General features: G+C 50.7%; 56 protein-coding genes, 1 other RNA gene and 1 pseudogene (1 of these 58 cut by a window edge). 28 read left to right on the top strand and 30 right to left on the bottom strand.

Features of this window, described 5'->3' with window-relative positions:
- On the bottom strand, positions 1 to 1,166 hold the 5' portion of the coding sequence (purD, locus tag ACTHSW_RS09835; RefSeq protein WP_070461523.1) for a phosphoribosylamine--glycine ligase. 106 nt of this gene lie to the left of the window's left edge; 1,166 of the gene's 1,272 nt are visible here — the first part of the coding sequence; its start codon is at positions 1,164 to 1,166; its stop codon lies beyond the left edge, outside the window.
- A gap of 139 nt (positions 1,167 to 1,305) precedes the next feature.
- On the opposite strand from purD, the gene ACTHSW_RS09830 reads away from it, so the two are divergent.
- On the top strand, positions 1,306 to 1,617 hold the full coding sequence (locus ACTHSW_RS09830) for a DUF4298 domain-containing protein (RefSeq protein WP_003747758.1): 312 nt from the start codon (positions 1,306 to 1,308) through the stop codon (positions 1,615 to 1,617).
- A 54-nt stretch (positions 1,618 to 1,671) separates the two neighbouring features.
- Here ACTHSW_RS09830 and ACTHSW_RS09825 read toward each other — a convergent pair whose 3' ends face one another.
- From ACTHSW_RS09825 to ACTHSW_RS09805, 5 genes are all read right to left on the bottom strand, one after another.
- Complete coding sequence (locus ACTHSW_RS09825) at positions 1,672 to 2,283, bottom strand: IMPACT family protein (RefSeq protein WP_070461524.1); 612 nt, start codon at positions 2,281 to 2,283, stop codon at positions 1,672 to 1,674.
- Positions 2,284 to 2,344: 61 nt separating this feature from the next.
- Positions 2,345 to 3,277, bottom strand: a complete 933-nt coding sequence (locus tag ACTHSW_RS09820) for an electron transfer flavoprotein subunit alpha/FixB family protein (RefSeq protein WP_070461525.1) — start codon at positions 3,275 to 3,277, stop codon at positions 2,345 to 2,347.
- 10 nt (positions 3,278 to 3,287) lie between these two features.
- Positions 3,288 to 4,037: an electron transfer flavoprotein subunit beta/FixA family protein gene (locus tag ACTHSW_RS09815; RefSeq protein ID WP_003686610.1), complete on the bottom strand. Its 750-nt coding sequence runs from the start codon at positions 4,035 to 4,037 to the stop codon at positions 3,288 to 3,290.
- A gap of 184 nt (positions 4,038 to 4,221) precedes the next feature.
- On the bottom strand, positions 4,222 to 5,190 hold the full coding sequence (gene waaC / locus ACTHSW_RS09810; RefSeq protein ID WP_070461526.1) for a lipopolysaccharide heptosyltransferase I: 969 nt from the start codon (positions 5,188 to 5,190) through the stop codon (positions 4,222 to 4,224).
- 46 nt (positions 5,191 to 5,236) lie between these two features.
- On the bottom strand, positions 5,237 to 5,872 hold the full coding sequence (locus ACTHSW_RS09805) for a nicotinamidase (RefSeq protein ID WP_004519191.1): 636 nt from the start codon (positions 5,870 to 5,872) through the stop codon (positions 5,237 to 5,239).
- Between the two features lie 169 nt (positions 5,873 to 6,041).
- On the opposite strand from ACTHSW_RS09805, the gene tsaA reads away from it, so the two are divergent.
- Positions 6,042 to 6,716 (top strand): tRNA (N6-threonylcarbamoyladenosine(37)-N6)-methyltransferase TrmO, encoded by a 675-nt coding sequence (gene tsaA / locus ACTHSW_RS09800; RefSeq protein ID WP_004519192.1) that lies wholly within the window; start codon positions 6,042 to 6,044, stop codon positions 6,714 to 6,716.
- Between the two features lie 95 nt (positions 6,717 to 6,811).
- Here the strand turns inward: tsaA and gap are convergent, their stop codons facing one another.
- Positions 6,812 to 7,816, bottom strand: coding sequence for a type I glyceraldehyde-3-phosphate dehydrogenase (gene gap, locus ACTHSW_RS09795; RefSeq protein WP_049335677.1), 1,005 nt, complete (start codon positions 7,814 to 7,816; stop codon positions 6,812 to 6,814).
- A 652-nt stretch (positions 7,817 to 8,468) separates the two neighbouring features.
- Between gap and lpxC the strand changes: the two genes are divergently transcribed.
- Entirely contained in the window at positions 8,469 to 9,383 is a 915-nt protein-coding gene (gene lpxC / locus ACTHSW_RS09790; RefSeq protein WP_070461527.1) for a UDP-3-O-acyl-N-acetylglucosamine deacetylase, read from the top strand.
- Between the two features lie 236 nt (positions 9,384 to 9,619).
- On the opposite strand, the gene ggt is transcribed toward lpxC, so the two are convergent.
- A complete protein-coding gene (gene ggt / locus ACTHSW_RS09785) occupies positions 9,620 to 11,389 on the bottom strand; it encodes a gamma-glutamyltransferase (RefSeq protein ID WP_070461528.1) in 1,770 nt (589 codons plus the stop codon).
- Between the two features lie 476 nt (positions 11,390 to 11,865).
- On the opposite strand from ggt, the gene gnd reads away from it, so the two are divergent.
- Positions 11,866 to 13,314 (top strand): decarboxylating NADP(+)-dependent phosphogluconate dehydrogenase, encoded by a 1,449-nt coding sequence (gene gnd / locus ACTHSW_RS09780; RefSeq protein WP_070461529.1) that lies wholly within the window; start codon positions 11,866 to 11,868, stop codon positions 13,312 to 13,314.
- Between the two features lie 195 nt (positions 13,315 to 13,509).
- On the opposite strand, the gene ACTHSW_RS09775 is transcribed toward gnd, so the two are convergent.
- Entirely contained in the window at positions 13,510 to 14,460 is a 951-nt protein-coding gene (locus tag ACTHSW_RS09775) for a D-2-hydroxyacid dehydrogenase (protein ID WP_440373892.1), read from the bottom strand.
- A 128-nt stretch (positions 14,461 to 14,588) separates the two neighbouring features.
- Here ACTHSW_RS09775 and ACTHSW_RS09770 point away from each other — a divergent pair, with 128 nt between their 5' ends.
- The 5 genes and pseudogenes from ACTHSW_RS09770 to ACTHSW_RS09750 all read left to right on the top strand — a co-directional run.
- Positions 14,589 to 14,807 (top strand): DUF2061 domain-containing protein, encoded by a 219-nt coding sequence (locus tag ACTHSW_RS09770; RefSeq protein WP_107768592.1) that lies wholly within the window; start codon positions 14,589 to 14,591, stop codon positions 14,805 to 14,807.
- A gap of 164 nt (positions 14,808 to 14,971) precedes the next feature.
- Positions 14,972 to 17,122 (top strand): ATP-dependent DNA helicase DinG, encoded by a 2,151-nt coding sequence (gene dinG, locus ACTHSW_RS09765; protein WP_070461532.1) that lies wholly within the window; start codon positions 14,972 to 14,974, stop codon positions 17,120 to 17,122.
- A 107-nt stretch (positions 17,123 to 17,229) separates the two neighbouring features.
- Positions 17,230 to 17,481: an HNH endonuclease gene (locus tag ACTHSW_RS09760; RefSeq protein WP_283120669.1), complete on the top strand. Its 252-nt coding sequence runs from the start codon at positions 17,230 to 17,232 to the stop codon at positions 17,479 to 17,481.
- A 15-nt stretch (positions 17,482 to 17,496) separates the two neighbouring features.
- Positions 17,497 to 17,976, top strand: coding sequence for an SMI1/KNR4 family protein (locus ACTHSW_RS09755; protein WP_070461533.1), 480 nt, complete (start codon positions 17,497 to 17,499; stop codon positions 17,974 to 17,976).
- A gap of 403 nt (positions 17,977 to 18,379) precedes the next feature.
- Positions 18,380 to 18,652, top strand: a pseudogene (locus ACTHSW_RS09750) (hemagglutinin repeat-containing protein); the annotation flags it as partial.
- Here the strand turns inward: ACTHSW_RS09750 and ACTHSW_RS09745 are convergent.
- Entirely contained in the window at positions 18,551 to 19,006 is a 456-nt protein-coding gene (locus ACTHSW_RS09745; RefSeq protein ID WP_234396013.1) for a GNAT family N-acetyltransferase, read from the bottom strand. The pseudogene ACTHSW_RS09750 and the gene ACTHSW_RS09745 overlap by 102 nt on opposite strands.
- A 167-nt stretch (positions 19,007 to 19,173) precedes the next feature.
- Between ACTHSW_RS09745 and ACTHSW_RS09740 the strand changes: the two genes are divergently transcribed.
- A complete protein-coding gene (locus ACTHSW_RS09740) occupies positions 19,174 to 19,440 on the top strand; it encodes a DUF3079 domain-containing protein (RefSeq protein ID WP_003686685.1) in 267 nt (88 codons plus the stop codon).
- Between the two features lie 82 nt (positions 19,441 to 19,522).
- On the opposite strand, the gene ACTHSW_RS09735 is transcribed toward ACTHSW_RS09740, so the two are convergent.
- A complete protein-coding gene (locus ACTHSW_RS09735) occupies positions 19,523 to 20,005 on the bottom strand; it encodes a dihydrofolate reductase (RefSeq protein WP_070461535.1) in 483 nt (160 codons plus the stop codon).
- Positions 20,006 to 20,201: 196 nt separating this feature from the next.
- Here ACTHSW_RS09735 and ACTHSW_RS09730 point away from each other — a divergent pair, with 196 nt between their 5' ends.
- On the top strand, positions 20,202 to 20,999 hold the full coding sequence (locus ACTHSW_RS09730; RefSeq protein ID WP_070461536.1) for a factor H-binding protein: 798 nt from the start codon (positions 20,202 to 20,204) through the stop codon (positions 20,997 to 20,999).
- 89 nt (positions 21,000 to 21,088) lie between these two features.
- Here the strand turns inward: ACTHSW_RS09730 and asd are convergent, their stop codons facing one another.
- Positions 21,089 to 22,204, bottom strand: coding sequence for an aspartate-semialdehyde dehydrogenase (gene asd, locus ACTHSW_RS09725; RefSeq protein WP_063076326.1), 1,116 nt, complete (start codon positions 22,202 to 22,204; stop codon positions 21,089 to 21,091).
- 240 nt (positions 22,205 to 22,444) lie between these two features.
- Between asd and ACTHSW_RS09720 the strand changes: the two genes are divergently transcribed.
- Positions 22,445 to 23,017 carry an RDD family protein gene (locus tag ACTHSW_RS09720; protein ID WP_070461537.1) on the top strand — a complete coding sequence of 191 codons (573 nt, stop codon included), beginning with the start codon at positions 22,445 to 22,447 and terminating at the stop codon, positions 23,015 to 23,017.
- A gap of 89 nt (positions 23,018 to 23,106) precedes the next feature.
- Entirely contained in the window at positions 23,107 to 24,429 is a 1,323-nt protein-coding gene (gene mltA, locus ACTHSW_RS09715) for a murein transglycosylase A (RefSeq protein ID WP_070461538.1), read from the top strand.
- Positions 24,430 to 24,534: 105 nt separating this feature from the next.
- Here the strand turns inward: mltA and rnpB are convergent.
- From rnpB to ACTHSW_RS09680, 7 genes are all read right to left on the bottom strand, one after another.
- Positions 24,535 to 24,896: RNase P RNA component class A (gene rnpB, locus ACTHSW_RS09710), an RNA gene on the bottom strand.
- Between the two features lie 53 nt (positions 24,897 to 24,949).
- Positions 24,950 to 25,657: a hypothetical protein gene (locus ACTHSW_RS09705; protein ID WP_049335661.1), complete on the bottom strand. Its 708-nt coding sequence runs from the start codon at positions 25,655 to 25,657 to the stop codon at positions 24,950 to 24,952.
- Between the two features lie 54 nt (positions 25,658 to 25,711).
- Positions 25,712 to 25,945 carry a methionine-binding protein gene (locus ACTHSW_RS09700; RefSeq protein WP_070461539.1) on the bottom strand — a complete coding sequence of 78 codons (234 nt, stop codon included), beginning with the start codon at positions 25,943 to 25,945 and terminating at the stop codon, positions 25,712 to 25,714.
- A 13-nt stretch (positions 25,946 to 25,958) separates the two neighbouring features.
- Complete coding sequence (gene ruvA / locus ACTHSW_RS09695; protein ID WP_063068624.1) at positions 25,959 to 26,543, bottom strand: Holliday junction branch migration protein RuvA; 585 nt, start codon at positions 26,541 to 26,543, stop codon at positions 25,959 to 25,961.
- Positions 26,544 to 26,641: 98 nt separating this feature from the next.
- On the bottom strand, positions 26,642 to 27,361 hold the full coding sequence (locus ACTHSW_RS09690) for a septal ring lytic transglycosylase RlpA family protein (RefSeq protein WP_070461541.1): 720 nt from the start codon (positions 27,359 to 27,361) through the stop codon (positions 26,642 to 26,644).
- A 48-nt stretch (positions 27,362 to 27,409) separates the two neighbouring features.
- The gene (gene trmL, locus ACTHSW_RS09685; RefSeq protein WP_070461542.1) at positions 27,410 to 27,874 is read right to left on the bottom strand and encodes a tRNA (uridine(34)/cytosine(34)/5-carboxymethylaminomethyluridine(34)-2'-O)-methyltransferase TrmL; all 465 of its coding nucleotides are present in this window, start codon (positions 27,872 to 27,874) and stop codon (positions 27,410 to 27,412) included.
- A gap of 64 nt (positions 27,875 to 27,938) precedes the next feature.
- Positions 27,939 to 28,655 (bottom strand): ComF family protein, encoded by a 717-nt coding sequence (locus ACTHSW_RS09680; protein WP_070461543.1) that lies wholly within the window; start codon positions 28,653 to 28,655, stop codon positions 27,939 to 27,941.
- Between ACTHSW_RS09680 and bioH the strand changes: the two genes are divergently transcribed.
- Positions 28,654 to 29,400, top strand: a complete 747-nt coding sequence (gene bioH / locus ACTHSW_RS09675) for a pimeloyl-ACP methyl ester esterase BioH (RefSeq protein ID WP_070461544.1) — start codon at positions 28,654 to 28,656, stop codon at positions 29,398 to 29,400. The two genes, ACTHSW_RS09680 and bioH, sit on opposite strands and share 2 nt — an antisense overlap.
- Before the next feature lie 55 nt (positions 29,401 to 29,455).
- Entirely contained in the window at positions 29,456 to 30,250 is a 795-nt protein-coding gene (locus ACTHSW_RS09670; protein WP_070461545.1) for a methyltransferase, read from the top strand.
- Positions 30,251 to 30,400: 150 nt separating this feature from the next.
- Here the strand turns inward: ACTHSW_RS09670 and ACTHSW_RS09665 are convergent, their stop codons facing one another.
- From ACTHSW_RS09665 to ACTHSW_RS09655, 3 genes are all read right to left on the bottom strand, one after another.
- Complete coding sequence (locus tag ACTHSW_RS09665) at positions 30,401 to 30,649, bottom strand: BolA family protein (protein WP_070461546.1); 249 nt, start codon at positions 30,647 to 30,649, stop codon at positions 30,401 to 30,403.
- Between the two features lie 126 nt (positions 30,650 to 30,775).
- Complete coding sequence (locus ACTHSW_RS09660) at positions 30,776 to 31,105, bottom strand: FKBP-type peptidyl-prolyl cis-trans isomerase (RefSeq protein ID WP_094192864.1); 330 nt, start codon at positions 31,103 to 31,105, stop codon at positions 30,776 to 30,778.
- Between the two features lie 139 nt (positions 31,106 to 31,244).
- Positions 31,245 to 32,420, bottom strand: a complete 1,176-nt coding sequence (locus tag ACTHSW_RS09655; protein ID WP_440373891.1) for a cytochrome-c peroxidase — start codon at positions 32,418 to 32,420, stop codon at positions 31,245 to 31,247.
- Between the two features lie 395 nt (positions 32,421 to 32,815).
- On the opposite strand from ACTHSW_RS09655, the gene efeU reads away from it, so the two are divergent.
- From efeU to efeB, 3 genes are all read left to right on the top strand, one after another.
- Positions 32,816 to 33,649 carry an iron uptake transporter permease EfeU gene (gene efeU / locus ACTHSW_RS09650; RefSeq protein ID WP_107768582.1) on the top strand — a complete coding sequence of 278 codons (834 nt, stop codon included), beginning with the start codon at positions 32,816 to 32,818 and terminating at the stop codon, positions 33,647 to 33,649.
- A 12-nt stretch (positions 33,650 to 33,661) separates the two neighbouring features.
- Positions 33,662 to 34,828 (top strand): iron uptake system protein EfeO, encoded by a 1,167-nt coding sequence (gene efeO, locus ACTHSW_RS09645; RefSeq protein ID WP_004519217.1) that lies wholly within the window; start codon positions 33,662 to 33,664, stop codon positions 34,826 to 34,828.
- A gap of 135 nt (positions 34,829 to 34,963) precedes the next feature.
- A complete protein-coding gene (efeB, locus tag ACTHSW_RS09640) occupies positions 34,964 to 36,229 on the top strand; it encodes an iron uptake transporter deferrochelatase/peroxidase subunit (protein ID WP_440373890.1) in 1,266 nt (421 codons plus the stop codon).
- 78 nt (positions 36,230 to 36,307) lie between these two features.
- Here efeB and ACTHSW_RS09635 read toward each other — a convergent pair whose 3' ends face one another.
- From ACTHSW_RS09635 to ACTHSW_RS09625, 3 genes are all read right to left on the bottom strand, one after another.
- The gene (locus ACTHSW_RS09635) at positions 36,308 to 36,775 is read right to left on the bottom strand and encodes a CinA family protein (protein ID WP_070461549.1); all 468 of its coding nucleotides are present in this window, start codon (positions 36,773 to 36,775) and stop codon (positions 36,308 to 36,310) included.
- Between the two features lie 75 nt (positions 36,776 to 36,850).
- On the bottom strand, positions 36,851 to 37,696 hold the full coding sequence (locus ACTHSW_RS09630) for a mechanosensitive ion channel family protein (RefSeq protein ID WP_070461550.1): 846 nt from the start codon (positions 37,694 to 37,696) through the stop codon (positions 36,851 to 36,853).
- Between the two features lie 113 nt (positions 37,697 to 37,809).
- On the bottom strand, positions 37,810 to 38,811 hold the full coding sequence (locus ACTHSW_RS09625; protein ID WP_440373889.1) for a thiamine ABC transporter substrate-binding protein: 1,002 nt from the start codon (positions 38,809 to 38,811) through the stop codon (positions 37,810 to 37,812).
- A 64-nt stretch (positions 38,812 to 38,875) separates the two neighbouring features.
- Between ACTHSW_RS09625 and ACTHSW_RS09620 the strand changes: the two genes are divergently transcribed.
- The 4 genes from ACTHSW_RS09620 (at position 38,876) to glmS (ending at position 43,341) form a co-directional block, all read left to right on the top strand.
- Positions 38,876 to 39,523 carry a pyrimidine 5'-nucleotidase gene (locus ACTHSW_RS09620; RefSeq protein ID WP_070461552.1) on the top strand — a complete coding sequence of 216 codons (648 nt, stop codon included), beginning with the start codon at positions 38,876 to 38,878 and terminating at the stop codon, positions 39,521 to 39,523.
- A gap of 60 nt (positions 39,524 to 39,583) precedes the next feature.
- Positions 39,584 to 39,868 (top strand): membrane lipoprotein lipid attachment site-containing protein, encoded by a 285-nt coding sequence (locus tag ACTHSW_RS09615; RefSeq protein ID WP_049335838.1) that lies wholly within the window; start codon positions 39,584 to 39,586, stop codon positions 39,866 to 39,868.
- Between the two features lie 98 nt (positions 39,869 to 39,966).
- Positions 39,967 to 41,340, top strand: a complete 1,374-nt coding sequence (gene glmU / locus ACTHSW_RS09610; RefSeq protein WP_049335633.1) for a bifunctional UDP-N-acetylglucosamine diphosphorylase/glucosamine-1-phosphate N-acetyltransferase GlmU — start codon at positions 39,967 to 39,969, stop codon at positions 41,338 to 41,340.
- 162 nt (positions 41,341 to 41,502) lie between these two features.
- A complete protein-coding gene (gene glmS / locus ACTHSW_RS09605; RefSeq protein WP_107792309.1) occupies positions 41,503 to 43,341 on the top strand; it encodes a glutamine--fructose-6-phosphate transaminase (isomerizing) in 1,839 nt (612 codons plus the stop codon).
- A gap of 250 nt (positions 43,342 to 43,591) precedes the next feature.
- Here the strand turns inward: glmS and ACTHSW_RS09600 are convergent, their stop codons facing one another.
- A complete protein-coding gene (locus ACTHSW_RS09600) occupies positions 43,592 to 44,890 on the bottom strand; it encodes a M16 family metallopeptidase (RefSeq protein WP_107768576.1) in 1,299 nt (432 codons plus the stop codon).
- Between the two features lie 58 nt (positions 44,891 to 44,948).
- Positions 44,949 to 46,298, bottom strand: a complete 1,350-nt coding sequence (locus ACTHSW_RS09595; protein WP_070504072.1) for a M16 family metallopeptidase — start codon at positions 46,296 to 46,298, stop codon at positions 44,949 to 44,951.
- A 194-nt stretch (positions 46,299 to 46,492) separates the two neighbouring features.
- Between ACTHSW_RS09595 and ACTHSW_RS09590 the strand changes: the two genes are divergently transcribed.
- Positions 46,493 to 47,671 (top strand): phosphoglycerate kinase, encoded by a 1,179-nt coding sequence (locus ACTHSW_RS09590; RefSeq protein WP_004519232.1) that lies wholly within the window; start codon positions 46,493 to 46,495, stop codon positions 47,669 to 47,671.
- A gap of 167 nt (positions 47,672 to 47,838) precedes the next feature.
- Here the strand turns inward: ACTHSW_RS09590 and yccS are convergent, their stop codons facing one another.
- The 3 genes from yccS to ACTHSW_RS09575 all read right to left on the bottom strand — a co-directional run bounded on the left by yccS (position 47,839) and on the right by ACTHSW_RS09575 (position 52,500).
- Positions 47,839 to 49,974 (bottom strand): YccS family putative transporter, encoded by a 2,136-nt coding sequence (gene yccS / locus ACTHSW_RS09585; protein WP_070504069.1) that lies wholly within the window; start codon positions 49,972 to 49,974, stop codon positions 47,839 to 47,841.
- 163 nt (positions 49,975 to 50,137) lie between these two features.
- Positions 50,138 to 51,367: a PilT/PilU family type 4a pilus ATPase gene (locus ACTHSW_RS09580; RefSeq protein ID WP_070461557.1), complete on the bottom strand. Its 1,230-nt coding sequence runs from the start codon at positions 51,365 to 51,367 to the stop codon at positions 50,138 to 50,140.
- A gap of 86 nt (positions 51,368 to 51,453) precedes the next feature.
- On the bottom strand, positions 51,454 to 52,500 hold the full coding sequence (locus ACTHSW_RS09575; RefSeq protein WP_004519239.1) for a type IV pilus twitching motility protein PilT: 1,047 nt from the start codon (positions 52,498 to 52,500) through the stop codon (positions 51,454 to 51,456).
- Between the two features lie 117 nt (positions 52,501 to 52,617).
- Between ACTHSW_RS09575 and ACTHSW_RS09570 the strand changes: the two genes are divergently transcribed.
- The 5 genes from ACTHSW_RS09570 (at position 52,618) to dksA (ending at position 55,821) form a co-directional block, all read left to right on the top strand.
- Positions 52,618 to 53,331 (top strand): YggS family pyridoxal phosphate-dependent enzyme, encoded by a 714-nt coding sequence (locus tag ACTHSW_RS09570; protein WP_070461558.1) that lies wholly within the window; start codon positions 52,618 to 52,620, stop codon positions 53,329 to 53,331.
- Positions 53,328 to 53,723, top strand: coding sequence for an RNA-binding protein (locus ACTHSW_RS09565; RefSeq protein ID WP_070461559.1), 396 nt, complete (start codon positions 53,328 to 53,330; stop codon positions 53,721 to 53,723). Before ACTHSW_RS09570 ends, ACTHSW_RS09565 begins: the two co-directional genes overlap by 4 nt.
- Positions 53,724 to 53,813: 90 nt before the next feature.
- Positions 53,814 to 54,611, top strand: a complete 798-nt coding sequence (gene proC, locus ACTHSW_RS09560) for a pyrroline-5-carboxylate reductase (RefSeq protein ID WP_070461560.1) — start codon at positions 53,814 to 53,816, stop codon at positions 54,609 to 54,611.
- A 2-nt stretch (positions 54,612 to 54,613) separates the two neighbouring features.
- On the top strand, positions 54,614 to 55,171 hold the full coding sequence (locus ACTHSW_RS09555) for a YggT family protein (RefSeq protein ID WP_070461561.1): 558 nt from the start codon (positions 54,614 to 54,616) through the stop codon (positions 55,169 to 55,171).
- Between the two features lie 233 nt (positions 55,172 to 55,404).
- Positions 55,405 to 55,821: an RNA polymerase-binding protein DksA gene (dksA, locus tag ACTHSW_RS09550; RefSeq protein ID WP_049344904.1), complete on the top strand. Its 417-nt coding sequence runs from the start codon at positions 55,405 to 55,407 to the stop codon at positions 55,819 to 55,821.
- Positions 55,822 to 56,107: the final 286 nt, after the last annotated feature.

Below are 56,107 nucleotides of genomic sequence, written 5' to 3'. Positions count from 1 at the left end.
TCGCCCAAACCGACTACACACAATACACGGCCGCCGTTGGTTACAACTTCTCCTTTTTCATTCGTTGCAGTACCGGCATGGAAAACTTTACCGATTTGATTGGCCTTATCCAAGCCGAAGATCACATCGCCTTTTTTCGGGGAGTCAGGATAATTTTGTGCGGCCAACACCACGCCTACTGCAGTTTGCGGATTCCATTTGGCAGCAACACTATCCAGTTTGCCGTCGATTGCCGCTTCAACCAAGTCCACCAAATCGCTATCCAAACGGCTCATAATCGGCTGGGTTTCAGGGTCGCCGAAACGGCAGTTGAATTCAATGGTATAAGGCGCACCGGTTTTATCAATCATCAAGCCCGCGTATAAAAAGCCGGTAAACTCATGACCTTCTGCTTTCATACCTGCCACGGTCGGCAAAATAATTTCATTCATCGCGCGCTCGTACACATCAGGCGTTACCACCGGAGCAGGGCTGTATGCGCCCATACCGCCGGTATTAGGGCCTTTGTCGTCATCCAACAGGCGTTTATGGTCTTGACTGGTTGCCATCGGCAAAACATGATTGCCGTCCACCATAACGATAAAGCTTGCTTCCTCGCCTTGCAGGAAATCTTCAATCACGACACGCGCGCCTGCATTGCCCATTTTGTTGCCCAACAACATATCGTCAATAGCGGCATGGGCTTCATCCAAAGTCATGGCGACAATCACGCCTTTACCGGCAGCCAAACCATCCGCCTTAATAACAATTGGCGCACCTTTTTGATTGACGTAATCATGTGCCGCATCGGCATTTTCAAAGGTTTGGTATTGCGCGGTTGGAATGTTATATTTTGCCATAAACGCTTTAGCAAAATCCTTTGAGCTCTCCAGCTGGGCCGCGTATTGAGTCGGGCCAAAAATCTTCAATCCGGCAGCACGGAAGTCATTCACCACACCCGCAGCCAAAGGCGCTTCAGGGCCGACTACGGTAAAGGCAATATTTTCATTACGGCAAAAATCAATCAAATCTTGATGTGCCGTCAACGCCACATTCTGCAGTTTAGGCTCAATTGCCGTTCCGGCATTACCAGGTGCAACAAAGACAATTTCTACTTTAGCCGACTGCGCCAATTTCCAAGCCAGTGCGTGTTCACGTCCACCATTACCAATAACGAGCAATTTCATACCATCTCCTTGAAGAATAGATGTTGTAAATAAAATTCAATCGATGGAATATTGTTCCATCTTGCATAGCTGTTTCAAATTAAGAATAATATTGCACCAAGACAACCATACTCTAATTTCAAACAACGAAAGGAAAATCATGCAAAAACGTATTGACGAAATTCAAAGCAAATACCGCGAATGGTGCGAATTACTGCCGCAACTGGAAGCAGATATCGCCCGTTGGAAACATGCTGCAAGCCTCATGCAAGACATGGATGACTTCTATACCAACGAATACCAAGCATGCCATCAAGCCATTGAAGAAGGGGCAGATGTTGATTTGCGAACACAGGGCGAATACAGCATTATGAGCGAAGATGCCCTATGGAACGCACTAGGGGAATTTCATCAACTGGCTTGGGAACACCTGCGCTCAAGTGTAAATGCTTTAGACAGATACCAAGGCTAAAACTTCAAAGGCCGTCTGAAACTTTTGATTTCTCAAATATGTTCAGACGACCTTTTATTCAAACGGCTTTTCAGTATCTATTTCAATTTGGCGCGTATTTTTCCAAGCAGCAATACAAGCTTCATAATCGGCCAACGCTATTTTCACTGTCAACTTACAATCCAGCTGCAAATCCTGTTCCACAATATCGACCTGATATTGTTTGGCAATCCGTATAGCCTCATTCAAAACAGGATATTCACATTTCAACCAAACTGTCTTTTCGACATTCTTTTCAACAACTTCAGCTATCGCCAATGCCTGAGTCGTTGATTCCTTATAAGCATGAATCAAACCGGGAACGCCCAATAGCGTACCGCCAAAATAACGCACAACCACAACCAACACATCCGTTACGCCGACAGAATCAATCTGTCCCAGAATAGGGCGGCCTGCGCTTCCGGACGGTTCTCCATCATCGTTTGCGCGAAACTGCATTCCATCCACACCCAATCGATAGGCATAGCACCAATGTCGTGCCTTGTGATGTTCTTCCTTTAATGGGTCTAAATACTTCTTCACATCGGCCAAAGTGCGAATCGGATAGGCGTATGCAATGAAGCGGCTGCCTTTATCTTTAAATTCAGCCTGTGTCGGTGTGGTAATGGTTTTATAGGTCGTAATCATGCCAAAATATTTTCAGACGGCCTTTGTTGTAAAAGGCCGTCTGAACGTTTCACGTGAAACATTAGTTTTTCAGTGCTTCAGTTAGTTGAGGCACAACTTCAAACAAATCACCAACCAAGCCGTAATCTGCCACATTGAAAATCGGAGCGTCAGCATCTTTGTTGATGGCAACAATTACTTTACTGTCCTGCATACCGGCAACGTGTTGGATAGCACCGGAAATACCGATAGCAAAGTACAGTTGCGGCGCAACCACTTTACCGGTTTGTCCGACTTGGGCATCGTTTGGCGCATACTCGGCATCCACTGCTGCACGGGATGCACCAATCGCCGCACCCAAAACATCAGCCAAAGGAGTCAATACTTCATTGAATTTTTCAGCGCTGCCCAACGCACGGCCACCGGAAACAATCACTTTTGCCTGAGTCAATTCAGGGCGGTCAGACTGGGAAAGTTGACGGTTTACGAAACGGCTCAGGTTTTGAGCAGGCGTTGCCTCAACATTGACCACTTCTGCATTACCGCCTTGTCCGGCAGCATCAAATGCGGTTGCACGGAAAGTCAGCACCAGTTTTTCAGAATTGGATTGAACGGTTTCAAATGCATTACCGGCATAAATCGGACGGACAAATGTCGAGTTATCCACAACTTCAGTTAAGTCCGAAACTTGTGGCACATCCAACAGGGCAGCGACCCGGGGCAGAAGATTTTTACCAAACGCAGTTGCAGTCGCAGCCACATAGCGGTAATCCGCAGCCAATTTAACAACCAAAGGCGATAATTCTTCTGCCAAGCCTTCAGCGTAATAGGGCGCATCGGCTACCAAAACTTTCGCCACGCCTGCAACCTGTTTTGCCTCTTCAACCACCGCAGCAGCATTGCTGCCGGCAACCAATAAATCTACATTACCCAATTTGGCGGCAGCCGTTACCGCATGCAAAGTGGCAGGATTCAAATGTTGGTTATTATGTTCTGCAATAATCAATACGCTCATTTCATACTCCTTAGATCACTTTGGCTTCGTTTTTCAGCTTTTCAACCAACTCGGCAACATCAGCCACTTTCACACCAGCTTGACGTGCTTTAGGTTCGGCAAATTTCACGGTATTCAAACGCGGAGAAATATCCACAGCCAAATCGGCAGGACTTAATTTTTCCAAAGGTTTTTTCTTTGCCGCCATGATATTAGGAAGTTTGACAAAGCGTGGTTCGTTCAAACGCAAATCTGCACTAATGACCGCAGGCAGCTTCAATGCAACAGTCTCTTCGCCGCCGTCAATTTCACGGGTTACCAATGCTTCTTCGCCTTCAATTTGCACTTTTGATGCAAAAGTACCTTGAGCCGCATTCAACAACGCAGCCAGCATTTGGGCAACTTGGTTGGCGTCATCGTCAATTGCCTGTTTGCCCAGCAATAAAATTTGCGGATTTTCTTTATCCGCAACAGCTTTCAGCAATTTTGCAACGGCCAAAGGCTCCAACTTCGCATCAGTCTCAACATGAACCGCACGGTCGGCACCCATCGCCAAAGCAGTACGCAACGTCTCTTCGCATTTTTTCTCGCCAAGAGAAACAGCAACAATCTCGCTTACTTTTCCGGCTTCTTTCAAACGGACAGCTTCTTCTACCGCGATTTCATCAAACGGGTTCATCGACATTTTGACATTACCGATATCCACATCGGAACCATCGGCTTTCACACGAACTTTGACGTTATAGTCCACTACGCGCTTTACTGCGACCAGTGCTTTCATTCAATTCTCCTAAAAAGAATGTCCATCAAATCTAGCATACTGCTTTTGATACATTCTTTATATAAAATCCAATTCGGTTTTCACCAACATGATAAAACCAAATTTGTATAAATCTTGGTAAATAGAGCGGAATTATATCATTTCTAAAGCATTTACTCAGAAAATAAATCCAACTCCCCTGCAATTATTTACCATATGCTGCAACACAATCCATCAAGGTTTGATAAACCTCGTCAACATTGGGAATTTGAGCAATACCGCCTAAATTTTTTGCATAAGCCGAAACTTGAACGCCGGTCTTGGCCGGATCTGTATCTGTATAAATTCCTACAACAGGCTTTTCCAGTGCATTGGCAAGATGCAGTAGTCCGGTATCTACGCCAATAATACCCTCTGCGTTTTTCAATAAAAATGCAGCCTGTAATAAATTCATTTTGTCGCAAACCGAAGCAGACGGTAAATCGCTTGCAATCTGTTCGGCACGCATTTTTTCGGTTTCATTTCCCCACGGCAAATATACATTGCATTGTTGTTCTTCATTCAACTTTTTCAATAATGCACGCCAGTGTTCTACCGGCCATAATTTACTGTCTCGACTGGTTGCATGCAAAGCAACGTAATAAGGGGATTGCAAATTTTTCAGACGGCCTGATTCAGGAACCGACAAACCAAATACCTGCGTTTCAGGCATTGTATAACCAAATACTTGGGCGAATAATTCACGGTTTCGCCAGACCGCATTTTTGCCTTTCGGCACGGCAAATGTTTTACTGTATGCAAAGGCAGCCAAACTTTCACGCGTGCTGTGTTTATCTAAACCGTAAATAGGGGATTTCGCCATTTTGGCAAAGCATGCGCTTTTAATCAGTCCTTGACTATCTAAAACAAAATCAAAAGATTCAACCTGTAAATCTGTTTTCAGACGGCCTATTTCACGCCAAGTTTCAGCCTGAAAAAGCTGTTTGCGCCATTGCCGCCATTTCATTACATGAACCTTTTTGACAAAAGGATGCAAGCGGACAATATCTGCAAACCCTGCCTCACACAGCCAATGGAGCTCTACCTCAGGACATTGTCGCGCCAAATCTTCAACTGCGGGTAACGTGTGAATTAAATCGCCCATACTGGACAAGCGGACAAGTAAAATCTTCATATTTTGAAAAATGTTTCACGTGAAACAACAGAATTTTAAATATACTTTATTGATTATTAATGTATTTTTTTATTTCTTCGGCGTTTTCTAAAATAATAGCTCCGGCAGAACGCATTTCCCGCCATGCAGATTCAACCGTTTCCGGAGCAATGCCACGGCAAGCCGCCTGATTGACGATGACTTTCCAAGCCCCGCCTTTAAGCAACTGTAAAACTGTCGTTTTCACACAATAATCCGTTGCCAAACCGCCGACAATGACTGTATCTGCATTTTGACAGCGCAACCATTCGATCAAACCTGTACTGAGCTTTTCTTCAATATCGTGAAAACATGCGCCGTAAGGATGTAACTCAGGATCGACGCCTTTCCAAACGCAATAATTGTATTCTTTGGCTGAAGGCAGGCCATCCAACAAATCATAGCCATATGTTCCAACCATCGCATGCGATACCCAAGTCAAATCCGCATCGGGTAAACCCGTCGGTTTCAACATATCAACAGGATTATCCACAAGCCATTTTGCCGCGGCATGATGCGCATCTTTCGTCATTACGCGTAAATCCGCCAATGCAGCTTGAGCATTGAGTTCATCCGCAATCAGATGACCTTCGGCAACGGGCAATTCTTTCGGGCACAAAGGCGTAAACGTTTTTTGTGCATCTACATCGATGGAAACAATCATGGATTAATATAACCTATTGATTTTATTTATATAATTTGAATTGAGCATTTATTACCAATGTACGGACATTTGGAATAAATGCTTTGTATTATAACAAATTACTACCGCAAAATGTGGGAAAACATCTGTGATATGATGACAGTTTGCACAGAATTTTTATCCATAAATTATGTCCTATTCGATTACGCCTATTGCAACCGTTCATTCCCCCTACAAACAAAAATTCGGCATTGCCCGCCAACCCGGTTTGGTTCCTGCGGCAGAAATTTGCATTGAATTCAATCCTGAATTTACCACAGACAGCGTTCGGGGCTTGGAAGATTTCGACTACGTGTGGATAAGTTTTATTTTCCACGGCGTATTGGATGAAGGTTGGGCGCAAATGGTGCGTCCGCCACGGCTTGGAGGCAAACAAAAAATGGGCGTATTTGCCACGCGCAGCCCGCACCGCCCCAATCATCTCGGTTTATCCCTGCTGAAACTCGAACGCATCGAAACAGGCAAACCTGTCCGCATCTATTGCAGCGGCGCAGACCTATTAGACGGTACTCCGGTAGTGGATATCAAACCCTACATCCCGTTTGTCGAATCCAAACCTGACGCATCATCAGGCTTTGTCAGCGGCAAACCTGAAGAATTGAACGTTGTCTGGGCAGAAAGTACGCTTGCAGAACATTTATCCACAGAAGAAAAACATCTCATTGAGCAAAGCATCGCCCAAGATCCTCGCCCTGCCTATCAAGATATTCCCGAACGGGTTTATGTAATGAATATTGCGGATTATGAAGTGCAGTTTAGGATAGAAAACAAATGTGCCACAGTGATTAAACTATCCACAATCTGATTGCAAATTGAATCTATCTACACACAAAAGGCCGTCTGAAATGTTCAGACGGCCTTTTAATTATCCACAGACTGATTGATTCAGCCCGTTATTTTTTAGATTTTGCTGGCAAAAAATTCCAAGGTACGAACCAATTGGCAAGTGTAAGACATTTCATTGTCGTACCAAGCAACGGTTTTTACCAATTGTTTGTCGCCAACTGTCATCACGCGGGTTTGAGTCGCATCGAAAAGTGAGCCGTATTCGATACCGATGACGTCGGAAGAAACAATTTGATCTTCAGTGTAGCCTAAAGCATCGTTGGCGGCAGCTTTCATGGCTGCATTGATTTCTTCTTTGGTAACAGGGCGTTCGAGAACAGAAACCAGTTCAGTCAAAGAGCCGGTGGCTACAGGAACGCGTTGGGCAGAACCATCAAGTTTGCCGTTCAATTCAGGGATAACCAAGCCGATGGCTTTAGCGGCACCGGTGCTGTTCGGTACGATATTCAAGGCAGCGGCACGGGCGCGGCGGAAGTCGCCTTTGCGGTGTGGCGCGTCAAGGGTGTTTTGGTCGCCGGTATAAGCGTGGATAGTGGTCATCAGGCCTTCAACAATACCGAATTCTTTTTGCAATACCGCAGCCATAGGGGCCAGACAGTTAGTCGTACAAGAAGCGGCGGAGATAACGGTTTCGCTGCCGTCCAAAATATCTTGGTTTACGCCGTATACGACAGTTTTCACATCATTGCCGCCAGGAGCCGAAATTACAACTTTGCGCGCACCGGCACGGATATGGGCTTCCGCTTTGGTTTTATTGGTAAAGAAACCAGTACATTCGAGGACAACGTCCACACCCAGCTCGCCCCAAGGCAATTCTTCAGGATTAGGATTGGCAAATACTTTGATTTCTTTGCCGTTCACAACAATCGCATCATCTTTCAATTCGGCAGAGCCTTCAAAGCGGCCTTGAGTACTGTCGTATTTAAAGAGGTGCAGCAGCATATCGGCAGGAGTCAAGTCGTTAACAGCAACGACTTCGATACCTTGGGCTTTTTCAATTTGACGTAATGCCAGACGACCGATACGGCCAAAACCATTAATCGCTACTTTAATACTCATTTTGCTACTCCTAATTAGATGGAATGGGAAAAATTTTTCAGTAAGGCCATTGTATCCTGAAATAAAATTACTTTCTAGGATTAAAGATAATTACTTTTAAGTTGTTTGATTTAAATAAAGAAAACATGAAATTCTTGTTTGTAGGAAAATATCAGGTAAATCGAATCAGTCCTTAATTTTGATATTTTATTTCATAAAAACCTTTTTCCAATCTTAAAAGTTTCATAAGTTTATGGAAATCATAAACTTAGTTCTATTTCCTCCGTATTTTGCCATTTTTGTGTTGATAATTCAGTGTTTTCTTCAAATTATAATATTTTAATTTTTAAAATGATGATTTTGATGAAGAACCAAACCATCTGTGGATAACGGAATAACTTTCTTTAAAACCAATTTGATAGTCGCTTTTTATCTTTGAGGCCAACCCCAACTGAATGCCGGAATAAAAAAGGATAGAATCTTAGTTCTTCTATTTTTCTGTGGATAAAACCCAAATTACCCACTTCAATTTCACATGCTATTGTGGATAATTAAAATTTTGAAATTCACACCCGCAAAACATCCATATTGGCAAATACTATTAAAAATGATGGCTTGTTTTTTCCTTTTTAACGTATCATTTGCCCATCAGACTTTTTAAAAGGAAGCAATTATGCTGCAACGGACTTTAGCCAAATCAGTAAGCGTTACCGGCGTTGGCCTGCATTCGGGCGAAAGGGTCGCTCTGACTTTGCATCCTGCCGAAGAAAACAGCGGTATTTCGTTCCGCCGTACCGATTTAAGTGGGGAAATGGGCGAAATAATCAAATTGAATCCTTATTTGATCAACGATACCCGCCTCTCTTCAACCATCGTTACCGATAAAGGCGTACGCATCGGCACGATTGAACACATTATGTCGGCTCTGTCTGCCTATGGCATCGACAATGCCTTGATTGAATTGAACGCGCCTGAAATTCCGATTATGGACGGCTCCAGCCTGCCGTTTATTTACCTATTACAAGATGCAGGCGTTGTCGATCAAAAAGCCCAAAAACGTTTTCTAAAAATCCTCAAACCCGTTGAAATCAAAGAAACCGGAAAATGGGTGCGCTTTACGCCTTATGACGGCTTTAAAGTTACTTTAACCATCGAATTTGATCATCCCGTATTCAACCGAAGCGCACCTACTTTCGAGATTGATTTTGCAGGAAAATCCTATATCGATGAGATTGCCCGTGCCCGTACCTTCGGCTTTATGCACGAAGTGGAAATGATGCGCGCCCACAATCTCGGACTGGGCGGCAATTTGAACAACGCCATCGTGATTGACGACATGGATGTTTTGAATCCGGAAGGTTTGCGCTATCCCGATGAATTTGTCCGCCACAAAATCCTTGATGCGATTGGCGATTTATACATTGTCGGCCATCCGATTATCGGCGCATTTGAAGGTTACAAATCAGGCCATGCCATCAATAATGCGCTGTTGCGTGCCGTTTTGGCAGATGAAACCGCTTACGAATGGGTTGAGTTTGCCGATGACGAAGATTTGCCCACCGCTTTTCACGAGTTGCCGGCAGCCTGATAGAAAATAGATAAAGCAGTCCAATGAAAAGGCCGTCTGAACCTTTCAGACGGCCTAAATCATGTCATTTTCCACAAGTAATTATCCACATATTCATCCTTTTTATCTTATTGAAAAATAAAAACATTAAAATTTAGCGTTATTCTTATACACATCTTATCCATATTTTTTCCTAAACTAAAAGGCCGTCTGAACAACTAGGTTTCAGACGGCCTTTGCATGTCAAACCGACAATATCAATCGCCCATGACCTTGCCTTCACGGCGCGGGTCGGCGCCGCCGAGCAAACTGTCTTTGCCGATCACAATGCCTTGCACGCCGGAATTCAAATCGCGGATTTGGACTTTGTAGCCCAATTTTTCCAACGCAGCCGCTTTATCCGCAGCCGCTGTTTTATCCTCGATTTCATACTGGCTGCCGCGATTGAGCATATTCGGCAGTGAAATTGCCGTCTGAATGTCCATACCCCAATCGATATGCGCCACCAGCGTTTTAGCGACAAAACCGATAATGCGGCTGCCACCCGGCGAACCGACCGCCATATAAGGTTTTCCGTCTTTCATCACAATGGTCGGCGCCATCGAAGAACGCGGACGTTTTCCACCGGCAACGCTGTTTGCCACCGTTTTACCGTCCTCTCCGACAGGATTGAAGGCAAAATCGGTTAATTCGTTGTTGAGCAGATAACCGTTTGCCATCAGCCCCGAACCGAACGCGTTTTCAATCGAAGTCGTCATCGACACGACATTGCCGTCTTTATCCACAACCACCAAATGGCTAGTAGACGGTAGCTCGACCGCCATGCCCTGCGCGTATACCTTGCCGAACTGACCTGCCTGAATAGTTTCCAATGCCTTGTCAGCTTTGCGGATTTCTTCGGCACGCGGTTTCAAATAAGCCTGAGAAATCATGGCGCGGGTCGGAACGTTCACAAACGCAGGATCGCCGACATAATAATCACGGTCGGCAAAAGCAATCCGCGACGCATCGCCTATCCAGCGCCAACTGTGAATATTTTCCGATCCCAACGCCCTCATATCCTGATTTTGTAAGACGCCCAAAATCTCACCCAAAGCAATCGCGCCCGAACTTGGCGCGCCCATGCCGCAAACTTCATATTCACGATACGGCGCGCAAACCGGCTTACGCTCGATAACTTGATAGTTTTTCAAATCCGCCATGCTGATTTTGCCAGGATTATCCACAGCACCGGTAACGGCACGAACAATATTCTGCGCCTGCATTCCCTGATAAAACGGCGCACTGCCTTTTTCCGCCAACAGGCGTACGGAACGCGCAAATTCAGGGTTTTTCAAAACCGTTCCCGAAGCCAAAGGTTTGCCGTCAGGCAGGAAGTAAGCGGCGGTTTGCGGATAACGTTGCAAGGGTTCCAAATTTTGTTCGATGGATTTCGCCATACGCGGAGAAACGGCAAAACCTTGTTCCGCCAAAGTAATCGGTTTCTCAAACAAACTTGCCCAGGGCAATTTGCCGTAACGCTTGTGGACATCTTCCAGCAGCTTCGGAATTCCCGGCACACCGACCGAACGGCCGCCGACCACTGCTTTCATAAAGCCCATCGGTTTGCCGTTTTCATCCAAGAAAAGTTCCGGCGTTGCCGCTTTCGGCGCCGTTTCTCGGGCATCAAACGTCGTCAGCTTTTTCGCCTTATTGTCCCAATACACCAAAAACGCACCGCCGCCCAATCCGGAAGACTGCGGCTCAACCAGTCCCAAAGTTGTCTGCATGGCAATCATCGCATCTATCGCACTGCCGCCGCGCTTCAAAATTTCATAACCGGCTTCAGTTGCCAGCGGATTGGCAGACGCCGCCATATAATGCTTGGCGCGGATTAATTTCTGCTCCGTCAGCCCTGTTCCTTGCTCCGGCGCATGGTTATCCACAGATACAGAGGGCAGGGAAACTTGAGGCTTTTGAACCGGCTGTTGCGCACAAGCGGCCAAAATCAAAACGGATAACAGGTTAATACTAAAGGAAAACTTCATATGCACACCCTTATTGAAATATTTTCAGACGGCCTTTTCCCAGCTTAAATAAAAGGAAATATGAAAATAACTTGAAATAAAAAACCATTTGACTATTTCTCTAGTCAATCAGTTCCAATTGGAGAAGTATAAAACAGGCTAAGATTGTGCACAGGCAAAAAGTTACCCACAGAATAAAGCAGTAGGAAATTTTTATCCACATCTGCAAACAAGGCCGACAATACTTTATCCTCATCAAAAAATATCAGCTAAGTATTTGAAAAATTTTTGTAATCAAAGTTATCAACAAGCTGTGTCTGCACTCAATATCATCTTCTATTTATTATTTAAAATCTTATTTATAGTTTGTTTTCCCAAAGGCCGTCTGAAACGTAAAGGCATCTTTTCAAAAAATTAAAAAGTTAAGGATTGTTAAAAAGTTGTAAATCAGCTAGAGTTACGGTTGATAAATTAAATTAATAATGGAGCTTCCATCAATGAAAGGCGATATCGGCGTCATCGGCTTGGCCGTTATGGGTCAAAATTTGATTTTGAATATGAACGATCGCGGTTTCAAAGTCGTGGCGTACAACCGGACCACCGCTAAAGTAGACGATTTTCTCAACGGCGCAGCTAAAGGTACCAACATTATCGGTGCCTATTCATTGCAAGATTTAGTGGATAAACTGGAAAAACCGCGCAAAATCATGATGATGGTTCGCGCTGGCTCTGTTGTTGACGATTTTATCGAACAACTCGTTCCGCTTTTGGACGAAGGCGACATCATTATTGACGGCGGTAATGCCAACTATCCTGATTCCACCCGCCGTACACACGAGCTGGCCGCGAAAGGCATCCGCTTTATCGGCGCGGGCGTATCCGGTGGCGAAGAAGGCGCGCGTCACGGCCCGTCCATCATGCCCGGCGGCGACGAAGCCGCATGGCCCGCCGTCAAACCTATCTTCCAAGCCATTGCCGCCAAAACCCCGCAAGGCGAACCCTGCTGCGACTGGGTCGGCCGCGACGGCGCAGGCCATTTCGTCAAAATGGTGCACAACGGCATCGAATACGGTGATATGCAGTTGATTTGCGAAGCGTACCAATTCATGAAAGACGGTTTGGGCCTGTCTTATGATGAAATGCACCAAATCTTCAACAAGTGGAACAAAACCGAACTGGATTCTTATCTGATTGAAATTACTGCCGCGATTTTGGGTTACCGAGATGAAAACGGCGAACCTTTGGTCGAAAAAATCCTTGATACCGCAGGTCAAAAAGGCACAGGCAAATGGACCGGTATCAATGCCCTCGATTTGGGTATCCCGTTGACCCTGATTTCCGAAGCCGTGTTTGCACGTTGCGTGTCCGCGTTTAAAGACCAACGCGCCCAAGCAAACAGCCTGTTTGGCAAAACCATCAGCCCCGTCGAAGGCGACAAAGCCACATGGGTGGATGCTTTGCGCCAAGCCCTGTTGGCATCCAAAATCATTTCTTATGCACAAGGCTTTATGCTGATCCGCGAAGCCAGCGAAAACAACGATTGGGCATTGAATTACGGCAATACTGCCCTCTTGTGGCGCGAAGGCTGCATCATCCGCAGCGCGTTCTTGGGCAACATCCGTGACGCATACGAAGCCAATCCTGATTTGGTATTCTTGGGTTCCGATCCTTATTTCAAAGGCGTGTTGGAAACCTGTCTGCCTGCATGGCGTAAAGTGGTGGCCAAAGCGATTGAGTACGGTATTCCGATGCCTTGCATGGCTTCCGCCATTACCTTCCTTGACGGCTACACTTCCGAGCGTCTGCCGGCCAACCTGCTGCAAGCGCAACGCGACTACTTCGGCGCGCACACTTACGAGCGTACCGACAAACCGCGCGGCGAGTTCTTCCATACCAACTGGACAGGCAAGGGCGGCGATACCGCTTCAACCACATACGATATTTAATTTGCCTGAGCAAACAAAAGGCCGTCTGAGTATTTCAGACGGCCTTTTTATAGGGTTATCCACAATGAAGAATGAAACGATTTAACCTATTTTATAGATAACTTTATGAAATAAATAAGAATTAATAAAGGCCGTCTGAATATTTCAGACGGCCTTTAAAATTGTTCACAACCTTATCAACAGGTTTTCCATAGATTAAACCAGATTTTGCGGATTACCGGCCACAAAGTGGTTGATATTGTCTAAAAGGATGTCAAACAGGCGGTTGGCGGCCTCTTGGCTTGCCCATGCAATGTGTGGCGTGACGATGAGGTTGGGCAGTCGGGCTTTCAGCAGAGGGTTGCCGTCGCGCGGCGGCTCTTGTGTCAATACGTCAAAACCTGCTCCGCCGATTTGGCCGTATTTCAACGCCGCAACCAAAGCGGCTTCATCAACCAAGCCGCCGCGTCCGCAGTTGATGAGGATGGCGCCGGGTTTCATTTGCTGCAATTCAGCTTCGCCTATCATATTGGCCGTTTGCGGCGTGAGCGGACAATTAAGCGATACGACATCGGCGGAGCGGATGGCTTCGTCAAAGGAAACATAACCGTCGCGGACGCTTTGGGCATTTTTATGTTCGGCGAACACGACATTCATTTTGAAAGCCTGAGCATAAGTTGCCAGCGTTTTCCCGATATTGCCGCGACCGAAAATCGCCAGCGTTTTACCGTTCAAATCGCGCATCGGTGCGCCGAGGTGGCAGAAAAACGGTGAGTTTTCCCACAAGCCTGCCGCAACGTCACGCTGATAGGCAGGCAGGTTGCGCATCAGGGTAATCATCATCATAAACGCGTGTTCCGCCACGGATTCATTGCCGTAAGCGCGGATATTGCCCACTGCCGTACCGTTTTGTTTGGCAGCCTCAACGTCCACATTGTTGACGCCTGTCGCGGTAACGGCAACCAGCTTGAATTGTGGATTTTCGGCAAATGCTTGGGCGGAAATCACGACTTTGTTGGTAATCACAATGTCCGCGCCGCGGATACGCTCTAAGGTTTCGTGCGCTTCGGTTGTGCCGTAGCTGCTCAATGTATGTGGAAAATCAAAATCAAACGGGCGGTTGACGAGAGTATCGCGGTCGAGGACGACAATATGGAGCGGGTTCATAAAATTCCTATCAAAAATAAAATATCGATTTATAAAATCTAAATTAGGATAAAGGATTTAAAATATACGCGTTAGTTGATAATAATTATTATGTAGCGATTAAAACACCAATGTATCAGGAAAACAGAATGATTAAAACCATTACATTTGCTATTTTGCATTTCAGCGTCGCATTTAGTGTCGCCTATATTCTGACCGGCAGTATCGGCGTTTCCAGCGCGGTGGCCTTGGTCGAACCCATCGCCAATACCGTCGTCTTTTATTTTCACGAAAAAGCGTGGAACCGCTACGAGAAAAACAAATCCGAAAAACAAAAATTGTGGGTGCCTCTGCATCAGTGCGGCTAAAGTTTCAGACGGCCCTTTGCTTGATTAAAAACGATTATGCCTTTGCAGTTCGTCCATCGCCATCAAAATGCCAAACCCTAAAATAGGGTAAGACTTTACGAAGGCTTCATGAAGGTAAAAATGCTAAAATACGCTATTCTTGCAAACCCATTCAGACGGCCTCAATGCTCACCGATTTAGAAAAAAACGCCATCCGCGACCATTACCAAAACATCGGCAAAAACCTGCCCGGTTTCCGTCCGCGCGCTTCGCAGCGGGAAATGATTGCGGCGATTGCCAACGCTTTTTCGCGGACGTTGACGCGTGAAGAAGGCGAAGAAGCGCCCAAACGCGAGGGCGAGAGCATTGCCGTGATCGAAGGGCCGACCGGCGTGGGTAAATCGTTGGCCTATCTTTTGGCCGGCGGCATCATGGCGCAAACGCGCGGCAAACGGCTGATTGTCAGCAGCGCGACGGTGGCCTTGCAGGAGCAGTTGGTTGACCGCGATTTACCGTTTCTGGTCGAAAAAAGCGGTTTGGAGCTGACCTTTACGCTTGCCAAGGGGCGCGGCCGTTATCTTTGCCCTTACAAACTCTATCAACTGACGCAAAACAACGCCCAGCAAAACCTGCTTGGTTTTGAAGCGCCGGAAGTGTTGTGGGACAGCAAACCCAAGCCGGAAGAATTGAACCTGCTGCGCGACATTGCCGATGAATTTTCCGCCCGCCGCTTTAATGGCGACCGCGACACTTGGCCGGAAAAAATCGATGACGCGATTTGGCTCAAAGTTACCAACGACCGCCACGGTTGCCTGAAATCCGCCTGTCCTAACCGTCCGGAATGCCCGTTTTACCTGGCGCGCGATGTTTTGGAAACCGTCGATGTCGTCGTTGCCAACCATGACCTTCTGCTTGCCGACATCAGCATGGGCGGCGGCGTGATTCTGCCTGCACCCGAAAACAGTTTCTATTGCATAGACGAAGCGCACCATCTGCCCAAAAAAGCCCTCAGCCGTTTTGCCGCCGAACATTCATGGAATATTGCCGTTTGGACGCTGGAAAAACTGCCGCAGCTTACCGGCAAAATTGCCACGCTGACCGATAAAGCCGAACTTGCCAACCTTGCTGACGAAGCTGCCACATCCTTGCTCGACAGCCTGCACGAATGGCAGTTTCACTTGGCGGAAGAGCCGTCTTTAAGTCTGGGGTCGTCTGAAAACGACAGGCGGAAACACAACGAACCGACTTGGCTGTGGGAAGACGGCAAAATCCCCGAAGGCCTGGAAACCACAGTTTCCAATACGGCCATTGCTGCACGCAGCCTGCTCAAACACGTCGTCGGGCTGAACGATGCGCTTTCCGCCGCCCGCCGCGAAAAAGAACAGGACGGCGCGCTCATCGACCGCCTGACCAGCGAGTTCGGCCTTTTTATCGCCCGTATCGAACAAATCAGCGCAGTTTGGGATTTGCTCTCTACCGTTCCCATTGAAGGCGAAGAGCCGTTGGCGAAATGGATAACCCGCCGTGCCGACGACAAAAACGACTATATTTTCAACGCCAGCCCCATCAGCAGCGCATCCCACCTTGCCAACAGCCTGTGGCGGCGCGCGGCAGGTGCGGTGTTGACTTCGGCCACCCTGCAATCGCTCGGCAGCTTCAACCTGATTTTGCGCCAAACCGGCCTGCTGTGGCTGCCCGAAACCACCACGCTTGCATTGGAAAGCCCGTTTAATTTCGATACGCAAGGCGAGCTGTATATTCCGCCCGTACACGCCAGCCCCAAAGACCCTGATGCGCACACGGCCGCCATTGTCGAATGGTTGCCGAAGCTGGTTTCGCCGGTTGAAGCCATCGGCACGCTGGTGTTGTTTTCCTCGCGCAAGCAAATGCAGGATGTCGCCTTACGACTGCCTGACGAATACTTGCCGCTTCTGCTTGTACAAGGAGAGTTGCCCAAGGCTGTCCTGTTGCAAAGGCACCATCAAGCCATTGCCGAAGGTAAAGCCAGCATTATTTTCGGCCTCGACAGTTTTGCCGAAGGCCTCGACCTGCCCGGCACGGCCTGCGTTCAAGTCATTATTGCCAAGCTGCCGTTTGCCATGCCGGACAACCCCATCGAGAAAACCCAAAACCGTTGGATTGAACAACGCGGCGGCAATCCTTTTATCGAAATTACGGTGCCTGAAGCCAGCATCAAACTGATCCAAGCCGTCGGCCGCCTTATCCGTACCGAACAGGATTACGGCCGTGTGACCATCCTCGACAACCGCGTCAAAACGCAACGCTACGGCCAGCAATTATTGGCCTGTTTGCCGCCGTTTAAACGGATAGGGTAGTTGTGGATAATTCAAAGGCAGAGGCCGTCTGAAATCAAATGTTCAGACGGCCTTTTATTCATTTCAAGCTATAAATCCAATTTCATGACGGATACGGTTTCCCCGTTGTGCCAAGTCTGCGTGATTTCTTTCTAGCCGAACTTTTCATACACGGCCTGCACATCCGGCGTGGGGTAATTCCTAAATCAAATTTTACTAGCACACAGTTAGAAGATATTATGGCTGGAAAACGGACTATTAATGGATATATTTGGCATCATAATGCACAAAGTGCACCAAATAACATGCAGCTAGTACCATTGGAAATACATGATGCAGTTAGACATACTGGTCAAAATGCATTAAAAAAAGGACGTTAATCAAGGAAATGAATAATGAAAAAATTAAATATCTGGAGAGATGAAGGAAAAGTTTCTGCTTCAATCATTGAAAAATTTGCAGAAAATTTAGGTGTAACATTCCCTAGATCGTATATATATTTGATAAGTGAACATGATTATTTATATCCCGAAGAAGATTGTTTTATTTTTATTGATAATAATAAGAATACAGATGACAGAAATATTTTATTTTTAGGATATAAAAAAGATGCCTCCTGTCATGAAAATATCTATACCTATTCATGCATTGATAATGAATATGGCTATGGAAACCAAGTTGTTGCATTTGGAATAAGTGCAAATGGCGATTATATTTGTTTTGATTACCGTAAGAATTCAAGTAATCCATCCATCGTACTTATGTATCATGATGAATTTTACGAAGATGAACTAGGTAATACCAAGATGATTACAGTTCCCATCACACCTGATTTTGATAGTTTTATAGATAAACTTTATCAAGATGTAGATTAACTGGCACTACTAACCAGCATAGCCTGTGTAACCAACCAAAAAAGTGAAATGGTAGGATGTGCATTCATGCACACGCGGTTTTGGTTTCGCTGAACTCCGTTTCAGGCTGCCTTAAAACCACTTACCTTTCCTTTTTACTTTAACTAATCGTAACTCTAAACTATGCCCACTCCCCCCTAAACATTCTCTCACCCAAGCTCTATCCCAGTGAGCCATATAACGAAAGCGAAGCACCCGGTGCTATCACTTGGTTGTGGTATTAATCCCATGCACCGCCAAGTGCCTATTGCCTGTGTAAAAAAAGAAAATCAACTCACCGAAAAAAACAAGCAAGAAGAATTAAGCACATGACAAAAAACCGTGTATATCCTTGCCCAAGCGGTATTTAGAAGCAGCGGTTGCAGCAGCAGAAGTCAGCATTTCCATAACCTACGGCGAACAGCAAAACCGACAAACCACCCAAGTTCAAGTAAATCAAGCCCAAGCCAGCCAAATTCAAGCAGGCGGTAAAACTACCCTTATTGCCGGAGGTGCAGGCGAACAATCCAATATCAACATCACAGGATCGGATGTTTCAGGTAAAGCAGGAACCGGCCTGATTGCCGATAACGACATCACACTCCAATCCGCCGAACAAAGCAGCAGCGAACGCAGCAACAACAAAAGCAGCGGCTGGATAGAGATACAGATGCGGCAAACCCAGTTCGCGTGCTTTATCCAGACAAAACGAAACCAGCTGCCTGCCTACGCCCAAACCGCGAAATTGCGGCAAAACGAACACATCACCCAGCCAATATTCGTATTCGGGAAAACACGCCATATCAAACCGCTTTAATGCCGCCGAACCCATCAGCCGCCCTTCGTTATCGACAGCCGCAAACGCCAGCGGCAAGTCATCCCCATTAAGGCACTGTGCGTAATACACACGGATTTTGTCCAGAGACGACCACGGCGCAAAATCGTGCCATTCCTCAAATAGCGTGAGTGATAAAGGCTCGACAAATTCAGGCTTCAGACGGCATATGTTCATATCGGGTCCTCTTGTTGTACCGCGTAGGGATTATTTTCACAGTATAGGCCGTCTGAAAGGTTAACACATCTTAAAAAATCAGCGTAAAACACGATAAACCCGCCGCCAGCCCCATTCAAATCACTTATAATTCTGCCCATACCGCACACAAACAAAAGAAGAACACCATGGCCAAGAAATTTCCCATTTTCCCGAAAAATCCCGAGCGTATCTGCTGGGGTTGCGACAAATACTGCAAAGAAGACGATCTGCAATGCGGCAACGGTTGCGAGCGCATCCAACATCCCATCGAATTGGACGGCCGCGACTGGTATAAAAAAGGCGACTGGAGCAATTTGTTGAGCGAAGAGCAGCAAATCGAACTTGGACTGAAAGAAGCACCCAAGCCGGCCAAACCGCATATCAAGCTGCCTTTAAAAAACAAAACGGCTTAAACGGTATGCCGTAAACAAACGAAATAAAAAGGCCGTCTGAAACCTGAAAAACAGGGTTTCAGACGGCCTTTGCGTTGTCGGATTATGCCTTCACATAATGCACAAACGCGTATTCGATGCCTTTGGCGGAAACATGGTTTTCCCGAGAGGCTTCTTGCCATGTTTCTGTGGAAAACTCAGGAAAAAACGCATCGCCGTCCACATCCAAACCGACTTCGGTCAAACGCAAATCCGTGGCAATCGGCAGGGCTTGTGCATAAATTTGAGCGCCGCCCATGATGATGACTTCTTCAGCCCCCTGACACAAAGCCAGCGCATCTTCCAAAGAAGCCGCCGTTTGCGCACCTTCGGCCTGATAATCTTGGCGGGTGATGACGATATTTTGACGGCCGGGCAGCGGTTTGCGCGGCAGAGATTCCCATGTTTTGCGGCCCATAATGACGGGTTTGCCGGTGGTGTAGGATTTGAAAAAGGCAAAATCCTCGGGCAAATGCCAAGGCATAGTGTTGTTGATGCCGATACAGCGGCGGGCGGCGTAGGCGGCGATAAGGGTGATTTTCGGCATGATGAAGTCCGTTTGCAAAATAAAATGATTATAGCGGAAGGGAGGCTGGATGGACTGAATGCCCGATATTTTTAAAATGTTTCAATATTTATAAAATTAATATTCAAAATACTTAATTTTGACAAAAATCATTTATTGTTCATTTTTTTAGGTATATGATGAATATCATACCAAATAAAAAGGAAAGGAAAAAATGATGCGAACCCTCCGTATTTCTGCTTTGACTGCTTCCCTGTCTTTGATGTTGGCTGCCTGCGGTGGCGCAACAAGCGGCTTGTCGAATGCCGTGACCGAGCCGCTCAATCCGCATCCGAAAGGCGTGTTGTCCGTTGAATTGAACGAATCCGTCCCTGAAAACGGTACGTTGGAGCTGATGGCCAACGGTAAACCGCAAAACCTGAAAAAAGGCGACAAACTCGATACCGGCTTTTTGAAAACCGATAAAGTATCTTCTTACGACTACGCCCAAAAAATTAAGGTAAACGGCCAAGTCATCACTTTGGAAACGGGCGACTTCCAAGTGTATAAACAAAATTATTCCACTGTTGCCGCGCGTTACGCCAAACAAAAAGCCGATGACGCAGGCAAGCTGCAAAACCTCGATACATACACATTCATCGTCGGCGAAGTCCAAGGCGATGAAACAGCGTATCGCAATTTGCCCAAACAAGGCAGCTATCAGTATTCAGGTATCGCGTTTAATGGCGACGACCGCAGCGGCCGTCTGAAATACACCGTCGATTTCGATAAAAAACAAGGTTACGGCAAAATCAGCAGCATGGCTTCCCACAATAATGTCGACCTGCTTGCCGCAGGCATTGCCAATAACAATGGCAAAGCCGCCATCAGCGGTAAAACCAGTTTGAATGGCGTAGAAAACGGCCGTTACGATTTGAAACTCTTCGGCCCGCAGGCTGAAGAAATTGCCGGTAAAGCGCAAATCAAAGTTGGCGACTCCACCAAAGAAATCGGTTTAGCCGGTAAAAAAGAATAGGAAACAAGGCCGTCTGAAATGTTCAGACGGCCTTTTTGTGACAAAAAAAGCAACGGCTCAAACCGTTGCTTTTTTCATGCCAACCTAAATTACAGGCTGCCCAAGATAATGCGCAATACGCGGCGCAACGGCTCGGCAGCACCCCACAAGAGTTGGTCGCCGACAGTGAATGCGCTGATGTATTCGCCACCCATCTCCAGTTTGCGGATACGGCCGACAGGAACAGACAGCGTGCCGGTAACTTTGGCGGGCGTCAGCTCGTGGATGCTGGCTTCTTTTTCGTTGGGGATAACTTTCACCCAGTCGTTCGCGCCTGCCAAAATCGCTTCGATTTCGGAAACAGGCAGGTCTTTTTTCAGCTTCAGGGTGAGGGCTTGGCTGTGGCAGCGCATAGAGCCGATGCGTACGCACAAGCCGTCGATTACGGTCGGATTGTCGCTGCGACCGAGGATTTTGTTGGTTTCTACGCCGCCCTTCCATTCTTCTTTTGACTGGCCGTTGCCCAAGTCCACGTCAATCCACGGAATCAGGCTGCCGGCGAGCGGTACGCCGAAGTTGGCTTTCGGATAGTCTTCGCTGCGCAGGAAATCGGACACTTTGCGGTCGATGTCGAGAATCGCGCTGGAAGGATCGGCAAGCTCGTCCGCCACTTTAGCGTGAATCGCGCCCATGCCGCTGATGAGTTCGCGCATGTTTTTCGCACCCGCGCCGGAAGCGGCTTGGTAGGTCATGCTGGTTGCCCATTCGACCAAATCGTTTTGGAACAGGCCGCCCAAAGCCATCAACATCAGGGAAACGGTACAGTTGCCGCCGATGTAGTTTTTCACGCCGTTTTTGAGACCGTTGTCGATGACGTTGCGATTGACAGGGTCGAGGACGATAATCGCATCGTCTTTCATGCGCAGGGAAGAAGCCGCGTCAACCCAGTAGCCGTTCCAGCCGCTGTCGCGCAGGGGTTGGAAGACGGATTTGGTGTAATCGCCACCCTGACAGGTAACGATGATGTCCATTTTTGCCAATTCGGCAACATCATTGGCATCCAACAATGTTTTGGCTGCCTGACCGAAATCAGGGGCAGCGCCGCCGACGTTGGAAGTGGTAAAGAAAAACGCTTCGGGAATGTGGGCGAAGTCGTTTTCTTCTTTCATACGCTGCATCAAAACAGAGCCAACCATACCGCGCCAGCCGACGAAACCTACTTTCATGTGTTACTCCTTACAAAGAAAATCCGGATAAGTTTATAGTGCATTAACAAAAATCGGAACGGCATCGCCTGCCGCTTTGTTCAGACTTTTGTTAACCCACTATAAAAAAGGGGAAAACGAGTGTTTTAACGCCGTCTGCGGAAAATGTAAAGGTTTTTATCAAAAATTTTTAGAATGATGGGAAAATAGGTTAAGATAACAATGAAACTACATTTCATTAATTGCACAGAGGAAGATTAAATGAGCGAAATCAATTTGTCGGATTTGCCTAAAACAGAAATAGTAGATGTCCATATTGCTTCGCCGGGGGCGAGGGTTGTGGCATATTTGTTGAATAATCTGTTTACTTTTTTGATATGGGTACCATTCATTGTGATGGTAGTTTTCACTTTTGATGAAAGCAAAGAATTAGTTTCGGAGTCTTCTCTTTCTAATACTCCTGACTATGCAGTCATAACATTTTTTATTTCTTTGGCTGTCTATTTGGTTTTTGGTATCTTCCAACTGTATTACATGAGCCGAGACGGTCAGTCTTTAGGTAAAAAAATTATGGGCATCCGGGTGTTAAAAAGTGACGGTAGCAATCCGGGTTTTGGTGGTACGGTTTTGATACGCGAAGTGGCTTGGTCATTCATTGTCGGTATTATAGTCATTGCGGTAATGTTGGCAGTAAATGAAACAGGTGGAGATTTGGTTTCTCTGCTTATGACTTTCATCAACTTCATCATGCTCTTCTCCGTCAAACGCAACCGTCGCACGCTCTACGATATGCTGGCCGATACGGTTGTCGTCAAATTGCCGCCGCGCCGATAAATCGCTTTTTTGTGTTAAAATCAGCACTTTCCAACATAGGCCGTCTGAAAAATAGCTTTCAGACGGCCTTTCGACACGCTATTGATTCCATGAAAAAACATCTGTACCGCATTACGCTCGTCAGTATTGCCGCAGCCATTCTTGCCGCCTGCCCGAGCAAAAGCATTAAAAATCTTCCCGAAACCGACACCAGCGTTATCAAAGGTCCTGACCGCCCCACCGGTACGCCTGATCCCGTCGGTACGACAGTGAGCGGGGGAGGAGCAAACTACACCGTAGTTTCCTACAACGAATTGCCGCACTGGGACCTCCAACACTTTACCAAAAGCCTGCAGTCTTTCCGTTTAGGCTGTGAAAAACTTAAAAACCGCCAAGGCTGGCAGGACGTTTGTATCCAAGCCATGCAAACGCCGGTGCACCATTTCCAAGCCAAGCACTTTTTCGAGCGCTATTTCACCGCATGGCGCGTCGATAACGGCGGCAATCCTGCCGGCACCATTACCGGCTATTACGAACCGGTCCTGCACGGCGACGACAAATCCACAAGCCAATCCCGTTTCCCTATTTACGGCATTCCGAACGATTTCGTTTCCGTTCCGCTGGCTGCAAACTTGAGGGGCAGCAAAGCCACTGTCCGCATCCGCCAAACCGGCCCAAACAGCGGTGTCATCGACAACAGCGGTACATACACGGCCGACTTGTCCAGATTCCCGATTACAGCACGCAGCACTGCGCTGAAAGGCCGTTTTGAAGGCAGCCGTTTTGTTCCTTACTACACCCGCAGCCAAATCAACGGCGGCGCGCTTAACGGCAAAGCGCCGATTTTGGGTTATGCAGATGATCCGGTCGAACTTTTCTTTATGCACATTCAAGGTTCAGGCCGTCTGAAAACACCGTCCGGAAAATACATCCGTGTCGGATTTTCCGATAAAAACGAACATCCGTATGTTTCCATCGGCCGCTATATGGCGGATAAAGGCTATCTGCCGCTGGGTCAGACCAGCATGCAGGGCATCAAGGCCTATATGAAGCAAAACCCCGGCCGCCTTGCCGAAGTTTTGGGACAAAACCCAAGCTACGTCTTTTTCCGCGAGCTGACCGGCAGCAGTGATTCAGGCCCGGTGGGCGCATTAGGTACGCCGTTGATGGGCGAATACGCCGGTGCCATCGACCGCCACTACATCACGCTTGGCGCACCGCTGTTTGTCGCCACTGCCCATCCGATCACCAAAAAAGCCCTCAACCGCTTAATTATGGCGCAAGACACCGGCAGCGCGATTAAAGGCGCGGTCCGTGTGGATTATTTCTGGGGCTATGGTGACGAAGCAGGCGAAGTGGCCGGCAAAATGAAAACCACCGGCTATGTATGGCAGCTCCTGCCCAACGGCATGAAACCGGAATACCGCCCATAAACAGCGGTTTAAAAAGGCCGTCTGAAACCAAGATTGAGGTTTCAGACGGCCTTTTTATTTCTATAAAAATGCGGCAGGTTTTTAAAACCTGCCGCGGTATGGGGACATACAGCTCGGACGGTAAGCCGGGTTCTGTCGCGGACAGTCATTCCTCTAGGCACATCATTGCTGGTGTGCTCAAGCAACCTACCCGAACGCTCGGCGAGCAGCGTCATCGAGTTCTGTTTGGTCTTGCTCCGAATGGGGTTTAGCCTGCTGCGCTTTGTTACCAAATGCACGGTGCGCTCTTACCGCACCTTTTCACCCTTACCTGTTTTGCCCGAAGGCAATCATCGGCGGTATTGCTTTCTGTTCCACTTTCCGTCGCGTTACCGCGCCCGGCCGTTAGCCGGCATTCTGCTCTGTGGAGCCCGGACTTTCCTCCCCGTATGCCTTACGCGATACGCGGCGACTGTCTGTCCGACCTGTATGAGGTGCGGATTATAACACAGCCGCCATAAGGTTCAGACGGCCTAAATATTTATTTTTTCTTTTTAAATGCTATTTCGGTCAAACCCAATTCCTGTGCTTTTTTGCGGACTGCGGATTCAGGCATTTCGCGTGCTAGGCGGCTGGTGCAGTATTCGGTCATGGTGGTGGCGCAGGCTTTGAAGTTGCCGGTAAAGTCGCTGGCGGCACTTAAAAACGGGATAAGGCGGCCGGCCATGATTTCTTCGGCCGGTGCGTCTGTTTGGGCGGATACGCGTCCGGACTCGACCGCCGAGAAAATTTGTTCGGTAAAGCGTCGGGCGAAGTTTTCTTCTGTTTGGCAGTCTTGGAATGCGGTGTTTTCGTGTTGGCAGACAAGGGTAACTTCGCCTTGAGCTTCTTGCAGCGGTTCGGCCAAATCGAGTTTGAGGGTTTGCTTGTCGGTTTGCAGCCAGGCGGTGCGGCCTTGGGTTTTGATGATTTTGCCGTAAACGCCGATGGCATCGTTTTTGGGGATGTTTTTCTGTTCGGCAAGTTGCTGGGCCGAGAATAAGGGGGCTTGTTCGGCAAATGCGCCGCCGGTTTCGTGTTTGAAGTAGGCGGCGAGGTCTTGTTTGATGAGGGCTTGGGTCAGTAGTTTTTCGCCTTCGGTCAGGCGGTGTGCAAAGCCGTGTGTTTTGGGGTCGGATGCGGCATCCGTGGTCTTGGTGTCCGGTGTGCAGGCGCTCAGGAGTAAAAGCAGGGGAAGGATGTATTTCATGGTTAGTCTCTCAACAGGCCGTCTGAACCTATGGTTTCAAACGGTCAGCGTTGTTTATCGATAACGATAAACCCGGCGGGGATAAACGGGATAGGCTGGGTAATTGCGGACGGGTTCGCTGTCTTGATAGATGACGGTCGTCCCGGGCGGGGCGTTGATGGTCACGGTTTTGTTGACAGTGGTTTGCGAGTGGACGGGCAGGTCCAAGACGGCGGTGCGTCCATACGGGGTCTCGGTATAGACGCATGCGCTTAGAAAGAGGGTGATGCTCAGGGCCAATGTCTTCATGTTTCAGACGGCCTTATTTGAGCAGGTTTTTCAAGGCCAGGCGCACGCCTTCGCCGACTTCCGTGCCCTTGGGAATGCCTTTGGTGGCGGCTTTGGCTTCGCGTTCGTTGTAGCCGAGGGCAAGCAGGGTGTTGATAATGTCTTGGCTTTCGTCGGCAACGGCATCAGGGGCAAACAGGCCGTCTGAAACGGTATGGGACACGAGTTTGCCACGCAGTTCCAATACCATGCGTTCGGCGGTTTTCTTGCCGATGCCGGGCGCGGAGGAGAGACGTTTGACGTCTTCTTCGGCGATGGCTTGCGCTAGCTCGTCGGCATTCATGGCCGACAAAATGCCCAATGCGGTTTTGGCACCGATGCCGCTGACTTTGACCAGTTGGCGGAAGGTGGCGCGTTCCTCGGCTGAGGCGAAACCAAACAGCAAATGTGCGTCTTCGCGGACAACAAGCTGAGTGTAAAGATGGACGGTTTCGCCAACGGAAGGCAGGTTGTAGAAAGTCTGCATGGAAACGTCGGCTTCATAACCGACGCCGTTGACGTCGATAACGACCTGCGGCGGATTTTTCTCAATCAATTTTCCTGTGAGCCTGCTGATCATGGTGTTCCCCTGTGATTAAAAAAGGCCGTCTGAAACCTTGCAATCGGGTTTCAGACGGCCTTGTATTGTATCAAACTTCAGCGGTAACGCGGACGAAATCAGATGGCGGATGCCAGGTTCAGATGACGGGCGCGTTCGCCTGCTTCGGCGGCACGTTCTTGGCTGCTGAACGGACCCATTTTGACAACGTATTCGTAGTTGCGTTTTTCAAGCGTGATTTTGCTGTCGGATGGCAGGCTTTGTGCGGTTTGGTTCAAATAGGCTTGCGCTTCGCGTTCGGTACCGAAGGATTTCAAATCAACAAAAAATTCTTTGTTGTTTGGGGTAATAATGGTTTGAGCGGCGGTTTGGCCGGGGATGATTTGTTCAACTTTGACGTTGGCTGTGCCTTGGTTGATGAAACCCAATTGTTGGGCGGCGGCTTTGGAAACATCGATGACGCGGTTGCCGTGGAAAGGGCCGCGGTCGTTGACACGGACGATGACGCTTTTGCCGGTTTGCATATTGGTCACACGTGCGTAGCTGGGAATAGGGAGGGTTTTGTGGGCGGCGGAGAGGGCGTTCATATTGTAACGCTCGCCGCTGGAAGTTTTACGGCCGTGGAATTGGCTGCCGTACCATGAGGCTTTGCCGGTTTGGCTGAAAGAGGAAACTTTGGTCAGCGGCGTGTAGCGTTTGCCGGCAACTTTGTAACTGCGGTTGGCAGAAGGATGCAGTTTTTCGACTCGGACCACGCTGTCGGCGACGGCGGCATTGATGGAAAGGACGCCGATGGTGGCGGCGGCTAAGGAAAGGAGGGTTTTTTTGGTAAAAGTCAAAACGGGTTCCGTTCTTGAGTTGATAACGCAGCGGTTTCAGACGGCCTGTTATACGCCGCCTGCGAAACCGTTTTGTCGCCATGCTTCAAACAGAATAACGGCGACGGTATTGGAAAGATTCATGCTCCTGCTGTCGGGCATCATCGGCAGGCGGATTTTTTGTCCGGCAGGCAGGCTGTCGAGAACTTCGGCAGGCAGGCCGCGCGTTTCGGGACCAAACAGCAACACGTCGCCTTCGCGGAAGGAAACTTCGTCGGGTCGGGTAGAACCTTTGGTGGTCAGCGCGAAAATGCGACGGCCTTCAAGGGCCTTGAGGCAATCATCGAAATTTTCATGTACCGTCAGTTTGGCAAACTCGTGATAATCCAAGCCCGCGCGTTTCATTTTGGACGAATCCAGCGGAAACCCAAGCGGCTTGACCAAGTGCAAATCGGCACCGGTATTGGCGCACAGGCGGATGATATTGCCCGTATTGGGCGGGATTTCGGGTTGGTACAAAACTATGGTAAACATATAAATCAATCACTTATAGAGTGGCATAATGCCGAAATGTTCCATGGGTGTCAAAAACTTTAAGCTATTTTTTCATTGGCGGCCGCGCCAAGCTCCAGCAAAAAATCTTACCTGCGCCTGATTTTTTCAGTGTTTTCGCCAATTCGTTTAAAGTCGAACCGGTGGTAAAGACATCATCAATTAACAGAATATTACACGCCTTCGGCAATTCAGTTTTGATTTTAAATGCATTCTTGATATTTCGCCGACGTTCGTCGCTTTTCAGCGTACTTTGCGGCTCGCCGTGCCGTCTGAAAACCGCGTGGCGCGGCAGCAGCGTCCAGCCGTAGCGTTTTGCCAAAATATCCGTCAACACCTCGCTTTGGTTGAATCCGCGCTTGAGCCGCCGCTCTTTGCTCAAAGGCATGGGCAGGACGAAATCGAAGTGTTCCGCCGCCAGCCAGTCCGGTGCGTTTTGGCACATCAAATCCGCCAACGGACGGCTCATGCCCAAATCCGCCAAGTGTTTCAGCTCGCGTATCATGCTGCTGACGGGCGGTTCGTAATACAGCGAGGCCCACATTCTATCAAATGCGGGCGGCTTTTTCTGACAACTGCCGCACACCGCCCCGCCCGCGACATAGCGGAAACACAAAGGACAGCTTTGTGCCGCGTCGATAAAATATTCCGTCAAATCGTTTGCGCAGCCTCGGCAAAGGCCGTCTGAAACGGAATCGTGGCATAATACGCAACGTCGCGCATTGAGCCGTTTCAAATTGCGCCACCAAGAAAGAACATTCATGCCACACTCCGCCAAAAAAGTTTATCTGATACACGGTTGGGCGGCGAACCGCCATGTATTCGACGATTTGATACCGCGCCTGCCTGCCAATTGGGACGTCCACGCGCTTGATTTGCCCGGACACGGCGATGCGCCTTTTGCCGAACCGTTTGATATTGCCGCCGTTGCCGAAGCCTTCGCCGGACAAATCGACACGCCGGCACACATTCTCGGCTGGTCGCTGGGCGGACTGGTTGCCCTGTATTTGACCGCGCTTTATCCCGACAAAATCCAATCGCTCTGCCTGACGGCAAGTTTTGCCCGATTGACTGCCGACACGGATTATCCCGAAGGCTTGGCGCAACCTGCCTTGGGCAAGATGGTCGGCGCATTCCAGCAGGATTATGCCAAACATATTAAACAGTTTCTACAACTGCAACTGTTGCACACGCCGCATTCGGGCGAAATCTTAAACCGCATATTGCCCGATTTGGCGCGCTGCGGCACGCCTTCCGCCTTACAGGCCGCGCTTGAAGCCGTCAATCATGCCGACGCGCGTCCGCTGTTGCCGCTTATTCAAACGCCGTCATTGCTGGTGTTTGGACAGAAAGACGCCATCACACCGCCGCGCATGGGCGAATATTTACACCGCCATTTGAGCAACAGCGAGCTGGTCCTTATCGACAAAGCCGCACACGCGCCCTTTTTAAGCCATGCCGACGAATTTGCCGAAACCTACCGCAATTTTGTCGAAAAGGCCGTCTGAAACAGCCTTAAACCATAAAAACATTGTCGGGCAAAGCCCGCTGACACGACCCACCATGACCGAACAAGACAAACGCTGGCAGATTCACCGCCATCTCGCCCAAGACACCGACGAGCGCCTGCAGCTGGTCCGCAATGCACCCAAACGCATCATGCTGATTGGTGCCGATGCCGACATCAGCCGCAGCCTGCTGGCCGCGCGTTATCCCGACGCCGTGTTTGAAGAATACGATCCGAATGCCGACTTTTTGAAAACCGCCGCTGCCGCGCGCAAAGGCGGTTTCTGGCAGAAGCTGACCGGCAAAACCATTCCGCAGCATTACCAAGCCCTGACCGCGCCGTTGCCCGAAGCATCCGCCGATATGTTGTGGGCCAATCTCAGCCTCAGCCGCGCCGACGATATTTTGCCGGTATTGAAAAACTGGGCCGTCGCTTTGAAAACCGACGGATTATTGTTTTTCACACACTTTGGCCGCGACAGCCTGAGCGAGCTGACAGGCCGTCTGAACCATGAAGGCATCGAATGCGAAGCGCCCACGCTGATTGATATGCACGACTTGGGCGATATGCTCGCCGACAACGGCTTTTACGATCCGGTAACCGACACGGCCAAGCTTGAGTTGAGCTATAAAAAAGCCGGAACGTTTTGGCAGGACATGGAAACCTTGGGATTGTGGAATGCGTTAAAGTTCAGCAATCCGCAAGCGGCCAAGGAATGTGTGGATAAGATTTTTGAAAACGAAGGCCGTCTGAACATCACGCTTGAAACCGTGTACGGCCATGCCGTGAAGAAATTGGTGTTGCCGCAAGGGGAGAATGTGGTGCAGTTTTTCCCGAAACGGCAGGGCTAGTTTGGCGGTTGTGCCGGTAGGGTTGACACCGCGATTGCGTGTTGTCGAATGCGGTTTGGCGTTTGTATTGATTGCCTGCGCTGTTTAATATGTATGAAAAGAAAAAGGCCGTCTGAAAAGTTTTCAGACGGCCTTTTGTTTGATTCCGAATTAAGCCTGTTTGGCAGCCCATTCGGCCGGAGTGGCGGCAACGGAAATCGACAGTGCGTGCAATTCGTTGCTTTCGAGTTGCGGCTTGAGGCCGTCTTTAATCAGGCGGTGGCGGGCGAGGCGGGCTTTGCCTTCAAATGAGGAGGAAACGATTACGGCGAAGAAGTGATGGCCGTCGCCTTCGACTTCGACGTGTTCGCAAGGGGTAACGCCTTCAATCAGGGTTTTGACTTGTTCGGATAAAAGCATGGTGGTTCCTTGGGAAATGGTTTGCTTGTAAAAGAGGGCATTATACCGAATCTTGATAAAAACAGGCCGTCTGAAAAACCAAACTTCGGATTTCAGACGGCCTCGGTCTTTTGAAGCGTCAAATGCTTATTCGTACACTTTCAGCAGCTCGACTTCAAAAATCAAAGTTGCGTGTGGAGGAATCACGCCGCCAGCACCGTGTGCGCCGTAGCCCATTTCGGAAGGAATGGTCAGCTTGCGTTTGCCGCCTTCTTTCATGCCGCCGAAGCCTTCGTCCCAACCTTTAATCACTTGGCCGACGCCCAGAGTGATGGTCAGCGGTTGACGGCGGTCGAGGCTGGAGTCGAATTTGGTACCGTCTTCCAACCAGCCGGTGTAATGTACGGTGATTTCTTTGCCTTTGACGGCTTCTTTGCCGTGGCCTTCTTGCAAGTCTTCAATAATCAGGCTCATGATGTTCCTTTCGGATGTATGGTGAAAATCGGCTCAAGATTACCATATTGTGTGGAATCGTGAAACAAATGCGCCCATATGGCCGGCAACAAAGAGGCCGTCTGAAACGGATTTTCAGACGGCCTTTGTTTTGTGCTAAACCTTATTTGTTGTCAGGTTGGGATTTGACATCGGTGGATACAGGCAGCTCAGGCATGGTTCGGGCAGACTCTGGAACATTGCCGGAGAGGGCTTTCAAGAAGGCAACGATGTTTTCAGTGTCTTCCGGAGCCAGGGTTTTACCCAATTGAGCTTTCGCCATGATGTTGACGGCTTTATCCAGTTCCCAAACGCTGCCGTTGTGGAAGTATGGGTAGGTGCGTTCGACGTTTCTCAAGCCGGGAACGCGGAAGAAGAATTCGTCTTCGGCTTTTTTGGTTACGTCCGCACGGCCTTTGTCGTGTTTAGGATCGTCGATGTGTTTCCAGTAAGGACCGTCCACCAAGCCGAATTTTTGGAACATGGTACCGCCCAAGTTGACGCCGTTGTGACAAGCGATACAGCCGTTGTCCATAAATGCGCGTACGCCTTTGCGTTCTTGTTCGCTCAGGGCAGATACGTTGCCTTTCAGGTAGTCGTCCCAACGGGTCGGGGTCAGCAGGGTACGTTCAAACGCGCCCAATGCGGTGGTGATGTTTTTTAAGGAAACCGCGCCGTCTTCAGGGAATGCGGCTTTGAATTTTTCTTGGTATTCAGGGATACCGGCGATTTTTGCGGCGGCATCGGCTTCGGTCGCGTTGGCCATTTCAACAGGGTTGAGCAATGGGCCGCCGGCTTGTTCTTCCACATCGGCTGCACGGCCGTCCCAGAATTGGCTGCCCAACAAGGCGGCATTCAGAGCAGTTGGGGAGTTACGGCCGCCGAATTGGCTTTTGTGGCCCGCGCTGGTCGGCATGTTGTCTACGCCGGCAGTTGCCAAGTTGTGGCAAGAGTTACAGCTGACGGTGTTGCCTTTGGACAGGCGGTTTTCGTACCAAAGTTGTTGGCCGAGTTTGACCTGTTCTTCGGTAAACGGACGGACTTTTTGCATTTCGGCTGCGTCAGGCAAAGGTTTGAACGTGGCTTGCGCGCGTTCCAACAGGGCTTTGTCTTCGTCAGAAACATCGGCAGAATTTTGAGGGGCTGAAACGGCGGCGGTGCTTGCGGCAGCATCGGCAGCGCTCGCGGCAGAAGCAGCTTGAGGAGTTTCAGTAGTTTGTGCTGTTTTCTCACCGCAGGCGGTCAACGCGGCAGAAACGGCCAAAGCCAAAGCGATTTGGTGGAGTTTTAAACGTGGCATAGGAGGGTTCCTTTGTTATGCGTTTGTTATGTCATGGATTGCTGATTGCACCAGCAATATGCCAACTATAAAAGATAAGGCGGTTTTAATTTTTGTTGTAAATCAACCTTTTAAATTTGATAAATTCTGAAAATATCACTGATAGGGAAATTTATACTATGGAACTTTTTTATTATTTATTTACAATTGCTTAGATAAATTAAGGCCGTCTGAAAAAATAAAATTCAGACGGCCTTATTCAGACGGCCTTTTAGTTTTTATTGATTACGTTCGTTATTTTATTTTAAAAAATCTTAATAATTATAGGATTATTAAAAAATGAAAATAATTTGCGTTATTAAGCGTAAAGCGTTATAAATGCGTTAACAAATGAACGTTTCACTTTAGAGTTTTTTATGCTGATTGCTTTTTTGATTATGCTGCGCGAGGGCATCGAAGCCGCCCTGATCGTCGGCATTGTTGCCAGTTTTTTAAAACAGTCGGGACACAGCGAGCTGATGCCGAAGGTTTGGCTGGGCGTGTTTTTGGCTGCGGCCATGTGTTTGGGTATCGGTTACGGCATTCATTCCGTTACGGGCGAGATTCCGCAAAAAGAACAGGAATTGGTGGTCGGCGTCATCGGCCTGGTGGCCGTGGCGATGCTGACGTACATGATTTTGTGGATGAAGAAGGCCGCGCGTTCGATGAAACAGCATCTGCAGGATTCGGTTCAGACGGCCCTGAACCGCGGCAGCGGCCAGGGTTGGGCCTTGGTCGGCATGGCGTTTTTGGCCGTGGCGCGCGAAGGTTTGGAGAGCGTGTTTTTCCTGCTGGCCGTGTTCCAGCAAAGCCCGACGTGGTCTATGCCGATAGGCGCGGTGTTGGGGCTGTTGGCGGCGGTTGTCATCGGTACGCTGATTTATCAGGGCGGTATGCGCCTGAACTTGGCGAAGTTTTTCCGTTGGACGGGCGCGTTTTTGATTGTGGTGGCGGCCGGTCTGTTGGCCGGTTCGTTTCGTGCGCTGCATGAGGCTGGCGTATGGAATGCGATGCAGGACATCGCTTTCGACACCTCGAAATATTTGCATGAAGACAGCCCTTTAGGCGTGCTGCTCGGCGGTTTCTTCGGCTATACCGACCATCCGACCGAAGGCGAAGTCCTGATTTGGCTGCTGTATCTGGTTCCCGTCATGATTTGGTTTTTGCGCGGCAGCGCTCCGGCAAAAACGTTAACTAAATTAACTAAATAAGAAGGAAGTAAAATGAAAAAATTCAATCTGACTGCTTTGTCTGTAATGCTGGCTCTGGGTTTGACTGCGTGTCAGCCGCCTGAAGCCGAAAAAGCCGCGCCTGCCGCTTCAGGTGCATCCGCTGCCGCCAATGCCGACGGTTCGGTCAATATCGGTGTGAACGATACTGCCTGCGAACCGATGGAATTGACCGTCCCCAGCGGCCAAGTCGTGTTCAACATCAAAAACGACAGCGGCCGCAAGCTGGAATGGGAAATCCTGAAAGGCGTGATGGTGGTGGACGAGCGTGAAAACATCGCCCCGGGTTTATCCGACAAAATGACCGTTACCCTGCTGCCGGGCGAATACGAAATGACTTGCGGCCTGTTGACCAATCCGCGCGGTAAGCTGATTGTTACCGACAGCGGCTTCAAAGACACTGCCAACGAAGCCGATTTGGAAAAACTGGCGCAACCTTTGGCCGACTATAAAGCTTACGTTCAAGGCGAGGTTAAAGAGCTGGTGGCGAAAACCAAAACCTTTACCGAAGCCGTTAAAGCCGGCGACATTGAAAAGGCCAAATCCCTGTTTGCCGCCACCCGCGTCCATTACGAACGCATCGAACCGATTGCCGAGCTTTTCAGCGAACTCGACCCCGTCATCGATGCGCGTGAAGACGACTTCAAAGACGGTGCGAAAGATGCCGGGTTTACTGGGTTCCACCGTATCGAACACGCCCTTTGGGTAGAAAAAGACGTATCCGGCGTGAAGGAAATTGCAGCGAAACTGATGACCGATGTCGAAGCACTGCAAAAAGAAATCGACGCATTGGCGTTTCCTCCGGGTAAGGTGGTCGGCGGCGCGTCCGAACTGATTGAAGAAGTGGCCGGCAGCAAAATCAGCGGCGAAGAAGACCGTTACAGCCATACCGACTTGAGCGACTTCCAAGCTAATGTGGAAGGCTCCAAAAAAATCGTTGATTTGTTCCGTCCGCTGATCGAAGCCAAAGACAAAGCGTTGTTGGAAAAAACCGATGCCAACTTCAAACAGGTTGAAGACATTTTGGCGAAATACAAAACCCCGAACGGTTTCGAGCTGTACGACAAATTGAGCGAAGAAGACCGCAAAGCCCTGCAGGCGCCGATTAATGCCTTGGCAGAAGATTTGGCCAAACTGCGCGGCATTTTGGGTTTGAAATAAGATAACGCGTTTTCAGGCGGCCTTTGGATATTGAAAGGCCGTCTGAATCTTATTGTCTCCCACACAAAATATGCTTGAAAACCAACCTTACTTCACACGATTGCAATCTTTCCGTTCCCTGCCAAGGAGCAGACCATGAGCCAAAACAAACAACCGGCACAACCCGAAAAACGAACCCTTTTCAAAACTGCCCTTGCCGCCGGCGCCATCGGCGTTGCCGGTTATTTTGCCGGTAAAAAACAAGGCGAAGCCGCCGCCGAAACCCAAAACAACCAACATTCCGAGCTGGCCTATCCGTGTTACGGCGAGTATCAGGCAGGTATTGTCACGCCACACCAGCTCTTCGGCATCATGTGTGCCTTTGACGTTACCGCCAAAGACGCCAAACAACTTGAAAACCTGTTCCGCGCCCTGACCGCCCGCATCGAATTCCTCACCCAAGGCGGCGAATATCAAGACGGCGACGACAAACTCCCGCCTGCAGGCAGCGGCATCCTCGGCAAACAATTCCGCCCCGACGGGCTGACGGTTACCGTCGGCGTCGGCAGCAGCCTCTTTGACGACCGCTTCGGCCTCAAAGACAAAAAGCCGAAACACTTGCAGGAAATGCGCGATTTCCCCAACGACAAACTCCAAAAATCTTGGTGCGACGGCGACCTCAGCCTGCAAATTTGCGCATTCTCCCCCGAAACCTGCCAAGCCGCCCTGCGCGACATCATCAAAAACACCGCCCAGTTTGCCGTGATCCGTTGGAGCATAGACGGTTGGCTCCCTAAAGCCGAACCCGGCGCCATTGCCGCGCGCAACCTTTTAGGTTTCCGCGACGGTTCCGGCAATCCAAAAGTCGAAGATCCCAAAGTTGCCGATCAAGTCCTGTGGACAGGCGTTGCCGCCAACAGCTTGGACGAACCGGCATGGGCGAAAAACGGCAGCTATCAGGCCGTCCGCCTCATCCGCCACTTTGTAGAGTTTTGGGACCGCACCCCGATGCAGGAACAAACCGATATTTTCGGCCGGCGCAAATACAGCGGCGCGCCCATGGATGGTAAAAAAGAGGGCGACACCGCCGATTTTGCCAAAGACCCCGACGGCAAAATCACGCCCAAAGACAGCCATATGCGCCTTGCCAATCCGCGCGATCCTGAGTTCATGAAAAAACACCTGCTCTACCGCCGCGCCTTCAACTACTCGCGCGGTCTCGCCGCCAACGGCCAACTCGATGTCGGCTTGATATTCATCTGCTATCAGGCCAACCTTGCCGACGGCTTCATCTTCGTGCAAAACCTGCTCAACGGCGAGCCGCTGGAGGAATACATCAGCCCGTTTGGCGGCGGCTATTTCTTCGTCCTGCCGGGTGTCGAAAAAGGCAGCTTCCTCGGCAAAGAGCTTTTGGGCGTATAAATCCGCCGATGGTTTGAATAGATAAAAAGGCCGTCTGAAACCTGATTTCCAGATTTCAGACGGCCTGAGTTTTTTCTATCAAACCAAATGTTCTGCCAAGAAAGCCAATGCGTATTCGACGGCTTGCGCCCTTACTGCTTCGCGGTCACCTGTGAATAGCGCGGTTTGCTCAAACGAACCTTCGGGCGTGGCCAGGCCGAACCAGACTGTGCCGACCGGTTTGGCCGCGCTGCCTCCGCTAGGGCCGGCGATGCCGGAAATACTCAAAGCATAATCTGCCTGCGCTACGGCTTTTACGCCGCGTGCCATTTCATAGACGGTCTCGCGGCTGACCGCGCCGTGTTTCAGCAAGGTGTCGGGCATGACACCAAGACGCTCTTGTTTGGCTTGGTTGCTGTATGTGACGAAGCTTTGATGAAACCATTGCGAGCTGCCGGAGAGGGAAGTCAGCGCACCTGCAAGCAGGCCACCGGTGCAGGACTCGGCGCAGGTAACGGTTTGACGGCGGCTGGTCAGGTGTTCGGCGATGGTTTGCAGATGGGACATGGCGGCTCCTTATGGAAATGGTGGAATAGGGCGGGCGTTTGGCCCGCCGGGTTTCAGACGGCCTGAAAGCTGAAATCAGTCTTTCGGCTGAATGAGGTGGACATCGCGTTGCGGGAATGGGATGTTGATGTTGGCTTCGCGCAGATTTTCGACGATCTGCTCGTTCAGGGCGAATCGGAATGGGCCGAGATTTTCTTCTTGCGTCCACGCCCAAAGGGTGATTTCGATGGCGCTGTCGCCAAGGTTGGTAATGTATACGACGGCAGGTCGTTCTTCGGTTTGAACACACAATGGATGCTCGGTTGCCGCTCTCAATACGGCGGCTTTGGCGGCTTTCAAGTCGCAGGCGTAATCGACGCCGACAACGACTTGGGCGCGGCACAGGGGCAGGGAGGAGCGGTTGGTGATGCTGTTGGTCATGACCACGCTGTTGGGTAGGACGACTTCTTCGTTGTCCGGCGTGCTCAAAGAGGTCTGCACCATTTTGATTTCTCGGACGATACCTTCAAAACCGTTGACGCGGATAAAGTCACCGACTTTAAACGGGCGGAACAGGATAATCAGCACGCCGGCGGCGAAGTTGGACAGTTGGTCTTTCAAAGACAAAGCCACGGCCAAGCCTGCGCCACCGATCAAGGCGGTCACGGAAGTGGTCGGAATGCCGAGTTTACCCAGTGCGGCGATGATGATGAGGATCAGCAGGCCGATGTTGGCGACGTTGCCGAGGAAGCTGACCAGCGTTTTATCGACTTTGGCACGTGTCAGCGCGGCTTTCATCAGTGTCACCACGCGCGTGGTGACCCAGCGGCCGATAAAGAAGATGGCTAAGGCGGCCAGCAGGTTCATGCCGAAAGACATGCCGGTTTGGGCGAGTTGTTCCCAACCGGAGAAGGGGGAGAGGGATTGAAGATCGAAATTCATAATTGTGTATGCGTGTGAAGTTGTTTAAAAGGTCATTGTAAAACAAGGCCGTCTGAAAAACTAATGATTTGTTTTTTCAGACGGCCTTTAATCTTTCTTAAATCTTTTTCAGCTTAACGTAAAACGGTTTTGCTCCAACGGCTCACCCATTGTTTTTGTTTGGTGTTGATGTCGGCGCGGTTGGGGGAATCGCTGTGTTTCGGGGTTTGGGCAAACTCGAATACTTTGGGCAGCGGCGTGTTTTTGACTGCCGGATAGACCCACATTTCGGCAGGCAGGGCTTTTTGCACTTTGCCGCTTTGCAGCCAGCTCACCAGTTTGGCCGCCAGCTCGGGTTGTTTTGCGCCTTTTAAAACGGCCGCGCCTTCAACTTGGCGGAATGTGCCGCCTTTGAGGAAGAGGTTACCGGTGGGCGGGGTGCTGTATTTGCCTTTGGAGTAGTGGACTTCGGCCGCCGGGCTGGTGGCATAGCTGACCACGAGGGGATAGGCGCCGCCGTTTTGGGTAAAGTCGGTGTAGTAGGCTTCGCTCCAGCCTTTGGCGACTTTCACGCCGTTTTGGCGCATTTGCGCCCACCATTTGAACGCGCCTTCTTCACCCATACCGCCGATGTTGGCCAAGAGGAAGGAGAAGCCGGGCGAGGATGTGGCGGGAGACGGAGTCACCAGAAGGTTTTTATATTCCGGTTTGGTCAGGTCTTGCAAGGTTTGCGGCAGGGGCAGTTTTTTCTGTTCAAACCATTTTTTGTCGTAGTTGATGGTGACATAGGCGTAATCGACAGCCAGCGCATCGGGCAGGGACGCGGTTACGGGCGCGGATTTGGGTTGGCTGGCAGCGAGGATGCCGGCGGCTTTGGCTTTGCCGATGTTGGCGTTGTCCAAACCGTAAACTGCATCGGCAATCGGGTTGGCCTTGCTCAAAATCAGCTTGTTGAGCATTTCGTTGCCGCTGCCTGCCTTGATGACGGACACTTTGGCATCGTTGGCTTTTTCAAATTGAGCGATGACGGTTTGGGGCAGGCTGAAGGATTTGTGCACGGCCAAACGCACTTCGGTTTGGGCGTACAGGTTTGCCGAAGCCAGTAATAGAGCCACTGCGGACAATTTCAGTTTCATTCTCTTTCCTTTGTGCGGGTAAAATACGAAATATCATAACAAAATCTGCATATCAAGGCACGATATGAATCATTCCCCAGTTTGGCTGTTTGACCTCGACAATACTTTGCACAATGCCGAAGCCGGCATTTTCTACATCATCAACCGCGCCATGACCGAATACATGGCAGGCCGTCTGAAGCTTTCCGAAGAAGCCGCCTCTCATCTGCGCCAAGATTATTGGCACCGATACGGCGCGACGCTTGCCGGTTTGCAAATCCACCATCCCGAAGTCGATATCGATGAATTTTTGCTTGAAAGTCATCCACTTAAGCAAATTTTGGTAAAGGTGGAGGGTATGGATGGAACTGATGATGTTTTAGGCCGTCTGAAAGGGCGAAAAGCCGTATTTTCCAACGGGCCTTCGTTTTATGTCCGCGCATTGGTTGAGGCGTTGGGCTTGGAAGCGCATTTTGACGGCTTGTTCGGCACGGACGACTTCGGCCTGCTCTACAAACCTAATCCGCAGGCCTATCTCAACGTCTGCCGCCTGTTGGGCGTCAAACCCGAACAGTGCATTATGGTGGACGACAGCGCCGACAATCTGCACCAAGCCAAAGCCTTGGGCATGAAGACCGTTTGGTATGGCGAAAAGGCCCATCCGCTGCCATTTGCCGACGGCATAGCGAAAGATATGCAGGGTTTGCTTGAAGTTTGCACAAAACTGCCGTGAAGTTTTGCAAAAACAAGTACAATACGCGGTATTGCCGACATTTAAAACAAGGACAACATCATGCGTAAACTCGCTTTAATTCTGACCGCCGCCGCCGTTTTGGCCGGTTGCTCTTGGGAAACCTACACCAACGAATCCGGCCGTACCGCCGTACGCCAAAAATATGCTACCGGCACACCTATCGTTTATCAGGACGGTACTTATTCTAAAAACATGAATTACAACCAGTTCCGCCCAGAGCGCCGCGCCGTCCAATCCCATCAAGCGGATCATGCTGAACACGGCGAACGCGGCCAGCACTGGCAAAAACCGCAATTTGCCAACCAACAGCCAGCAACCGAATAACAATATCCCCAAGGCCGTCTGAAACGGAGTGAAAAACAATCAACACTTGTTGCCCCACTTTTCAGACGGCCTCAAACAACGACAACGGAAACCGTATCATGGCTCAGACAGCTTTAAATATCGTCATCCTCGCCGCCGGCAAAGGCACACGCATGTACTCCAAAATGCCCAAAGTGCTGCACCGCATCGGCGGCCTTCCCATGGTTGAGCGCGTTATCGACACCGCCGCCTCCCTGAATCCCCAAAACATCTGCGTCGTCATCGGCCACGGCAAAGAGCAAGTCTTGGACACCGTCAAACGCGATGTCGTTTGGGTTGAACAAACCGAACAGCTCGGTACCGGCCACGCCGTCAAAACCGCCCTGCCGCACCTGTCTGCCGAAGGCCGCACGCTGGTGTTGTACGGCGACGTCCCCCTGATTGACGCAGCCACCCTTGAAACCCTGCTCGAAGCCGCAGGCGACGAAGTCGGCCTGTTGACCGACGTGCCCAACGACCCGACAGGTTTGGGCCGCATCATCCGCGACAGCAACGGCAGCGTAACCGCCATTGTCGAAGAGAAAGACGCCGATGCTGCCCAAAAGGCCGTGAAAGAAATCAATACCGGCATTTTGGTTCTGCCCAACGCCAAACTCGAAGCTTGGTTGAACAGCCTTTCCAGCAACAATGCCCAAGGCGAATACTATCTGACCGACCTCATCGCCAAAGCCGTTGCCGACGGCATCAAAGTTCATCCCGTCCAAGTCCGTGCCTCCCATCTAGCCGCAGGCGTGAACAACAAACTCCAACTGGCCGAACTCGAGCGTATTTTCCAAACCGAACAGGCGCAAGAATTGCTCAAAGCAGGCGTAACCCTGCGCGATCCGGCACGTTTCGATTTACGAGGCCGTCTGAAACATGGACAAGATGTCGTGATTGACGTCAACGTCGTGATCGAAGGAGAAGTCGAGCTCGGCGACAACGTCGAAATCGGTGCCAACTGCGTGATTAAAAACGCCAAAATCGGTGCCAACACCAAAATCGCCCCATTCTCCCATTTTGAAGGTTGCGAAGTCGGCGAAAACAACCAAATCGGCCCATACGCCCGCCTGCGTCCGCAAGCCAAACTGGCCGACGACGTACACATCGGCAACTTCGTCGAAGTTAAAAACGCCACCATCGGCAACGGCACCAAAGCCAACCACCTCACCTACATCGGTGATGCCGAAATCGGCAGCAAAACCAACTTCGGCGCCGGCACGATTATTGCCAACTACGACGGCGTGAACAAACACAAAACCGTCATCGGCGACGAAGTGCGCATCGGTTCAAACTGCGTACTGGTTGCTCCCGTTACCCTAGGCAACAAAGTGACGACAGGCGCGGGCAGCGCAATTACTCGCAACTGCGAAGACGGCAAACTTGTTCTCGCCCGTTCGCGCCAAACCGTCATCGAAGGCTGGGTGCGTCCGGAAAAAGGCGATAAGAAGTAAGGTTGATCTTTTATTTGTTTTCAGACGGCATTGAGAAACAAAAAGGCCGTCTGAAACCTAGATTTGCCGTTTCAATGAATATAAAACGGCGTTTTCCGACTGCCGCTTTCGGGAGCCGGAGCAGCAGTCATTTTTTCAAACTTTTGATACTAAGGAACTTATATGTGCGGTATCGTAGGTGCTATTCGCGCCAATCACAATGTAGTCGATTTTCTGACCGACGGTCTCAAACGCCTTGAATACCGAGGCTACGATTCGTCGGGTATCGCCGTGAATACAGACGGCAAAATCAAACGCGTCCGCCGTGTCGGCCGTGTTCAGCTGATGGAAGATGCGGCACGCGAAAATGGCGTGTTCGGCCATATCGGCATCGGCCATACCCGTTGGGCAACCCACGGCGGTGTAACCGAGCCTAACGCCCACCCTCATATTTCCGGCGGCATGATCGCGGTTGTCCACAACGGCATCATCGAAAACTTTGAAGCCGAACGCGAACGCCTGAAAGCGTTGGGTTACACCTTCGAATCGCAAACCGATACCGAAGTCATCGCCCACAGCGTCAACCACGAATACACACAAAATGGCGGCAAACTGTTTGAAGCCGTCCAAGCCGCGACTGCCCGTTTCCACGGCGCATACGCCATTGCCGTTATCGCACAAGACAACCCTGAACAAATGGTTGTTGCGCGCATGGGCTGCCCGCTGTTGGTGGCCTTGGGCGACCAAGAAACCTTTATCGCTTCCGACGTATCCGCCGTGATCGCCTTTACCCGCCACATCGCTTATTTGGAAGACGGCGACATCGCCCTGCTGAACGCAAACGGCATCGAAAAACTGCTCGACAAAACCGGTGCGCAAACCGAACGCGCGATTAAAATGTCCGAATTGTCTTTGGCTTCTTTGGAATTGGGCCCATACAGCCACTTCATGCAAAAAGAAATCCACGAACAACCCCGCGCCATCGCCGATACTGCCGAAGTCTTCTTGGACGGCGGTTTTGAACCTGAAAACTTCGGCGCGAATGCACGCGAAGTATTCGACGACATCCACAGCATCAAAATCCTTGCCTGCGGTACGTCCTACTATGCCGCGCTGACCGCCAAATACTGGCTCGAATCCATCGCCAAAGTGCCGACCGACGTGGAAATCGCCAGCGAATACCGCTACCGCGACGTGATTGCCGATCCGAAACAACTGGTCATCACCATTTCCCAATCCGGCGAAACCTTGGATACCATGGAAGCCCTGAAATACGCGCAATCCTTGGGACACAAACACAGCCTGTCTATTTGTAACGTGATGGAATCCGCCCTGCCGCGTGAAAGCGAGTTGGTACTGTACACACGCGCCGGCGCAGAAATCGGCGTCGCCTCTACCAAAGCGTTCACGACCCAACTGGTTGTCCTGTTCGGTTTGGCCGTTACCTTGGGCAAACAGCGCGGCCTGGTTTCTGACGAACAAGCGCGTGAATACGTTGAAGAATTGCGCCAACTGCCGGGCAGCATTCAGCACGCTCTCAATCTGGAGCCGCAAATCGCCGCTTGGGCGCAAAAATTTGCCAAGAAAACCAGCGCACTCTTCCTCGGCCGCGGCATCCACTTCCCAATCGCCCTTGAAGGCGCATTGAAGCTGAAAGAGATTACCTATATCCACGCCGAAGCGTATCCTGCGGGTGAGTTGAAACACGGCCCGTTGGCCTTGGTGGATGAGAACATGCCTGTTGTCGTGATTGCCCCGAACGACAGCCTGTTGGACAAAGTAAAAGCTAATATGCAGGAAGTCGGCGCTCGCGGCGGCGAACTCTTCGTTTTCGCCGACCTCGATAGCAACTTCAGCGCCACCGAAGGCGTGCACGTCATCCGCGCCCCACGCCACGTCGGCGTACTCTCGCCGATTGTGCACACCATCCCTGTGCAACTCCTGTCTTACCACGCCGCCCTCGCACGTGGCACAGACGTGGACAAACCGCGCAACTTGGCTAAATCGGTAACGGTTGAATAAGCAATAAACCGGTTAAAAAAGGCCGTCTGAAACCTGTTTCAAGGTTTCAGACGGCCTTTTTATTTGTTGGTTTCAGTAATAGAAATGCTATTTATGATGTCTTTGCTTTTATTATAAATGTACAACAACAGCTGATTGTGACCGATATTTTATTGATTAGAGTGGTCTCTGATGACAAGATCAGCAAATCGACAGAATGAAAACAGGCCGTCTGAAAAATCTTTCAGACGGTCTGTTGTTTTAAAGCGTTTTATTCTGCACCGACAACGACGGTGTTGAGGTCTTTGAATTTAACGCGGCGTTGCCATGCGTCGCGGACTTGTTCGACGGTCAGGCTGTTGATGGCTTTGGGGTAGGCTTCTAAGTAGTCGTTAGGCAGGTCGTAGAGGCCGATCAGGCTCAGGTAGTTGAGCAGTTTGTCGTTGGAGTCGTAGCGCAGGGGGAAGCTGCCGACGATGTTGGCTTTGGCCTGTTTCAGCTCGGCTTCGGTCGGGCCTTCGGCGATAAACTGCTCGATGACGGCTTGGGTGTCGGCCAGTGAGGCTTTGGTGTTTTTCTTTTGGGTGGAGTAGGAAACGGCAAACGTGCCTTCTTCTGTCGCCGGGGCGAGGCTGCTGTATACGCCGTAGGTGTAGCCGTGTTGGTCGCGCAAAACTTTCATGAGGCGGCTGTCAAAACCGCCGCCGCCGAGGATGTAGTTGCCGGCAATGAGGGCGTAATAGTCGGGGTCGTGGCGTTTGAAGAGGGAAGTGCCGAGCAGGATTTGTGCCTGCGTGCCGGCAAAGGGGATGTCGCGGCGTTGGGCGGTTTGTTTGGGAACGGGCGGGATGGCGTGGGTTGCGGTGGCTTTGGCCGGCAGGTCTTTGAGGACGCGTTCGACCAGTTGCTCTGCCTGTTTGCGGTTGAGGTCGCCGACGATGGCGACGATGGCGTTGTCTTTGCCGTAGTGGGTGCGGTGGAAGGCGCGGATGTCGTCCAGACTAACTCGTTTGAGGCTGTCGACGGTTATGTTTGCGCCGCTGCCGTAGGGGTGGTTCGGGTAGATGAGCTTGGTCAGTTCGCGCGTGGCGGTGTAGTCGGGGGTGGTTTCTTGTTGTTGCAAGCCGGTAATGGATTGGATTTGACGGCGGCGGAAAACGGTTTCGTCAAAGCGCGGACGGGTCAGCGAGTGGTTGAGCAAGTTGGCGGCTTTGTCGCGGATGTCGGCTTTGCTGAGGCTGCGGAAGCCTGCGGATGCGCTTTCGGCATTGCTGTCGCTGCTGATTTGTGCGCCGATGTTGTCGGCTTCGGCATTGAAGGCTTCTTCGTCCAGCTCTTGGGTGCCGTCGGTCAGGAGGGAGGCGGTAAATTCGGCAACTTGGCTTTTGCCGTCCGGATTGGCGACGCTGCCTGCGCCCTTGAAGCTGACTTCAAGGTCGATGATGGGGTTTTCGTGGCGTTCGACAAGGAGGATTTGGGTGCCGTCGCGGTTGCGCCAGCGTTGGATGTCGGTGGCGGCTTGGACGCTTAAGGGCAGGAGGAGGGCAAGGGCGAGCAGGGTGGGTTTCATGTTGTGGCTTTCTGTTAAGGCCGTCTGAAAGGGTATGGGCTTTCAGACGGCCTGATGTTTATTGGCGTTTGGCAGCTTTTTTGCTTGGCACGGTGGCAGGTTTTTGCGGCTCGATGATGACGGTACTCATGCGCTCGTCGGTCAACATCCGGGCGGCGGCCTGTACTTCTTGCGCGCTGACTGCCTGTAGGCGGCGGTGGATTTCTTGTTCGTCGGTATATTGGAAACCGCGCGCTTCGAGGCGGCCCATCATGGAGGCTTGGGAAGACATGGAGTCTTTGGCGTAGATTTCGCTGACCGCTGCTTGGGTTTTGACGCGCTGCAATTCTTCTTCGGAAACGCCGTTGTCGGCAATGTCTTTGATTTCTTGGCGCAGCTGGGCAATCAGGGTATCGGTTTTCACGCCTTCGGCAGGCATGGCCATTACGCTGAACAGCGGCATTTCACGGCTGATGATGTCGTAATGCGTTCCTGCGTTCAATGCGGTTTGCTTGCCGCGCACGAGGTTTTTATCAAAACGGCTGGACGCGTTGCCTGCCAAAATATCGGAGAGGATGTCGAGGGCGAAAGGCATCGTGTCATCGAGTTTTTGGAGTTTCGGCACACGGAAGTTGATGGCAATCAGCGGCTGGTGTGTAACCGGAGAAGTGGCTTTGACCGTAACAGGCTTGCGCAAATAGGGTTCGGTATGGAGCTTGTTGCGCGGCGGCTGGGCTTTGGCCGGAATATCGCCAAAGAGTTTGGCGGCCGTCTGAAGCGTTTGTTTGGCATCGACATCGCCGACAATGACCAATACGGCATTGTTGGGCGCGTAATATTGTTTGTACCACGCGCGCAAGTCGTCGGCTTTTAGGGTGTGCAAATCTTTCATGTAGCCGATGACGGAGGCGCGCATGGACGGTTGGGTAAAGGCGGCAAGATAGGCTTGCTCCCACATTTTGCCGTCGGCCGTGTCTTCCGTGCGCTGGCGGCGTTCTTCACGGATGACGTTCATCTCGTTGAGGAATTCTTTGTCGCTGAAGTTGAGGTTGTGCATGCGGTCGGCTTCGAGCTTCAGAATCTCGGGCAGGTTGGCGGCGGCGACGTTTTCGTAATACACCGTTTCATTGCGGTTGGTGTAGGCATTGTTTTGTCCTCCCAGCTCGGATACGCGGCGGTTGAATTCGCCGGAGGGAACGTCTTTCGTGCCTTTAAACATCATGTGTTCCAAAGCGTGGCTCAGGCCGCTTTTGCCCGGTTTTTCATCCACGCTGCCGATTTTGTACCAAATCTGCGAAACGGCCACAGGCGCGCGGTGGTCTTCTTTGACGATGATTTTCAGACCGTTGGGCAGGGTTTCGGAAAGCGTCTGCGCCCATGAGGCGGCAGGCAGCGCGAAGGCAAGCATTAAAGTAATTCGGCGTAACATGGTTCAATCCGTAAAATGAAAATCAATTGCCAAAGTATAGCGGAAAATCTGAAAGATTGGCCGAATGTTTCAGACGGCCTGCAGCCTTATCTGCTGATTCACATCAAGCGCGGCCGTTGCCAATCTTTACCGTCGCCCCTCATTCGCGGATAATCCCAAACATTCCCGTTTCCAACCATCACAAAGGAATCATCATGGCATTTTTGAAACTGACCGAACAAAATGTTCAAGGCAAAACCGTTCTGATCCGTGCCGATATGAACGTACCGTTTAAAGACGGCAACATCAGCGACGACACCCGTATCCGCGCTTCGCTCGCATCCATCAAATACTGCTTGGATAACGGCGCGTCTGTGATCGTGATGACCCACCTCGGCCGTCCGACCGAAGGCGAATTCCATCCTGAAGACGATGTGGCGCCTGTTGCCGCGCATTTGGGCAAACTGTTGGGTAAAGACGTGAAAGTATTGAACGACTGGCGTGAAAACAAACCGACTTTGAACGCCGGTGATGTCGTGATGCTGCAAAACGTGCGCATCAACAAAGGTGAGAAGAAAAACGACTTGGAGCTGGGCAAAGCCTACGCTTCTTTGTGCGACGTGTTCGTCAACGACGCATTCGGTACTGCCCACCGCGCCCAAGCTTCGACTGAAGCCGTTGCCCAAGCCGCACCGGTTGCCTGCGCCGGCGTGTTGATGGCGGGCGAACTCGACGCTTTGGGCAAAGCCTTGAAACAACCGGCTCATCCGATGGTTGCCATCGTTGCCGGCAGCAAAGTATCTACCAAACTGACCATCCTCGAATCTTTGGCCGACAAAGTCGACCAACTCATCGTCGGCGGCGGCATCGCCAACACCTTCCTGTTGGCAGAAGGCAAAGCCATCGGCAAATCTTTGGCCGAACACGATTTGGTGGAAGAATCCAAAAAAATCATGGCGAAAATGGCGGCTAAAGGCGGCTCTGTTCCGCTACCGACCGATGTGGTTGTCGCTAAAGCCTTTGCCGCCGATGCGGAAGCTGTGGTGAAAGACATTGCTGACGTTGCCGAAGACGACATGATTTTGGACATCGGCCCTAAATCTGCCGCTGCTTTGGCCGATTTGCTCAAAGCTGCCGGTACGGTCGTATGGAACGGCCCGGTCGGCGTATTTGAGTTTGACCAATTTGCTGGCGGTACCAAAGTATTGGCCGAAGCGATTGCCCAAAGCGATGCGTTCTCGATTGCCGGCGGCGGCGACACTTTGGCGGCGATTGCCAAATTCGGCGTAACCGATCAAATCAGCTACATCTCCACCGGCGGCGGCGCGTTCCTTGAGTTCTTGGAAGGCAAAGAGTTGCCTGCCGTTGCTGCTTTGGAAAAACGCGGCGCATAATCGGTTTTAATATCGATTGTTAAAAATAAAGGCCGTCTGAAATCTGGAAATCAGGTTTCAGACGGCCTTTTGTTTTTTGGTTTTTATTTGAGGAAGTGTTTAGCTGGATTCAACGCCGATGGTTGGCAGACTTGTTGCTAAACAGGCTGGAAAGCGTCCGGCTCTTTTCAGACAGCCTCTACGTCGGCTTGTCGGTGCAATGCCTGATAGCACGGGGTAAGCTGGCGGATGATCAGGTCGAGCTGGTGTTTGAGGATGTGGTCTTGCTGCGCTTGTGTGTTTTGTTCAAGCTCGGCAAATTCCTGACGGATTTGGGTCATGGCCGTTTCAAAAGCTTCGGGGTCGGTTTGGGGCATTTGGGTCAGCAACTCGGCGATGTGGTGGGTCAGCTTGGCATAGGGCGCAAAGCCGTCGTTGCCGTCGATTCGGACTTGGTCGCGGTATGCACCGAGCGCGGAAATGTGGCCGGTCAGCGCATAGCTGGTTTTGAGCAGGGTAAAACTGTCTTGCAGGCGGTCTTGGTATTTTTTCGGGTTGCTGCTCATGTCGGACAGGGTGCTGCTGAGGGCAGCGGTGCTTTCGTGGGCTTGGCGGCGGGTGAGGCGGTAGTCGAAATCGTCGCGGCTGCCGTTTTGCAGCTGGTCGAGGATGGCGTCGAGATAGCGGCCGTTGGCAGTAATGGTTTGGGCGGCAGTATGGCTGAGGGTGAGGTAACGCCAATCGGGCCAGAGGTAGGTGGCGGCGGCCCATGCGATAACGGAACCGACGATGGTGTCGATGATGCGGATGGGCATGGCGTGGTACACGTCCAAACCGGCAAGCGAGAGGCTGGTCAGGGCTTGGATGGTGATAAAGAAGGTGGAGAAGCTGTATTTGTAGCTCCGGGTCATGAAGAACAGGGTGGTGCTGGCGATGACAATCCAAAGCTTGGTTTCAACAGACGGGGTGAAGTAGGGAACGAGCGAACCGACAATTACGCCGAGAATCGTACCGGCGATACGTTGGTACACGCGGCTTTTGGTGGCGGTGTAGTTGGGCTGGCAGACGAAAAGGGCGGTCAGCAGAATCCAGTAGCCGAGATTGAGATGAAGGATTTCGACAATGATGCAGGCCGCGGCCACGACGATGGAGAGGCGGGTGGCATGGCGGAAGACGCCGGAGTCGAAATTGAGCTGGCTGAGGACGGTCTCGCCGATATTGCGGAATTTGGTGTTTTCAAGGGCGGCGATGCGGGTGTCGGCGTTGTCGTTTTCGGCAAGGGACGCATCGTTTTGCAGTTGCCGCAGTTGGTAATCGACGCTGCTGAGGTTGTCGAGCAGGCGGCGGATATTGTGGAGGTTGGCATTATCGGCATGGGTCTCGGCAAAATGGCTGAGGGATTGGCGGCAGCCTTCCATGGCGCGGCCGAGGCGTTTGCTGTATGCGTAGGGTTTGTTGTTGCGCAGGGAGGCGGCAACGTTGCGGCACGCCTGGCCTTGCATTTCGAGCAGGCGGCGGATGCGGAAGATGAGGTCGGTATTTTTGAGCTGCTCGGCCATTTCGCTGTAATCGACGTGGGCGGAGCTGATGCGTTCGTGCATGTCTTGCGCGCAGAGGTAGTAGCGCAGCATTTTGGCGGTACGCGGATGGCGGTGTTGGCCGCGCAACCGGTAGAAAAGTGCGCCGCGGCATTGGTTGAAGGCGGTAATCACGCCGGTGTTGCTCATGGCCAAGTCGATTTGGCGGTTGCCCAACCATGCGGCTTCGTCTGGATCGAAAAAGTCGGCTTTGGCATCGAAGTAGTTGCTGAGTGCATCATAGGCGTTGGCGACGGTTTCTTGGACAGGGCGGTGGGGCAGGATGATTTGGAAGATCAGGGTGTTGACGCTGTATAGAACAGTGCCCAACAGAATCATGACGGGGTTGGTCAGCCAGTAGGTCTCGGGGGTGTAGGTCAGCGTGGTGTAGGTGGCGACGGCGAGCGCACCGAAAGCGAAGGTGCGGTATTTGAGGCCGACGGTGCCGAGGATGGTAAAGCCGAAAGTCATCAGGGTCATGGCCAAGATGAAGGGAACGCCTGTGCCGATGGTGCTTTGGGCAAGCAGCGAAGAGAGGGTGAACAGGGCAACGGTGATGACGATGTTTTTCAGACGGCCTGTGAGGCGGTTGTCCAAGTCGACCAAACCGCCGGCAATAATGCCGAGTACGAAGGGCATGACGAGCTTAGGCGTGTTGAAGTGCCAAACGAGGGTAGCGGCGATGAACACGCTGGCGAAGACGGGCAGGGAGGCAATGATCAGAGGTTTGAGCGGCGGAGTTTTCATGATTGGGTTGTTTTATTTGTTATGAGATGAATGATTGGATTTTAACAGGATTTTCAGTCGGTTTCAGAATGCTTGAAATAGGATAAGGCCGTCTGAACGGATACGGGAAAATACTTGATTTCGTTTCCACATTTGTTCAGACGGCCTTTTTTGGCTTGCGCCATTAGGTCATCAGGTTGAGGTCGCTGATGCGGTCGTAGAGGCGTTCGGTATTGTTGCCCTCGTCGTGCATTTGAATGCGCAGGCGCAAATCGTTGGCGGATACCGCTTGGCGCAGGGCTTCGCTGAGTTCAATTTGGCCTTGTGCGTAGAGGGTGAAGAGATTTTGGTCGAACGTCTGCATGCCGTTGCTGCCGGAGCGTGCCATCAGGTCGCGGATTTCCAGCAATTCGCCTTTGAAAATCAAGTCCTGCATGGCCGGCGTGTTGAGCAGGAGGTCGGTAACGGCCGTGCGTTGGCGGTTTTTCTTGATGGTGAGGCGTTGGCCGATGATGCCGACGAGGTTCAACGCCAAATCCATCAAAACCTGTTGGCGTCGGTCTTCCGGATAGAAGTTGATGATGCGCTCGATGGTTTGGGAGGCCGTGCTGGCATGGATGGTGAAAACGCACAGATGGCCGGTTTGAGCCAGTTGGAGGGCGTATTCCATGCTTTCTTCGCTGCGGACTTCGCCGATACAGACGACATCGGGTGCTTGACGCATGGCGCTTTGAACGGCGGTTTTCCAGTTGTCGGTATCGATGCCGATTTCGCGCTGGGTGAAGATGCTGCGGCAAGGTTTGTAGATAAACTCGATGGGGTCTTCGATGGTAACGATATGGCCGGGCAGCTTTTGGTTGCGGTAGTTGAGCATGGAGGCCATGGTGGTGGACTTACCCGAACCGGTCGGGCCGGCGAGGATCAGCAGGCCGCGCGGTGCGAGTGCAAGCTCTTGGAGCTTTTCGGGTAAGCCGAGGGTCTTCATCTCGGGAATGTCTTGGCTGACGCGGCGCAATACCATGCCGACGCGGCCTTGCTCGTGGTAGGCGTTGACGCGGTAGCGCGTGTTGCTGCGCGATTGGACGGAATAGTTGATTTCCCAGTCGCGGTTGAAGGCTTCGAGCTGGTCGGGGTTCATGGTGGATTCGGCGATGGCGGCGGTGTCCGCGCCGTTCAGTGCTTTGTGGGGCATGGGCGTGAGGGTGCCTCCGACTTTGATGGCAGGGGGAAAGCCTGCGCTGATGAAAATGTCGGAGGCGTTGCGTTTTTCGGCCTCTTCACACATGCGGTCGAGCAGGGGATGAAGATGCGTACCGATTTCAGCCGGGGTGGGGATGTGCGGTGCTTGGTTTTTTTGTGAGTAGGCTTGCACCATTTCGCTTAACAGGTCGTGCAGAGGGGCGAGGTCGCTCATGATGATTCTCTTTAAAACGGGTATTCGGTCAGGCTGAAAGGCCGTCTGAAAACGGGATGATGGGGTTCAGACGGCCTGAGTATGGTTTAGAAAACAGAGAGGTTTTCGATGTTTTGCGCCTTACTGCGTGCCAGCTCGGGGCTGATGGTGCCTTGGCGGACAAGGGTTTGCAGGGCTTGATCGAGGGTTTGCATACCGTGGGCCTGACCGGTTTGGAGGGCGGCGTTGATTTGGGCGATTTTGTTCTCGCGGATGAGGTTTCGCACGGCCGGTGTGGAAATCAGGATTTCGTGTGCGGCGACGCGGCCGTTGCCGTCGCGGGTTTTCAGCAGGGTTTGGGAAATGATGGCGCGCAAGGATTCGGACAACATGGAGCGCACGATTTCTTTTTCGCCTGCGGGGAATACGTCGACAATACGGTCGATGGTTTTGGCGGCGCCGGTCGTGTGCAGCGTGCCGAAAACCAAGTGGCCGGTTTCGGCGGCGGTCAGGGCGAGGGAGATGGTTTCAGGGTCGCGCATCTCACCGATCAAAATCACGTCGGGGTCTTCGCGCAGTGCGGAACGCAGGGCGTTGGTAAAGCTGTGGGTGTGCTGATGCAGCTCGCGCTGGTTGATGAGCGCCTTTTTGCTTTGGTGGACGAACTCAATCGGGTCTTCGATGGTCAGAATGTGGGCCGGTTGGGTTTCGTTGATGTAGTTGACCATCGCCGCCAGCGTGGTGGATTTACCCGAACCGGTCGGGCCGGTTACCAAGACCAAACCGCGCGGATTTTCGGCAATTTTTTGGAAAATGCGCGGCGCACGCAATTCTTCCAGCGTCAGAACGGTGCTCGGAATGGTACGGAATACGGCGGCCGGGCCGCGTTCGGTCATAAAGGCGTTGACGCGGAAACGGGCAACATTAGGCAGCTCAAATGAGAAATCGACTTCAAAATCCTGTTGATAGAGCTTGCGCTGGTGGTCGTTCATGACCGAGGTAATCATGGTACCGACTTCTTCCGAGCTCATCTCGGGCAGGTTGATGCGGCGGATGTCGCCGTGTACGCGTATCATAGGGGAAATGCCCGAACTCAAATGGAGGTCGGAGGCTTTGTTTTTCACGCCGAACGCGAGTAAGTCGGTAATCTGCATAATGTGGCCTTGTTTTGGTTTAGAATAATAAAATCGCTTTATTTTAAATAGATAAATCCGTTCGACCAAGTAAAATTTTCAAAATGCCGAGTGATGAACGGGTTAAAGGAGAAAACCATGTCGGTATTGCAACAAAACTATCAGGACGTATGCCGGGCGGTTGAACAGGCGGCTGAGGCTTCAGGGAGGCCTGCGGATGCGGTAAAGCTGGTAGCGGTCAGCAAGACCTTTCCGGCAGACGACATCCGCGAAGTGTATGCGGCCGGTCAGCGCGATTTCGGCGAGAACTATATTCAGGAATGGTTTGAAAAAACGGAAACGCTGGCCGATTTGCCGGATATTGTTTGGCACGTTATCGGCGATGTGCAGTCTAATAAAACCAAATTTGTGGCCGAACGCGCACATTGGGTGCATACGATAGGCCGTCTGAAAACGGCGCGGCGCTTGAGTGAGCAAAGGCCGTCTGAAATACCGCCGTTGCAGGTGTGTATTGAAGTGAACATTGCCGCGGAAGAGGCGAAACACGGCGTAGCGCCCGCAGAAGCGATTGCGCTGGCCCTTGAAGTGGCCAAGTTGCCGAATATTAAAGTATGCGGATTGATGTGTGTGGCCAAGGCCGACAGCAGCGACGATGAGTTGCGCAGTCAGTTTCATACCATGCAGCGGTTGTTGGCCGAGTTGAATGCGGCAGGCGTCGAAGCAGATGTTTTGTCTATGGGTATGTCCGGAGATATGCCAATCGCGGTAGAATGCGGCGCAACCCATGTCCGCATCGGCAGCGCGATTTTCGGCAGACGGGAACAAAAACAAAAAGGAGAAGGCAGCCAATGAAACAGATTATCTCGGTCGTTTTGCTTGGTTTGACCTTAACGGGTTGTCGGTTGATGGGCTGGTATCAATGTGAATCCTTATCGGGCTGGTGCAAACCCAAAAAGCCGGCAGCAATAGATTTTTGGGAAATTAAAGGCGAACCGCCGCCTTCTATTGAGGATTTCCGCGGGAAGCGTTTGGCGGACGGGAATTATTCTATTGACGATAATGCTTATCGTACCGCAGCTAATGATTATTTCAGTAGGAAAATCAAAAAGTTTGAAGCTTGCGGGCTAGCTTGGCAAACCCGCGATAAACGCCCTTTAGCGGAAACTTTTAAAAAAGAAGGATTGGATTGTTTGGAAAAACAGGGTTTATACCGAACATCACTGCCCGAAAGCGTCCGTTGGTGAAAAGGTCGTCTGAAATTTTGTCGGTATGATGGAAACGGTATTTCAGACGACCTCAGCAAATGTATCTCATTTAAAAAATTAAGGAAATTTATGAACATCTACTTTTTAGGCGGCGGCAATATGGCGACTGCCATTGCAGGCAGTTTGGTCAAACAAGACGGCTATCGTGTCCACATTGTCGAACGCGGCGCCGAAAGACGTGCACAACTGGTGCAAGAATTGGGCGTAGCCACTTCTGAAAACCTGCCCGAATTGAGTGCGGACGATGTCCTCATTCTCGCCGTCAAACCGCAAGACATGCAGGTAGCCTGTCAAAACATCCGTTTGAATGGCGCGCTGGTGTTGTCTGTAGCGGCAGGTTTGTCCATCGATACCCTCAGCCATTATCTGGGCGGCACACGCCGTATCGTACGCATCATGCCCAATACGCCGGCCAAAATCGGCTTGGGCGTATCCGGTATGTTTGCCGATGCAGGCGTTTCAGAAGCCGACCGTACAGCTGCCGACGGCATCATGCGCTCTGTCGGCACGACCATTTGGCTGAACGAGGAAGAGCAACTCCACAATATTACCGGCATCAGCGGCAGCGGCCCCGCCTATGTTTTCTATCTGTTGGGCGCGCTCCAAAATGCGGCTTTGGCACAAGGTTTCAACGAACAAGATGCACGCGAACTGAGCCTCGCCACATTTAAAGGCGCAGTGGCTTTGGCCGAACAAACCGGCGAAGCATTCGCACAATTACAGCAAAACGTAACTTCCAAAGGCGGCACGACACACGAAGCCATCGAAACCTTCAAAGCCCGTCACGTTGCCGAAGCCATCGAACAGGGTGTAGAAGCCTGCGTCAAACGTTCGCAAGAAATGGCGCAACAATATAAGGCCGTCTGAACATGCGCGGCGACTTGCTCTTATTATTGGCAGACGCTATTGCCATCCTGTGTATCACGCGCTTTTTGCTCCGATACGCAGGATTGGCAGCAGAACACCCCCTGCTCAAATTCAGCATACAGGCAACAGGCTGGCTGACCAAACCTTGGCAAAAAGCATTTCCATCCGGCGAGAAAACCGATTGGTACTGCCTGCCCGCAGGTTTTCTGGTGTACTACCTTGCCTGTACCGCCATTATTTTCATCTCGCCGGCGCTGTCCATCAGTAATAAGCTGATTTTGGCAAACTTCTGGTTTGCCGCACTCCATATGCTGAAAGCCGCGGCCTATACATTACTTATCGGTCTGATTATTAGAATGGTGTCCAGCATACAGGGCCGCTATTCGCCGTTGACTTATGCCATCGAACGAATCCTGCAGCCATTGCTCAAACCGTTTTCCTTCTTGCGCGTAGGGCGATACGATTTTTCAGGCAGTTTGTTGGCACTTTTATTATGGTTGTGGCTGGCCCGATGGTTTCCCCAGCTTATCCAGCAAACCAACCTATGGTTGCTTCAATAGGCCGTCTGAAAGCGCAGCAGGTATTAACGACCAAAAATACAACGTCCTAAAAAGCGTTTTAATACATTTAGGTGTAAGGTAGTGCAAAAAAGTGCAAATCGAAATATAAGGAACAAATGAATAGGTAAAACATGATATGATTCGCCCAATTTCCAAAACGGAAATTCAAGAAAACCCAATAAAAGCAAACCCGTAGCATCCAAATCATTAACAACAAACCGAAAGCAGACACCATGGCAAAGCTGACAGAACAAGATATTTTAAACTGGGATGGTCCTGAAGAGGACTACATGAACAGCGACCAATTGGCCTTCTTCCGCGAACTACTGGTTAAAATGCAAGAAGAGCTGATTGAAAATGCAAACACCACTACCGGCCATCTTCAAGAGCACGAATCCGCTCCCGATCCAGCCGACCGAGCTACTCAAGAAGAAGAATACGCTTTAGAGCTGCGCACCCGCGATCGCGAGCGTAAACTTCTCAATAAAGTGCAAGCGACTATCCGCAGCATTGACGAAGGTGATTACGGTTTCTGTGCCGATACCGGCGAACCCATTGGCCTCAAACGCCTGCTGGCACGTCCGACCGCGACATTGTCCGTAGAAGCGCAAGAGCGACGCGAACGAATGAAAAAACAGTTCGCCGACTAAAATATAGATATAGAAACCATAAAAAAGGCCGTCTGAAAGAGCATTTCAGACGGCCTTTAGTTTGTGTTTTTTGTATATTTGGAGAGTGTAGAAAGGTTGTTGGAGTTTTTTATAAAATAAAAACCCTGTTAAAACAGGGCAGTGGTTAAATTTCTGGAAATAATTTTGCGAAAAGTGTTGACTGGTTTTGTTTGGAGGCGTATAGTTCTGTTCTTCGCTGCTGACGCGGTGAAGAAAACGAAGCAGACAGTATAACACAGTTAGTTAGAATTTTCGATAATTTTAG

The sequence above is a fragment of the Neisseria sp. P0008.S004 genome, from assembly GCF_051962755.1.
In the GTDB taxonomy this organism is placed as follows: Bacteria; Pseudomonadota; Gammaproteobacteria; order Burkholderiales; family Neisseriaceae; genus Neisseria; species Neisseria subflava_A.
This window is presented reverse-complemented; position numbering and strand designations above follow the sequence as displayed.

Coding starts and splice junctions, on each gene's coding strand:
- ACTHSW_RS09625 (WP_440373889.1), bottom strand. CDS start 38,811: ATGAAACTGAAATTGTCCGCAGTGGCTCTATTACTGGCTTCGGCAAAC.
- trmL (WP_070461542.1), bottom strand. CDS start 27,874: ATGTTTACCATAGTTTTGTACCAACCCGAAATCCCGCCCAATACGGGC.
- efeO (WP_004519217.1), top strand. CDS start 33,662: ATGAAAAAATTCAATCTGACTGCTTTGTCTGTAATGCTGGCTCTGGGT.
- ACTHSW_RS09730 (WP_070461536.1), top strand. CDS start 20,202: ATGCGAACCCTCCGTATTTCTGCTTTGACTGCTTCCCTGTCTTTGATG.
- ACTHSW_RS09580 (WP_070461557.1), bottom strand. CDS start 51,367: ATGAGCGACCTCGCCCCTCTGCACGACCTGTTAAGCGAAATGGTGCAA.
- waaC (WP_070461526.1), bottom strand. CDS start 5,190: ATGAAGATTTTACTTGTCCGCTTGTCCAGTATGGGCGATTTAATTCAC.
- ACTHSW_RS09665 (WP_070461546.1), bottom strand. CDS start 30,649: ATGCTTTTATCCGAACAAGTCAAAACCCTGATTGAAGGCGTTACCCCT.
- proC (WP_070461560.1), top strand. CDS start 53,814: ATGAACATCTACTTTTTAGGCGGCGGCAATATGGCGACTGCCATTGCA.
- lpxC (WP_070461527.1), top strand. CDS start 8,469: ATGCTGCAACGGACTTTAGCCAAATCAGTAAGCGTTACCGGCGTTGGC.
- ACTHSW_RS09590 (WP_004519232.1), top strand. CDS start 46,493: ATGGCATTTTTGAAACTGACCGAACAAAATGTTCAAGGCAAAACCGTT.
- ACTHSW_RS09575 (WP_004519239.1), bottom strand. CDS start 52,500: ATGCAGATTACCGACTTACTCGCGTTCGGCGTGAAAAACAAAGCCTCC.
- ACTHSW_RS09670 (WP_070461545.1), top strand. CDS start 29,456: ATGACCGAACAAGACAAACGCTGGCAGATTCACCGCCATCTCGCCCAA.
- ACTHSW_RS09745 (WP_234396013.1), bottom strand. CDS start 19,006: ATGAACATATGCCGTCTGAAGCCTGAATTTGTCGAGCCTTTATCACTC.
- glmS (WP_107792309.1), top strand. CDS start 41,503: ATGTGCGGTATCGTAGGTGCTATTCGCGCCAATCACAATGTAGTCGAT.
- ACTHSW_RS09565 (WP_070461559.1), top strand. CDS start 53,328: ATGAAACAGATTATCTCGGTCGTTTTGCTTGGTTTGACCTTAACGGGT.
- gnd (WP_070461529.1), top strand. CDS start 11,866: ATGAAAGGCGATATCGGCGTCATCGGCTTGGCCGTTATGGGTCAAAAT.
- ACTHSW_RS09805 (WP_004519191.1), bottom strand. CDS start 5,872: ATGATTGTTTCCATCGATGTAGATGCACAAAAAACGTTTACGCCTTTG.
- ACTHSW_RS09620 (WP_070461552.1), top strand. CDS start 38,876: ATGAATCATTCCCCAGTTTGGCTGTTTGACCTCGACAATACTTTGCAC.
- ACTHSW_RS09755 (WP_070461533.1), top strand. CDS start 17,497: ATGAAAAAATTAAATATCTGGAGAGATGAAGGAAAAGTTTCTGCTTCA.
- mltA (WP_070461538.1), top strand. CDS start 23,107: ATGAAAAAACATCTGTACCGCATTACGCTCGTCAGTATTGCCGCAGCC.
- ACTHSW_RS09820 (WP_070461525.1), bottom strand. CDS start 3,277: ATGAGCGTATTGATTATTGCAGAACATAATAACCAACATTTGAATCCT.
- dksA (WP_049344904.1), top strand. CDS start 55,405: ATGGCAAAGCTGACAGAACAAGATATTTTAAACTGGGATGGTCCTGAA.
- dinG (WP_070461532.1), top strand. CDS start 14,972: ATGCTCACCGATTTAGAAAAAAACGCCATCCGCGACCATTACCAAAAC.
- ACTHSW_RS09655 (WP_440373891.1), bottom strand. CDS start 32,420: ATGCCACGTTTAAAACTCCACCAAATCGCTTTGGCTTTGGCCGTTTCT.
- ACTHSW_RS09700 (WP_070461539.1), bottom strand. CDS start 25,945: ATGAAGACATTGGCCCTGAGCATCACCCTCTTTCTAAGCGCATGCGTC.
- tsaA (WP_004519192.1), top strand. CDS start 6,042: ATGTCCTATTCGATTACGCCTATTGCAACCGTTCATTCCCCCTACAAA.
- ACTHSW_RS09770 (WP_107768592.1), top strand. CDS start 14,589: ATGATTAAAACCATTACATTTGCTATTTTGCATTTCAGCGTCGCATTT.
- ACTHSW_RS09680 (WP_070461543.1), bottom strand. CDS start 28,655: ATGAATGTTCTTTCTTGGTGGCGCAATTTGAAACGGCTCAATGCGCGA.
- efeU (WP_107768582.1), top strand. CDS start 32,816: ATGCTGATTGCTTTTTTGATTATGCTGCGCGAGGGCATCGAAGCCGCC.
- ACTHSW_RS09555 (WP_070461561.1), top strand. CDS start 54,614: ATGCGCGGCGACTTGCTCTTATTATTGGCAGACGCTATTGCCATCCTG.
- ACTHSW_RS09830 (WP_003747758.1), top strand. CDS start 1,306: ATGCAAAAACGTATTGACGAAATTCAAAGCAAATACCGCGAATGGTGC.
- ACTHSW_RS09635 (WP_070461549.1), bottom strand. CDS start 36,775: ATGTCCCATCTGCAAACCATCGCCGAACACCTGACCAGCCGCCGTCAA.
- ACTHSW_RS09570 (WP_070461558.1), top strand. CDS start 52,618: ATGTCGGTATTGCAACAAAACTATCAGGACGTATGCCGGGCGGTTGAA.
- ACTHSW_RS09600 (WP_107768576.1), bottom strand. CDS start 44,890: ATGAAACCCACCCTGCTCGCCCTTGCCCTCCTCCTGCCCTTAAGCGTC.
- bioH (WP_070461544.1), top strand. CDS start 28,654: ATGCCACACTCCGCCAAAAAAGTTTATCTGATACACGGTTGGGCGGCG.
- ACTHSW_RS09735 (WP_070461535.1), bottom strand. CDS start 20,005: ATGCCGAAAATCACCCTTATCGCCGCCTACGCCGCCCGCCGCTGTATC.
- ACTHSW_RS09615 (WP_049335838.1), top strand. CDS start 39,584: ATGCGTAAACTCGCTTTAATTCTGACCGCCGCCGCCGTTTTGGCCGGT.
- ACTHSW_RS09720 (WP_070461537.1), top strand. CDS start 22,445: ATGAGCGAAATCAATTTGTCGGATTTGCCTAAAACAGAAATAGTAGAT.
- ACTHSW_RS09740 (WP_003686685.1), top strand. CDS start 19,174: ATGGCCAAGAAATTTCCCATTTTCCCGAAAAATCCCGAGCGTATCTGC.
- ggt (WP_070461528.1), bottom strand. CDS start 11,389: ATGAAGTTTTCCTTTAGTATTAACCTGTTATCCGTTTTGATTTTGGCC.
- ruvA (WP_063068624.1), bottom strand. CDS start 26,543: ATGATCAGCAGGCTCACAGGAAAATTGATTGAGAAAAATCCGCCGCAG.
- ACTHSW_RS09815 (WP_003686610.1), bottom strand. CDS start 4,037: ATGAAAGCACTGGTCGCAGTAAAGCGCGTAGTGGACTATAACGTCAAA.
- ACTHSW_RS09705 (WP_049335661.1), bottom strand. CDS start 25,657: ATGAAATACATCCTTCCCCTGCTTTTACTCCTGAGCGCCTGCACACCG.
- gap (WP_049335677.1), bottom strand. CDS start 7,816: ATGAGTATTAAAGTAGCGATTAATGGTTTTGGCCGTATCGGTCGTCTG.
- asd (WP_063076326.1), bottom strand. CDS start 22,204: ATGAAAGTAGGTTTCGTCGGCTGGCGCGGTATGGTTGGCTCTGTTTTG.
- glmU (WP_049335633.1), top strand. CDS start 39,967: ATGGCTCAGACAGCTTTAAATATCGTCATCCTCGCCGCCGGCAAAGGC.
- ACTHSW_RS09825 (WP_070461524.1), bottom strand. CDS start 2,283: ATGATTACGACCTATAAAACCATTACCACACCGACACAGGCTGAATTT.
- ACTHSW_RS09595 (WP_070504072.1), bottom strand. CDS start 46,298: ATGTTACGCCGAATTACTTTAATGCTTGCCTTCGCGCTGCCTGCCGCC.
- ACTHSW_RS09775 (WP_440373892.1), bottom strand. CDS start 14,460: ATGAACCCGCTCCATATTGTCGTCCTCGACCGCGATACTCTCGTCAAC.
- efeB (WP_440373890.1), top strand. CDS start 34,964: ATGAGCCAAAACAAACAACCGGCACAACCCGAAAAACGAACCCTTTTC.
- ACTHSW_RS09630 (WP_070461550.1), bottom strand. CDS start 37,696: ATGAATTTCGATCTTCAATCCCTCTCCCCCTTCTCCGGTTGGGAACAA.
- yccS (WP_070504069.1), bottom strand. CDS start 49,974: ATGAAAACTCCGCCGCTCAAACCTCTGATCATTGCCTCCCTGCCCGTC.